Genomic DNA, 43,995 nt, shown 5'->3' with positions numbered 1-43,995 from the left:
TAGCCTTGCCGTACTATCTGTATTGTCTGCGGCTTCGTCGCCTTGTCCTGATTTAAAGTTAATCCACTATAAATTCCTAACAAATATTGATTGGGAATTTTTCATTAAAAATACCTTTTACTACTCAATCGGAGCTTGGCATGAACATCCAAAAAAACTTTGCCGTTGTATGCGCTGCCTTGGCAGCATCATCTTTCGCATTTGCAGAAACCGCCGACGCTGAGCGCGATGCCGCCGCGTTGGCGACGACAAGTGATTACGTCAATTCAGGCAGCGTCATCCGCAAAGACGAAGACAAAATCAGTATTTTCAACGATTTGCTGACTGTAAACGGCTCATTCCGCGTCCGTGCCGACACTAAAGACATCAATGCCAACAACAGCAGCACCAATCCCACACCCGAAGCCTCCAACACCAATTTCAACGCCGAATTCTGGTTGCGCGCCAAGCTTTACAAAGACTGGAAACTGGTTACCCAAATCGAACCCAACATCGACTTGAAAACCGGTAAATTCAACGGCGACCACGATGTTCCGGTAAACAAACTCTACGTCGAAGGTACGATTACCGAAGGCATCAAAGCCCGTGCAGGTAAATTCGGCGCATTCTCCTCCTACGGCCGCGTTTGGGATACCGCAGTAACCGGCGGCGAAATCTTCTTTGACAACAAAACCCTGCCCACCAAAATCTACTCAGGCCGCTTTACCGGCAACCTCAACGACAACGCATGGGGCATAGGCGGCCGCCGCAAACATTTTGCCGCCATTCAAAGCAGCCTGCCGGTTAACGAAAACATCAACGTCGGTGCAACCGTCAGCTACATGAAAGACATAGACGTACGCGGCACGAAGAAAAATGCCGTCTTCGGCGAAATCGGCACGGATGTTAAATTCAACGACGATTGGCGTTGGATGGCGGCGGTCAGCAAGTCCAACATCAAAGCTTATAACGACGCAGGACAAAAAATCAAAAACGACGGCGTGTTCACTGAAGTCCGCTACAAACTCGCCGACTGGAAAGTCCGCAATTCCTACGATGCCTTCCTGAACTACCGAAGAGTCGGCGCACTTTCGGGTGTATCTTCGGCCGAGGATTACAGCAAAAACGTACAAGGCGTACAAATCGGCGCAACTTATATTCCTTGGAAAAACTGGAAAGTATCAGGCTTCTACCTGGCGGGTAAACAAGTTACCCCGACTGCCGGTACCACTAAACAAGACGTAAACGTTTTACGCGGTCAGGTGGAATACAAATTCTAAGCCATTTGGACAAAGGTTTTGTAGAGACTGAAAAACAGGCAGGGAAAACCTGCCTGTTTTGGTTGGGATAAGATTTCAGACGACCTGTACCTATCTTTCCGATACAGGTCGTCTGAAAAGTGTGATTCCACCAAGACGAACTTCAAATCCTACCAGCTGTCGCGCTTCATGCGGTCGAGTTGGCGGCGGTCGCGTTTGGTCGGTCTGCCGTCGGGGTACGCCGCGCTGATGCGGCTTGCTTGGTCGAGCTGTTTCTGCGCTTCGCGTTCGGCGGCGGTTTTCATGTCTTCTTCGTAAAGCCGGCGCGCTTCGGGCGCGGGGCGGCGTTGGTGGTTGAGTGCCAATACTTTGATTTTGTAAGGCAGCGAATTGAGCGTCAGGTCGATGGTGTCGCCCGCGCTGATGTTTTTGCTGTTTTTGACTTTGGCGCCGTTGACCTGAACCCTGCCCAATTCGATATGTTTTTGAGCCAGCGCGCGGGTCTTGAAAAAGCGCGCAGCCCAGAGCCATTTGTCGAGCCGCATCGCCGTATTGTCGTGGTCGTTTTTCATAGACTGTTTGAAATGATTGAACTGAATGGAAGTTTATCATAAGATACGGCACTTCATTTGTTTAGTGCAGATATACTATATCGTTGTAAAAGGTCGTCTGAAAAGGCATCCGCCCAATTATCTGCCGTCTTGCGCGGCATATCCCCAATGAGAAATGCTGCCAAATATGCCTGATTGGCGTATGATAGCGGCAGCGTCCCTACCGAGAGCTTCACCCTATGAAACCAGTTTTTTTGGATTTTGAACAACCCATCGCCGAATTAACCAATAAAATCGAAGAGTTGCGCTTTGTGCAGGGCGAATCCGCCGTCGATATTTCCGATGAAATCGCCAGATTGCGAAAGAAAAGCAACGATTTGACCAAATCGATTTTCAACAAGCTGACGCCCGCTCAGATTTCGCAGGTTTCACGCCATCCCCAACGTCCTTACACCTTAGATTACATCCAAGCCATTTTCACCGATTTTGAAGAGTTGCACGGCGACCGCCATTATTCAGACGACTATGCCATCGTCGGCGGTCTGGCGCGCTTCAACGGACAAAGCGTGATGGTTATCGGTCATCAAAAAGGCCGCGACACCAAAGAAAAAATCCGCCGCAATTTCGGTATGCCGCGCCCTGAAGGCTACCGCAAAGCACTGCGTCTGATGCAGACTGCTGAGAAATTCAATATTCCCGTGATGACTTTTGTCGACACGCCGGGTGCGTATCCGGGCATCGGCGCGGAAGAGCGCGGTCAGTCCGAAGCCATCGGACGCAACCTGTACGAATTGACCCGCCTGCGTGTGCCGGTTTTATGTACCATCATCGGCGAAGGCGGTTCCGGCGGCGCGCTGGCGATTGCGGTCGGCGATTACGTCAATATGTTGCAATATTCGACTTACTCGGTTATTTCTCCGGAAGGCTGCGCGTCTATTCTGTGGAAAACCGCCGAAAAAGCGGCAGATGCCGCGCAAGCCTTGGGCATTACCGCCAAACGCCTGCAAGAATTGGATTTGATCGATAGCGTGATCAGCGAGCCTTTGGGCGGCGCACACCGCGACTTTGAAACGACCATGAAAAATGTCAAAACGGTGTTGGAAACCGAGTTGTACGAAGCGCAAAATATGCCGATGGCGGATTTGCTGTCGCGCCGTTTCGACCGGATTATGGCTTACGGTAAGTTTACGGATAAGTAAACAGTTAATGTGTAGAAAAGCAGGCAGAAGCCCCCCTGCCTGCTTTTTCATTTCTAAGAACTTGCCTTGCTGACAAAGCATACATTACGCCATATGAACCCGACGTCGTCTGAAAACCTTCCGCCTCAATGCCGCAGTTTGTTGGAAACCCTGCGTCTTTCGGCGCGTTTGCTTCCGGATGGTTGTATGGTAACGGTTGGACTAAGCGGCGGTTTGGATTCGGTGGTGTTGCTGCATATGCTCGCGTGTTTACGGGAAGAGCTTGGATTGGAAGTACACGCGTTGCATGTTCATCATGGATTGAGCTGCAATGCGAATGACTGGCTGTCGTTTTGCACACGTTTATGCCAAAAATGGAATGTGCCGTTCAGAAGCGTAAAAGTTGAAGTCAAAAAAGACGGATTGGGGATTGAAGCCGCCGCACGGAAAGCACGTTATCAGGCGTTTTCAGACGACCCCTCCGGTGTCATCGCGTTGGCGCACCATCAGGATGATCAAATTGAAACATTCATGCTCGCGGCGGTTCGCGGCGGCGGCATCAAAGCACTTGCCGCCATGCCGCAATGGCGCAAATTGAATGATGAAAAACAAATTTGGCGGCCGCTGCTGACGTTTTCCCGAGAAGAATTGGAAAGCTACGCCGCTGCCTGCAACCTGCCGAACATCGAAGACGAAAGTAATGCCGATACAGCCTTTTTAAGGAATTGGATGCGTTACGAAGCGTTGCCGGTTTGGCGGGAGCGCATTCCGAATTTCGACCGTCATGTTTGTGCCAACATTCGTTCTTTGCAAACCGATTTGGCGATTTTGGACGAAGTTGTCGATGCGGATTATCAGACGGTTTGTGAGAGCGGACGCTTCCAAGTCAGCCGTTGGCAGACATTCAGCGAAGCACGCCGCAGCCGGATTCTTTGGCGTTTTTTTAAGGAGAATGGGATCGCGGAAAGTTCTCCGAGAAAGCTGGCGGATTTTGCGCGGATACTGTTGGAAGCGGAAACTGCACAATGGCAGTTTGGTGAAACATCGGTATGTTTATACCGGGATTTTTTATTTATATTGAAACAAAGCCAGTTTGCAGACGCAGATTGGATAAAGGGAAAAGAAGTCAGAGGTCGTCTGAAAGATATTCTCCAAGAAAACGGTTTTTTTCTGGTGCCACACCGCAACGGATTGCCGGAATCGGTCTTGGAAGAAGAAGGAATCATTCGGACGGCGGGCAGTGATGATATGATGAATGTAGGGTTTTTGTATAAAAACGTTAAGAAAGTGTTGCAAGAAAACCATACTGTACCGTTCGTCAGAAAATGCTGGCCGATTATCATAAATACTGACGGAAACTGCATTGCTATTGTTAACCTTAAAGTAAGCCACGATTTTCAAGGGATTGACGGTTTTTTACCGGTTTACGGAAAATTTTTGAGATATAAATGGAACTAAATGCGGCGAAAGTTGTCTCTTACTGGCACAGCACGCTTTACTACTTTATAGCTTATAATGCAGTTATTATAAAAGGTAAGATATGAATGATCGCCAGATTGATCAGGCCTTGGTGGAGCGCGCGCAGAAAGGCGAACAAAAAGCATTCGAGATGCTGATGTCTAAATATCAGCGTCGGCTCATCCGCTTGATTTCCCGTTTTGTCAAAGACGAACACGAAGTCAACGATGTGGCGCAAGAGGCAATGATCAGGGCTTATCGGGCGTTGCCGAATTTTCGAGGACACAGCGCTTTTTATACTTGGTTGTATCGTATTGCGATCAATACTGCCAAGAACTTCTTAGTAACCTCAGGGAAATTACCCTTCGTCAGCGCAGAGGCCGCCAATGAAGACGGCGATATTCTGGATTTATCGGATCAGATTGCGGATTACCATACGCCGGAAGCTGAAATGATCAATCGGGAAATTTTGCACACAGTAGAGTTGACGATTTCACATTTGCCCGAAGACTTACGAAAAGCCATCACCCTTCGTGAAATGGAAGGTTTGTCTTATGAAGAAATAGCTAAGATTATGGATTGTCCGATAGGGACCGTTCGATCCCGCATTTTCAGGGCGCGGGAAGTCATAGCAAAAGATTTGAGGCCGTTGCTGGAAACCTCAGGAAATCAAAGATGGTAAAAAAACAGGTTTATAGATTAGGTGGGACAATGAAATGGTGACAACAATGAATACAACAAGAGAATATGTTTCCATGCTGATGGATAGCAATCAAGTAAATGATGAAATGCTTGACCGTCTTTTGTCAGAAGATGCTGCCGCAGAAGCGTGGTACGAATACCATCTGATTGGCGATTGCGTGCGTTACAAAGCAGGCACCGGACGTGATGCTGACTTTATGCAAAGCGCAGCATTTACCGCTACGCTTGCCGAAATCAGTGAAGAACATAAGCAACGTTATGAAGCCGAAGTTGCCGCTGCGTTGCCTGTTAAGGACGTTCAAGCTGCGAACAGTTCATTCTTCAATTATTTTGCCGTTGCCGCCAGCGTGGTTGCCGTTGCCGTTGCAGTATGGCAATTCGGTCCGCAAGTGAAGGGCGATTCGTCAGGCATGGTTGCGGAAAAAGCTGTTGATACCAAAAACCAGCAGAAACATATTGTGCCCGTAGCTGCTAATCCGATAGTAAAAAATGCTTCGGACGCTGTGGTACTCCCTGATTCTGTAAAGAATGAAAAGGGTGTGAGTCAGACTACGGTTCGAACTGAAGTGCAGATTCAACAGGACTCCTCCGCCGTTCATTAAATTGCATAGAGATACAGATTTCATCTAGCAGAGAAATCCCTTCCCGAGCTATTCGGGAAGGGATTTTGTTTTTGAACGGATGTATCTTGAGGTCGTCTGAAAAGCAGGTTGAAAGAAGAAGGGTGCTATTGTGCTGTACCCTTTTAATTCGAATCCGCTATATAATGCGGCACATGAAATTGATTACCTCCGCGCAAAACGAGCAGCTCAAGCATTTGTCCAAGCTGCTTTCACAATCTAAAGTACGCCGGGAATATGGGCAAACCGTGTTAGAAGGCGTGCATCTTTTGCAGGTCTATTTAGAGGCGGGGTACACGCCCAAACAAGTGTATTTGCCCGAAAGTAAAAACACGCATCCTGAAATCCTAAATTTAATCAGCAGCTTGGATGAAGATCGTATTACTTGGGTCGGAAACGAAGCCTTGTCTAAAATCACCAGTCTGAATGACGCCGATGATGTGATGACTTGGATAGAGATTCCGCCGCAAGATGATTTGCCTTTAAGCGGCGACTGCGTGGTGTTGGACAGGCTGCAAGACCCGGGCAATGTGGGTACGGTTTTACGCAGCGCGGCAGCTTCGGGCGTCAGGCAGATTGTGTTGGGTAATGACTGCGTCGATATTTGGTCGCCCAAAGTATTGCGCGCAGGTATGGGGGCGCATTTTCTGCTGGACATATACAGCCGCGTTTCCCTGCCGCATTGGCTGGATGCCTATCAGGACAAAATATGGGCGACCGCTTTGGACGGGCGCAATCCCTCCGACTTGTACAAACTGGATTTAAACGCTCCTTGCGCTTGGGTTTTCGGCAATGAGGGCAGCGGCGTGAGTCGGGAAATTTTGGAAAAAGTCGACGGCAGCGTCAGAATCCCGATGCTGGGACAGACCGAGTCGTTAAACGTTGCCATGGCGGCAACCGTATGCCTTTTCGAGCAAGTGCGCCAACGTCTCGCGTAAGCACACTTTCAGACGACCGGTCAGTTTAGGAGAAGCCCACTGAAGGTCGTCTGAAACCTTATCTTCTGCAAACTCAAAACACCAAACCGGCGGTTAATCTGTTTAACCGCCGGTTTGGTGTTTCAAAGCAATCAAAATTTGTCATCAGGCCAGCGCGTACTTTGCAGGATGCTGGCGTCAACGTCTTGAATATTGCGATGACCGGTGAACGCCATGGATATGTCCATTTCTTTATACAGGATTTCCAGCGCGCGGGTAACGCCTTCTTCGCCGTATGCGCCCAAGCCGTAGAGGAACGCACGGCCTATCATCGTGCCTTTTGCGCCCAAAGCCCATGCTTTGAGGACGTCCTGACCGCTGCGGATGCCGCTGTCCATCCAAACTTCGATGTCGCTGCCTACTGCGCTGACGATGTCGGGCAAGGCTTTGATGGAGGATACGGTATCATCAAGTTGGCGGCCGCCATGATTGGAAACGACCAATGCGTCCGCGCCGCTTTTCGCTGCTTTTTCAGCGTCTTCAGGTTCCATAATGCCTTTGATAATCAGCTTGCCGCCCCACAAATCCTTAATGCGTGCCACATCGTCCCAGCTCAGGCGCGGGTCGAATTGTTCGGAAGTCCACGAAGATAGCGAAGACAAATCACCGACGTTTTTGGCGTGTCCAACGATGTTGCGGAACGTTCGGCGTTCCGTGTTCAACATTTTCATACACCATTCGGGCTTGGTTGCCAGATTGATTAAATTGGCAATGGTCGGTTTCGGCGGCGCGGACAGACCATTTTTAATGTCTTTGTGGCGTTGCCCCAAAACCTGCAAGTCGGCGGTCAAAACCAACGCCGAACATTTGGCATCCTTCGCGCGCTTAATCAGGTTTTCCATAAACTCGCGGTCGCGCATCACATAAAGCTGAAACCAAAACGGCGCACTGGTGTTTTCGGCAACGTCTTCAATCGAGCAGATAGACATGGTGGACAAAGTAAACGGAATGCCGAACTTCTCCGCCGCCCGCGCCGCCAAGATTTCGCCGTCTGCGTGTGCCATGCCGGTAAAGCCAGTCGGCGCAATCGCCACCGGCATCTTCACATCCTGCCCGATCATTTTGGTCTCTAAACTACGACCTTCCATATTGACCAATACCTTTTGTCGGAAGCGGATGTCTTTGAAATCCGAAGTGTTTTCGCGGTAGGTAGTTTCCGTCCAGGAACCTGAATCGATGTAATCGTAAAACATGCGCGGCATTTTGCGCTTGGCGACAAGGCGCAGGTCTTCGATGCAGGTCATTTTGCTCAAATCGAGTTTCATTGTTGATTGCCTCTGTTAAGGGGTTGCTTATGTTATAGCGTGGGTCGTCTGAAACGGATTAGGGCGGTTTCAGATGACCTTTTGCAATACCATAATGATTTAGTACGAATTAAATAATCTATATCAATCGCAATTATAAAGCAAATGGTTTTAACCCTGCAAAGAGCGGGGCGATAGTACTTTTCAGATGACCTCGGATCCAAGTTTCGGATAAAAAAGAAAAATCTTGAGAGAAATAAAAATCAATGTGTACAGTCATTTAAACAAACAATCGGAAGTCTTGTGAATATACTTGACTGAATCACTCAGATATTAGACAATCGTACCACTATAAAAAAGCCGACACAGGCAACTACCATGAGACTGACCACAAAAGGGCGTTTTGCCGTTACCGCCATGATCGATTTGGCGATGAACGCGCAAACCGGCGCTGTCAAACTCAGCGCCATCAGCGAACGCCAAAGCATTTCGCTTTCCTATCTCGAGCAACTATTCAGCAAACTGCGGCGCGCCGGGCTGGTTGAAAGCCTGCGCGGCCCCGGCGGCGGCTACATCCTCGCCGCCCCTCCCGCACAAATCAATATCGCCCAAATCATTTCCGCCGCCGAAGACAAGCTGGACGCCACCCAATGCAGCAGTAAAGCCAACTGCCACCACGGCGCGCCCTGCCTGACGCACGACCTTTGGGAAAATCTGAACAAAACCATCAACGATTACCTCAGCAGCGTTACCCTGCAAAGCATCATCGAACAGAAAAACAGCGATGACGGCAGCCACGTCATCCAATTTACACATATCCATTAAGCAGCATTACAGAAAAAGAAAGAGCAAACCATGACCGTCAAAACCCCCGTTTATCTCGACTACGCCGCCACAACCCCCGTTGACAAACGCGTTGCCGAAAAAATGATTCCCTACTTGACCGAAACCTTCGGCAACCCCGCTTCCAACAGCCATCCATTCGGCTGGGAAGCAGAAGAGGCCGTCGAAAAAGCACGCGCCGACATCGCCGCCCTGATTAACGCCGATCCCAAAGAAATCGTCTTCACCAGCGGCGCAACCGAGTCCGACAACCTCGCCATCAAAGGCGCGGCAAATTTCTACAAAACCAAAGGCAAACACCTCATCACCGTCAAAACCGAACACAAAGCCGTGCTCGACACCATGCGCGAACTCGAACGCCAAGGTTTCGAAGTAACCTATCTCGGCGTACAAGAAAACGGTTTGATTGATTTGGAAGAACTCAAAGCCGCCATCCGCGACGACACCATCCTGATTTCCGTAATGTGGGTGAACAACGAAATCGGCGTGGTACAAGACATTCCCGCCATCGGCGAAATCTGCCGCGAACGCAAAATCATCTTCCACGTCGATGCCGCCCAAGCCTGCGGCAAAGTGCCTGTGGACGTGGAAGCTGCCAAAATCGACCTGCTGTCCATGTCCGGCCACAAAGTGTACGGCCCCAAAGGCATCGGCGCACTGTACGTCCGCCGCAAACCCCGCGTCCGCCTCGAAGCCCAAATGCACGGCGGCGGCCACGAACGCGGCTTCCGCAGCGGCACCCTGCCGACCCACCAAATCGTCGGCATGGGCGAAGCCTTCCGCATCGCCAAAGAAGAACTCGAGCAAGACATGGCGCACTACCGCAAACTGCGCGACATCTTCCTCAAAGGCATAGAAGGCATCGAAGAAGTCTATATCAACGGCGACCTCGAACACCGCGCCCCGAACAACCTGAACGTCAGCTTCAACTTCGTCGAAGGCGAAAGCCTGATTATGGCAGTCAAAGAACTCGCCGTATCCAGCGGCTCCGCCTGTACCTCCGCCTCGCTCGAACCCAGCTACGTCCTGCGCGCGCTCGGCCGTAATGACGAACTGGCACACTCATCCCTGCGCATCACCTTCGGCCGCATGACCACCGAAGAAGAAGTGCAATTTGCCGCAGAACTGATCAAATCCAAAATCGGCAAACTGCGCGAACTGTCGCCGCTGTGGGAAATGTTCAAAGACGGGATTGATTTGAACTCGATTGAATGGGCAGCGCATTAACAAAGAGAAAAGGTCGTCTGAAAATCCTAAAAGATCTTTTCAGACGACCTAAAAGCCACCACATTAAAATCAAGGATACAAAACCATGGACGAACAAGATTTAGATTTGGACAATCTCGACAACCTGCTTGAAGATTTTGACGGCGTTACCGTGGAAGGCGGCGTCGATTCGGAAAATGACGACGGCTGCGAAGGCGGTGCGTGCAAAATCTAAACTTCAGGTCGTCTGAAAACCGGCAAACAAACCACTTAAACCATCAAAAAACATTAAGGAAACCACATCATGGCATACAGCGATAAAGTAATCGACCACTATGAAAACCCCCGCAACGTCGGTACTTTCGATAAAAACGACGAGTCTGTCGGCACCGGCATGGTCGGCGCGCCTGCCTGCGGCGACGTGATGCGCCTGCAAATCAAAGTCAACGACGAAGGCATCATCGAAGACGCTAAATTCAAAACTTACGGCTGCGGCTCCGCCATCGCTTCGTCCAGCCTGATTACCGAGTGGGTAAAAGGTAAAAGCCTGGATGACGCGCTGGCAATCAAAAACAGCGAAATCGCCGAAGAATTGGAACTGCCGCCTGTGAAAATCCACTGCTCCATCTTGGCTGAAGATGCGGTAAAAGCGGCTGTTGCCGACTATCGCAAACGTCAGGAAAACAAATAACCCGATTCGGTTGGTGTTTTGTCGGCAGACGTTCATAGGATTTCTGAAAGTCTTAGGATTTTCGGGAAAAGCAAACCTGATGATTTGTTCTCTTCACCCTCGGAGGTCGGAAGTCAAGGGCACAGAAACTTAATCCTTTTGAAGTTGCCGCCAAATTTGGGACTGCCTGCCAATCTATTCCCTCTCCCAGCGGGAGAGGGTTAGGGAGAGGGCGATAAGCCGCAGGCTTATATTGAGTCGATACGCTTGAAAAATCAAAAGAGACGACATGCCTTCTTTCGTGAAGAAGAGGATAAGGGCACAATAACTTAATCGTTTGGAAGTGGTCGCCAAATTTGGGACTGCCTGCCAATCTATTCCCTCTCCCAGCGGGAGAGGGTTAGAGAGAGGGCGATAAGCCGTAGGCTTATATTTAGTCGATACGCCTGCAAAATAAAAGGAGACGAAATGCCTTTTACCGATGAAGAAGCCCAATCCTTGCTTGCCGTCAAAGGCATAGGCAAAACCGTATTGCAGCGTTTGCAGCAAATGGGTTTGGATGATGTTGCCACGCTGGCGGCTGCGGATTTGGAAGACATTTTGGAACAAGGCGCAAAACTGACCGGCTCGACTTGTTGGAAAAACAGTCCGCAGGCAAAAGCTGCCGTTTCCGCAGCGATAGAGTGGGCAAAACAGCGTTTTCAGACGACCTGAAAGATATGAGGTCGTCTGAAAATGAAAGTAGGCAAACAAAACAATGATTGCGAAATAAGGAAAAAAGCATGATTACCATCACAGAAAACGCAGCCAAACACATCAACAGCTACCTGACCAAGCGCGGCAAAGGCTTGGGCGTGCGCTTGGGTGTGAAAACCAGCGGCTGCTCGGGCATGGCGTACAACCTTGAATTTGTCGATGAAGTGAACGAAGACGACCTGATTTTTGAAGAACACGGCGCGCGCGTTTATATCGACCCGAAAAGCTTGGTTTATCTGGACGGCACGCAAGTCGATTACACCAAAGAAGGTTTGCAGGAGGGTTTCAAATTTGAAAACCCGAATGTCAAAGACTCTTGCGGTTGCGGCGAGAGCTTCCACGTTTAAGACAAAAAAGTGGCGGGACAGTATCAAAACCGTCCCGCCATTTTTTCGCTTCTTGTCTGTTGTAGCTGCCTTTGCCTTTTCTTTTCCGTTCGACCTTGTGTCGGAACAAATCGGATTTCACTAAGGCTTTTAAAGCATTGTCGCGTATTTTGCCTTTATTGTGCTGCACTTTACTGCTCATATTTAGTCCTTTTGGTTAAGAATCAGCGGATTATAAGGCAAAATCAGGTTTCTGCCGAAAATTTCACATTAATTATCCCGCCATGTCTCAATATTTCACACTCTTCCAGCTTGAACCCGCTTTCGATATCGACGCCGAAAGCTTGGAGCAAACCTACCGCGCCTTGGCGGCACGTTTCCATCCCGACAAATTCGCTTCAGCCTCCGCCTTCGAACAAAAGCAGGCAGTGATGATGTCTTCCACCATCAACGATGCCTACCGTACCTTGAAAAATCCCATCGACCGCGCCGCGTATCTGTTGAAAATGTTGGGTATAGATGCCGACGCGCCGGAGCATACCTCTTTCGCTCCCGAATTTCTCATGCAGCAAATGGAATGGCGCGAAACGCTGATGGATGCGCAAATGGAGCAAAACAACGAAGCCCTGCGCGCGTTGGACCAAGAAATCAGCCGCGAACAAGACAAGCTGTATCAAGATTTGCGGACGGCCTTTGCAGGGAATGACCATGAAGCCGCCGCCCAATGGGTACGCCACGGCAGGTTTTTAAACAAGCTGCGCAACGAAATCGCCGCCGCATTGCAAGATTGAAGACAAAGCTTTTGAGCGAATCTAAAAGGTCGTCTGAAACCGGAGTAAGGTTTCAGACGACCTTTATTGCTTATTTCATCATGTTGTATGCCATTATATTTTCAAAATTTAACACAAGTCCGAATTTGCCTTATTTCATAAGCGCATAACCGTATGAGGGTTTTGATGCCGAAAAACACGTCTTCGCGGTAAGGCTTGAATCATAGGGAAAGAGGTCGTCTGAAAGAAAATTGGGAAAAGCACGATTTCAAAACAGCAGTCTTGTCAAGACTAGATAAGCAACGAAAAATACACTATATTGTGCCACTCGATATTAATACCTACTGTATCTTGTGTTTCAGGATGGAGAAAGCTCACGATGAATGCACCGACTGATTTGAAAGTAACCAAGCGCGACGGACGTTTGGAAAATCTAGACTTAGACAAAATCCACCGCGTCGTTACTTGGGCGGCGGAAGGCTTGAAAAACGTTTCCGTATCGCAAGTCGAGCTCAAATCGCACATCCAGTTTTACAACGGCATCCGCACCGACGACATCCACGAAACCATCATCAAGGCGGCTGCCGATCTGATTTCGCAGGATACGCCCGACTATCAATATCTCGCCGCGCGTCTGGCGATTTTCCACCTGCGTAAAATCGCTTACGGCGAGTTCGAACCGCCGCATCTCTTCGACCACGTTAAAAAACTTACCGATGCGGGCAAATACGACCGCCACATCATCGAAGATTACAGCCAAGAAGAATTTGACGAGCTGAACGCCTATATCGACCACAGCCGCGACATGACCTTCTCGTATGCCGCTGTGAAGCAGCTCGAAGGCAAATATCTGGTGCAGAACCGAGTTACCCGCCAGATTTATGAAACGCCGCAGTTCTTATACATTTTGGTGGCGATGTGTCTCTTCAGCAAATATCCGAAAGAGACGCGCTTGGATTACGTCAAACGTTTTTACGATGCCGTTTCTACGTTTAAAGTATCGTTGCCGACTCCGATTATGAGCGGCGTGCGTACGCCTACGCGCCAATTCTCAAGCTGTGTATTGATTGAATGCGACGACAGTCTGGATTCCATCAACGCCACCACCAGTGCGATTGTGAAATACGTTTCCCAACGTGCGGGCATCGGCATCAACGCCGGACGTATCCGCGGTTTGGGCAGCGAAATCCGTGGCGGCGAAGCGCAACACACCGGCTGCATTCCGTTTTTCAAAATGTTCCAAGCGGCAGTTAAATCCTGCTCGCAGGGCGGCGTACGCGGCGGCGCGGCAACTTTGTTCTACCCCTTGTGGCACATCGAAGCCGAAAGCCTGTTGGTGTTGAAAAACAACCGCGGCGTCGAAGACAACCGCATCCGTCAGCTTGATTACGGCGTGCAAATCAACCGCCTGCTGTATACCCGCCTGATTAAAGGCGGCAACATCACGTTGTTCTCGCCCAACGAAGTCCCCGGTCTGTACGACGCATTCTTTGCCGACCAGGATGAATTCGAGCGTCTCTACACGAAATACGGGCAAGACCCGAACATCCGCAAACGCACCTTGTCGGCTACCGATTTGTTCTCCACACTGATGCAGGAACGTGCCGGAACGGGACGCATCTACATCCAAAACGTTGATCATTGCAACACGCACAGTCCGTTTGATCCGCGCGTCGCGCCTGTACACCAGTCCAATCTGTGCATGGAAATTGCCTTGCCAACCAAACCGCTGGACAACATCAACGACCCGAACGGCGAAATCGCCTTGTGTACCTTGTCCGCCTTCAACTTGGGCGCATTAAACAGCTTGGACGAACTGGAAGAACTTGCCGATTTGACCGTGCGCGCACTCGATGCCTTGCTGGATTATCAAGACTATCCGGTCGAAGCCGCCCGCACCGCGACCATGAACCGCCGCACGCTCGGCATCGGCGTCATCAACTACGCCTACTATCTGGCGAAAAACGGCGTCCGTTACAGCGACGATTCCGCGCTCGGCCTGACCCACCGAACCTTTGAAGCCATGCAGTATTACCTGCTCAAAGCATCGGTGAACCTTGCCAAAGAATACAGCGCATGCCCGCTGTTCAGCCAAACCGTTTATTCGCAAGGCAAACTGCCCATCGACACCTACAAAAAAGACTTGGATGCCGTATGCAGCGAACCGCTGTTGTGCGACTGGGAAAGCCTGCGCGCCGACATCGTCAAATACGGTCTGCGCAACTCCACCCTGACCGCACTCATGCCGTCTGAAACCAGTTCGCAAATCGCCAACGCCACCAACGGCATTGAGCCGCCGCGCGGATTGGTAACGGTCAAAGCATCGAAAGACGGCATCCTGAAACAAGTCGTGCCTGAATTTGAAACCCTGAAAGACGCCTACGAAACCCTATGGCAGCTTCCGGGCAACGAAGGCTACCTGAAACTTGTCGGCGTGATGCAAAAATTCGTCGATCAGGCGATTTCCGCCAACACCGCTTATGATCCGGGCAAATTCGAAGGCAACAAAGTTTCTATGAAACAAATGCTCAAAGACCTGCTGACTGCCTACAAATACGGCGTCAAAACTCTGTACTATCACAACACCCGCGACGGCGCGGACGATACGCAGACCGATATTCAGGATGACGGCTGCGCTGGTGGGGCTTGTAAGATTTGACTTTGCAATTTACCTATTTGAAAGTGAAACAGGCTATGCAAAGCAAACAGATAAAAGAACCCAAGCTTTGGAAATCTTACGATGAACAGTTGGAAATTCTGAAAAGTAGAGGACTACAGATCGATGACGAAAAAAATGCATTAGGATATTTACGCAGTATTGGTTATTACCGACTAAGTGGCTATTTTTACTCTTTCCGCCAATTTGATCCCCAAAATCCTAATAGCAGGTTAGATAGGTTTATTACAGATACTCGTTTTGAAGATGTCAAAAGCCTTTATATGTTCGATAAGAAATTGCGACAATTGGCATTAGATGCACTGGAAAGAATTGAAGTAGCTCTTCGGGTAAATATCGCCCATACATTGGGGCAGTATGATCCCTTGTCTTACAAGGATAACAAATATTTTATCCCTGGCTTTAATCATGCCGAATGGCTGAATAGGCATGATAATTTAGTCGAACGTGAAAAGAAAACCAGTTTTATTAGACATCATCTGGAACATTATACCGATTTACCTATTTGGGTAGCCTGTGAAGTATGGGATTTTGGCACGATGTCTATGCTGTATAAAGGGATGTTAAATAAAGATAAAGACCGTATTGCTAAATTGTATCGTTTGAAAGATGGCAAACATCTACAAACGCATCTACACGCATTTAACTTTATCCGCAACGTTTCGGCACATCATAGCCGATTGTGGAATAGAGACATTACGTTTAAAGCTAGCTTGAAAGGTTTGTCTGATGCAGAATGGAAATCACTGTCTATCAATAAACCGTTTGTGTATTTTTGCCTGATGAAACGGATGTTAGATGTTATTTGTCCGCGAACCGAATGGGGAGGCCGTCTCCTTGCTTTACTGGATGAGTTTTCTGATGTCGTGAATAAAGCTGTAAGTTTGCGCGATATGGGTTTGGAAAATGATCCGCGAAACTGGAGATTGTGGCAAAGATAAAAGAAAGCCCCCAACCTTGTGGCTCCAACCGCGTAGGTTGGCAAAGTTGGGGGAGTTGTTAGGGAGAATTATAACTAACAGCTATATTTAAGGCAAGAATTTAATGTACAGATACATTCAGATGACCTTACTTAAAACATATTAGGTCGTCTGAAATCCAAATTGCTAAATTGAAATAATCTGAGAAAAAACCATGTCCTGCGAACACCTAGTCATGTCATACAGCACCTTTTCCAAAACCAAAAACGACGCGCTTAAAGAGCCGATGTTTTTTGGTCAGCCGGTAAATGTTGCCCGTTATGACCAGCAGAAATACGAAGTATTTGAAAAACTGATTGAAAAACAATTGTCTTTCTTTTGGCGTCCGGAAGAAATCGACGTGTCGCGCGACCGTATCGACTACGCGAACCTGCCCGAACATGAGAAACACATTTTCATCAGTAACTTAAAATACCAAACCTTGCTCGACTCCATCCAAGGCCGCAGTCCGAACGTTGCCTTACTACCTTTGGTGTCGATTCCCGAACTGGAAACTTGGATTGAAACGTGGAGCTTCAGCGAAACCATCCACTCGCGCAGTTACACCCATATTATCCGCAATATCGTCAATGATCCGTCGGTCGTGTTCGACGACATCGTGCAGAACGAATACATCATCGCCCGCGCCGAAGACATCGCCTGCTATTACGATGATTTAATCGAATACACCCAGTATTACAACTTGTTAGGCGAAGGGACGCACAATGTCGGCGGCAAGCTCGTTACCGTGTCTTTGCGCGAGTTGAAGAAAAAACTCTATCTCTGCCTGATGTGCGTCAATGTGTTGGAAGCCATCCGTTTCTACGTTTCATTTGCCTGTTCGTTCGCCTTTGCCGAGCGCGAGTTGATGGAAGGCAACGCCAAAATCATCAAACTGATTGCCCGCGACGAAGCCCTGCACCTGACCAGCACCCAGCATATGCTCAACCTGATGCGCGCCGGTTCAGACGACCCAGAAATGGCGGAAATCGCCGTCGAATTACAGGACGAATGTTTCAAACTCTTCAAAAAAGCGGCGGAGCAGGAAAAAGAATGGGCTGCCTATCTGTTTAAAGACGGTTCGATGATTGGTCTGAACAAGGAAATTTTGGCGCAATACGTCGAATACATCACCAACCTGCGTATGCAGGCGGTCGGTCTGCCCGCCGGATTCGAAGGCGCTACCCAAAACCCGATTCCGTGGATTAACGCGTGGCTGTCGTCTGACAACGTACAGGTTGCGCCGCAGGAAGTGGAAATTTCTTCTTACTTAATCGGTCAGATCGATTCGGAAGTCAGCGCGGACGATTTGGGCGATTTCGAACTGTAATCAAACTCGGCGGTTTTTCAGCATTTCCATCATCAGAGGTCGTCTGAACAGGTGTAGAAACGAAATGAAAGATTTCGGTTACACCGTGCAGACGACCTTTCCCGCTTAAACAGATAACAATGGCACTCATCAGTACACACGACAAAACCTTCGAGCTTCAAGAGGGCGAAACCTTATTGGAGGGCTTGGAGCGCACCGGCCACGAGGTCGAATACCAGTGCCGCAGCGGCTATTGCGGTTCTTGCCGCGTCAAAATATTGGACGGCAGGGTGTCTTACGACGATTTCCCGCTGGCGTTTGTCGCGCCCGGCGATATTCTGCCGTGTTGCTGTAGGGTAAATGAGGACATTAAGGTCGATTGCCGCGTTCGGATGAGCGAACCGGATTTGTTCGATGTCGGCTTGTTTGATGAGCAGGAATAACTTTAATTGATTAGATTGGTAGTGGATTTGAATAGGGATATGGGTGTTTTTATTTGAATCTATCAACTGACTGATTTTTATATTTTAAATACACATTACTGGAAAAATAAAATGATCAAAAACAATACATCCCAATTTTTCTTATTATCCCTCGCTGTCTTATTGGCGGCTTGCTCTCCTGACAAGCAGGATAAGGTAAAAGAATCTGCCGCTTCTGCGCCTTTATCTTCTGTTTTCGAGAAATCCAATACAAATGATAAGACCGTAGAAACGGACATAAACAAAGTAGAAAGCGCACCTTCTTCAAATTGCACCAACCTGCATCAGATTGATGGCATTGATGATTTTGTCCGTCAGGTTGCCGAGAATATTGATTCCAGTTGTTTGTTTGAACGCAACACTAAAGAACTGGCGGCGATTTGGGGTATTCCCGGCGGAGATGATCCTTTGGCTCAGGCAATGTTTCCTGATATTGATGCGGATGACCCTGAAAATGTTAATAAAGTGATAGAAGCTATTGATCAGATGACAAAAGGGGAGCGAAACTATGATGAGCAGGTGATAGAACCGTTAGTTCAAGAGATGAAGGCACTCAGGCAGCAGAATACTTTGGTTTTATCAATAGGCAGTTATACGAGCCAAGGCTCGGATCAGCCGCTGAGAATAACGCGGAATTTCGGTATAGAAGCAACGCCGGAATATCTCAAGAAACACGGCGGCGGGTTTGGCGGCAGTTTTCAAAACATCAGCCAGTTGCCCGAATATTTGAAAGCGCGCGGGAAGATTTTTGAGGCGCAACGGGCATTCCGCCTGTTCAACCGCGACCGCAGCCCTGATAAACCTTATCTGGAAATTGTGTTTGACGAAAGCGGGAAAATCGTTTTGATTACCGTCTATGAAAATGTTTCCAATCCGGCAAGCGGGATTCATTTGATGTGATGGGTTTGGGACGCAAATGGAGAGGGTGGGAATCTGGATTTATTGAGTGTTCGTTGTGAGTTTGATGCGATAGCAGTTCGATTGAAAGCCTTCTATTCCATATCGAAAAGGTCGTCTGAAACCTGAATCGGGTTTCAGACGACCTTTTGTTTGTATGTTTGAGCTTAACCAAATGCTTAACGGCTGTCTTTCCATTGGTAATATTTCGAGCCGAGGAAGGAGCCGAGTTTGCGCAGGAGAGGCTGGGTGATGATGCTGGGGTGTTTGAGTTTTTCAAACGGTTTCAGACGACCATCGTCGCCCATGATGGCTTCGGCGATGGCAAGACCTGCTATGCCGGTAATTGCCATGCCGTGTCCGGAATAGCCTTGGGCATAGTAGATATTGGGGGCGAGTCTGCCGAAGTGGGGCGCGAGGTTGGCGGTAATGTCGCATTCGCCGCCCCATGAGTGTTCGATTTTGACATCGGCAAGCTGCGGGAAGACTTTGAGCATGTCTTGGCGGACAAGCTCAGTCATGCGTTCAGGGTCGTCGATGAACTCGTTGTCTTTACCGCCGAAGAGCAGGCGGCCGTCCGCGCTGAGGCGGTAGTAGTCGAGGACGTGGCGGTTGTCGCAGACGGCCATATTGTTGCGGATGAGGTCTCTGGCGCGTTCGCCCAGCGGCTCGGTGGCGATGATAAAGGTGCTGATGGCGATGGCTTTTTTTTCTAGTGTTTTGAATTTGTTATGCAAACCGGCGTAGGTGTTGACGGCATACACGAGATTTTGGCATTCGATGCTGCCGCCTGGGGTATGGACGAGCCAGCCGCCTTGATAGGGCTCGATACGGGTCATCGGGGACTGTTCGAAAATCTGCGCTCCGGCTTCGACGGCGGCGCGGGCGATGCCCAGGGTGTAGTTGAGCGGATGGAGGTGACCGGAATTAGGGTCGAATTGCGCGCCTAAGTACATATCGCTGTTCAGTTGTTGTTTGAGCGTGTCTTTATCCCAAAGTTCGTAATGGGTGGCGTTGTAATGTTTTTGGGCGTGTTCGTGCCATTGTCGCAATTCTTTCCAGTGCTGTTTGCGGACGGCGACGGTGGCGTAGCCGCGCTGCCAATCGCAGTCGATATGGTGTTTTCTGACGCGTTCGTCAACGAGTTCGACGGCTTGCAGGGATTGTTGCCAAAACCAGCGGGCTTGTTCCAAACCGACTTGTTTTTCGATTTCTTCCATGCCGCAAGCGTAATCGCTGATGACTTGCCCGCCGCTGCGTCCAGATGCGCCGAAGCCGACGCGGGCGGCTTCGAGTACGATCACTTCGTGTCCGTTTTCGGCAAGGGGGAGGGCGGTGCAAAGACCTGTCAATCCTCCGCCGATGACGCAGGTTTCGGTTTTCAGACGACCTTCAAGCTTGGGATAAGCGGCGTGGGGATTGATGGTACTGAAATAATAGGAGGGAAGGTATTCTTTCAAATTGGGATGAATCATGGGGTAATGCTTTGTGTGGTTTCAGACGACCTTTGGAGGGTAGTTAAGGGTCGTCTGAAAAGTTGTCAAACGGGTTGTGTGAAGAAAACAGGCTGACCTTGCATTGATGCGGTCAGCCTGTCTGATTGGGTCAATTCGCTTTTTCGGCGGCGAGCTTTTCCTGACGGTAGGCTTCGGCGGCTTCTCGATCACGTTTGGTTGCTTGGCGCATCATCCAGTAATTGATGACGATAACCAGCGTACCGATGATGCCGATAAGGATGGTTGCCAACACGTTCATCTGCGGGTCGAGACCCAGCTTGATTTTGGAGAAAATCACCTGCGGCAATGTGGAAGAACCGGGGCCGGACAGGAATGAGGTAATCACCAAATCATCCAGCGACAGGGTAATGCCGAGCAGGAAGCCTGAAGCGATGGCAGGGGCAATCAAGGGCAGAGTGATGACGAAAAAGATTTTCAGCGGACGTGCACCCAAGTCCATTGCGGCTTCTTCGAGCGATTGGTCAAGCTCCACCAGACGCGAACGGATGACGACGGTAATGTATGCCATACAAAGCGTCGTATGTCCGAGGAAAATGGTGAAGAAACCGCGGTCGAAGTACAGGTTTTGCAGCAATTCGCTGCCTTGCAGGAACATCTGCACCTGAATAATCAGGAGCAGCATGGAAAGACCGGTAATCACGTCAGGCATAACCATAGGCGCGGAAATCATACCGGCGAACAAGGTGCTGCCGCGGAAGCGTTTGATACGCGCCATCGCGTAGCCTGCCAGCGTACCCAAAACGACAGCTGCAAGCGAAGAAACAGCGGCAATGCGCAGCGACAGCCACGCAGCTTCCAAGATGGTGTCGTTTTCCAGCAATGCGCCGTACCACTTGGTCGAAAAGCCACCCCAAACGGTAACCAGTTTGGATTCGTTGAACGAATAGATGACCAAAACGACCAGCGGAATGTACAGAAACGCCAGCGACAGCATCAGCATCAGTTTCAGAAACCAAGATAATCGGGATTTTTGCATTATTTGGCTCCTTCTTCCAATTCGCGGTTTTCATAATGCTGGAACAGTGCAATCGGCACGACCAGCAGTGCGACCATGACGACGGCGACGGCGGAAGCCAGCGGCCAGTTGTTTTGGTCGAAGAACGCCTGCCACAAGACTTTACCGATCATCAGGTTTTCCGAACCGCCGACCAGCTCGGGAATCACAAATTCACCGACCGCGGGAACGAAAACCAGCATAGAGCCTGCGATGATGCCTGTTTTGGACAGGGGCAGGGTAATGGTGAAGAACGATTTGACCGGTCCTGCACCCAAATCAGAAGCAGCTTCGAGCAGACGGTTGTCGAGTTTCACCAGTTGCGTGTAAAGCGGCAGAATCATAAACGGCAGATAGGCATAAACCATAACCAAGTTCAGCGAGAACGCGTTGTAGAACAGGTCTAAAGGTTCTTCGATAATCTGCATTTTGAGCAGGAAATTGTTGATGATGCCGTTGTGTCCCAGCAGACCCATCCATGCATAGACGCGCAGCAGGAAGGAAGTCCAGAAGGGCAGCATGATCGCAAGCAGCAGACCGTTGCGCATGGCGGGATTGGCGCGCGAAATCGCATAGGCGGTCGGATAGCCGATCAGCAGACAAATGATGGTCGTTGTCAGCGCAGTCTTAATCGAAGACCAGTAGGTCATCAGATAGATATTGCTGTTTTCGCTGTCGCCGAACGGATTCAGGGTGTTCCAAAAATTCTGGAAAATATCGGCATAGTTTTGATAACTGATGGCGATGTTCAGACGACCTAAATCTTCATCGATGCTGGTCAGCGGCGTAAACGGCGGAATGGCGATTTCTTGTTCGGCAAAGCTGATTTTCAGCACGATGGCGAACGGAATCAGAAACAGCACCAAAAGCCAGATATACGGCACGGCGATGACCGCGCGCTGACCCGGGCGGCGGAGCAGTTTGTTTTTCAGTTTTTTAAGGTTCATCTCATTCCCCTTAAATTAACGGAACAACGGAGTCGGTTGGTTTTCCGGCCAGCTGATATAGACGGTTTCGTCCCAAGTCGGCGGCGTGATGTTGCGCACATACCAGTAAGGTGCGGGAACTTGGCTTTTGACGACGCGGCCGTTGGCGAGTTTGATGTGGTAGATCGCGAAGCTGCCCAAATAGGCGATTTCTTCAACCGTACCTTTTGCCCAGTTGAAGCTGCCCAAGTGGTCAGGTTTTTCTTTATACAAATCAATGTCTTCGGGGCGGATGCTGACCCAAATGTCTTGTTCGCTCGGGCCGCCCAAACCGTGGTCGATGCGGACGTGGTTTTCCAAGCCTTCGCATTCGATGACGGCATAATCGGCATGGTCTTCAATTACAACGCCGCTGAAAATATTGGTTTCGCCGATAAATTCGGCAGTAAAGCGGCTGTTGGGATAGTCGTACACATCGCTAGGCGTACCGACTTGTTGCAACTGACCGTCGGACATAATGGCGATGCGGGTCGCCATCGTCATCGCTTCTTCTTGGTCGTGCGTGACCATGATGCAGGTTACGCCGACTTGTTCCAGCGTGTTGACCAATTCGAGCTGGGTTTGTTGGCGCAATTTTTTGTCCAACGCGCCCAAAGGCTCGTCGAGCAGCAGGATTTTCGGACGTTTTGCCAAACTGCGTGCCAAAGCGATACGTTGTTGCTGACCGCCGGACAATTGATGCGGTTTGCGCTTGGCGTATTTGGTCATCTGTACCAGACGCAGCATTTCTTCCACGCGCGCGGCGATTTCATCTTTGGGCATTTTGTCTTGTTTCAGACCGAAGGCAATGTTCTGTTCCACAGTCATGTGCGGGAACAGGGCATAGCTTTGAAACATCATATTGATGGGGCGCTCGTAGGGGGCAAGTTTGGTAATGTCCTGACCGTCCAGAATGATTTTGCCCTGATTAGGGCTTTCCATGCCCGCCAGCATACGCAGCAGCGTAGATTTACCGCTGCCGGAGCTGCCCAAAAGGGCAAAGATTTCATGTTGATAAATATCCAAGTCGATGTTATCGACAGCGTAATTGTCACCAAACTTTTTCACCAAGCCTTGGATTTTGAGATAAGGTTTGGCTGAAGACGCAGTGGTTGCGGTCATAATGGCAATACTCCAATAAAAATGACGAGTACCGGCAAAACGGATTTTCGAAAGGGTGATAAAAAGCTGTTTGATTGCTGGCGGGAGTCGCAACGTCGAAACGTCGTCTGAAACTCTTGTGAAGCGCACGGGCAGCATGGATGGGAAACGGGTGGAAATACAAGGATAAACCGCCTCCGCAGAACTCGCTATTATATTAGCCTATGGCACGCAGGGGCAATACGAAATTGCCCGAAGGGGCTTATTTCTCGCGGATTCGATTTAAACAGTGCGGCTTGTTATCGGTCGGATTGAATCTACTATCAAACCCATACGGGCAAATAGGGAAGAACGATTGTCTCCATATGGGAAATTTAAGCGCGTTGTTTTTATGCAATTAATTTATATGGATATTATGCGTATATCTTAAATATTTATTTAAAATATAATAAAATACGAAATATTAACAATAAAAGTAGTTGCTTGGCAGGTATTTTGTTTTGCCAAACGCAATGAAAAGTAGATTTTCAAATAGATTTTTTCCGTGAATTTTCACGCAAGGGGTAAAACATGAGTATCAAACAGTGGCCTGAAGGTGAGCGTCCGCGTGAAAAATTATTGGCACGCGGCGCGGGTGCATTGAGCGATGCGGAGTTGCTGGCGATTTTGCTGCGGGTCGGTACGCGCGGGATGAGTGCGGTGGATTTGGCACGTTATCTGCTGAACGAGTTTGGCAGCTTGGGCAAACTGATGAGCGCCGACGCTAAAACACTTTCCGCATATAAGGGCATGGGTTTGGCGAGTTTTACCCAATTTGCCGTTGTCAAAGAAATTGGCAGGCGGATTTTGGGCGAGGATTTACAGGAAAACATCACGCTTTCCAGTCCGAAAGCCGTTGCCGACTATCTGCGCCTGCATTTGGGGCACGAAAAGATAGAAGTCAGCACCGCGCTTTTGCTCAACCGCCAAAACAGGCTGATTGCCATGCGCGAACTTTCGCGCGGAACGGTGGCGGAAAATACCGTCTATATCAGGGAAATCGTCAAGCTCGCATTGGACGAATACGCCGACAGCCTGATTATCGCGCACAATCATCCCGGCGGTTCGGCAACGCCTTCGCAATCGGACATCGCGTTTACAGGTCGTCTGAAACAGGCTTTGGCATTGGTTGATGTCTCGCTTTTAGACCATTTTATTGTTACGGCGACAGAAGTCTGCTCGATGCGGGAACAGGGGTATATGGAAGGGTAAAGTGATATTGCTGGGCGGGGCAAAGGTTGGGTTAAGGTCGTCTGAAAACAGGTTTCAGACGACCTTTGTACTGATGTCAGTGTATTCAATATATACGGTTAATACTCTGAATATGGATAATATTTTATAACTAAACGGGCATGTAGGGTCGTCTGAAAATTCTTTTCTATAAACTGGAAACTAGGTGAAACTAGATGAACTCAAGCCCTTTCGCTGATGATGCCGGACACGCCGACTTCGTGCGGATTGATGCGGGCGGTTTCTTCCAGCCCCAGTCCGACCAGTTTGCGCAGCCGAGTCATATAGGCGTTGACATCCAAGCCGCGTCCGTAGCGTTGCGCTTCCCATATGGTTTCTGCCAGCGCATCCATCATATCGTGTTCGGCGCGTATCCAATCGCCGCCGTAGCGTGCGCAGAGTTGTCCGTGTATGGCGCGGATGCCGGGCGGTTGGTCGATGGCTGCTTGTTCTTGCAGGGAGAGGTGCAGCGACATATGCAGGAAGGGATTGGTTTCTCCTTCTTCGGGCGTCCAGGTTTTGTCCAGATAGTCTTCGATATTTTCGAGATAGCGGGCGTATTCGGGGTGGGCTTCGATAATCCGCAGGGCTTTTTGTTGCAAGCCGTCCAGTTGCAGGGAGGTGAGGCGTTGTCGCCAGACATGGGCGAAAAAACGGCGGACATCGTGTGTGTTGACATCGTACATAGCGGGAATTTCAGAAATTCGGATAGGGTGATTATATAGTTATCTTTCCTGCTTTTACATTTGATTAACGGTTTATGCCTCAGGGCGTTTTAAAATGCAGCTTTGCTTCTTATCTAATGGAATAACGATGAATCCTTATTTGTCCGCTTTTGTATTATCTGTCCCGATGGTGGTTGCCGCGCCTTATGTGGCGGCTGAAACACACCCTGCACAGGCTCAGATGCAGCAGAATATGGATGCAGTTTTGAAAATTGCGCGCAACGGCTCTTTGAGCGAGGCGCAAAAGGTCAAGCAGATCGAGCAGTATGCAGACCGTTATCTGGATTACGAACGTATTTCCGCTTTGGCGGTCGGCGCGCCTTGGCGTGAATTCTCCGCCACTCAGAAAACGGAATTTATCCGCGCTTTTAAAGAGATGATTATAGCCATGTATTCGCATTCGGCCTTAATCGGCGCGGCGGATGCGCAGGTAAGGCTGTTGCCGAAAATGACGGCCAACGGCAATAAGTTCGACGTATTTTCTGAGCTGCACACCAAAAAAGGGACGAAATACGAAGTAGCCTACCAGCTTTATAAGGTCGGCCCTGTCTATAAAATCTACAACATCCGCGTGGACGGAACGAGCCTGGTAACGGTTTACCGCAACCAGTTCGGCGAACTTATCAAGCAAAAAGGCATAGACGGCACTATTGCAACTGTCAAAGCCAAAGGGCTGAAAAAGCAATAAATCAAATGACAAAAGGTCGTCTGAAAGTTTCAGACGACCTTTTGTCATTTGTTCAAATTTTTATTTCAACATCAAAATCGCAGCCACCGCTGCGGCTGCCACAGCCAATGCGGCAATCAGTTTGGCAGCGGAAGCAAATTTCAAGGCAACGGTTTGCCCTTCGATGTGCTTGTAGCCGCTGATCATCGGGTGGATCAAATCTTTTTTCTTTAAAAACTTATACGCCAAAACCGTAACGATGTGTAATCCTGCCAACGCCGCCAGCAGGTTGAAGAAGTTGACGTGGATTTTACGCATCAGGCTGCCCGTGTCCGAGCTGACCAGATGGTTGAGATAGCCGCTGTCGGTAAACGTGTTTTCATCGGCGGCGAACAAGCCCGTCGTGACTTGCAGCAAGACCGCCGCAATCAGCGCGATGACCATCAACGCGCCCAAAGGGTTGTGTCCGGGCTGTTCGTTTTCCGTCAGGCTGCCTTGCAGGTAGCGGCGGATGGACGACGGGCCGCGCACGAATTGCGAAAAGCGAGCCGTATCGCTGCCCCACAAGCCCCAACACAGGCGGAAGATAATCAGTCCGACGATCAGCAGCCCGCAGCGCAAGTGCCAAACCAGCATCCCGCCGCCCGCCTGCGCGCTGTACCACATAAATCCGACCGATAAGACCAAGAGCCAGTGAAACAGGCGCGTCGGCAAATCCCAGACTTTGACTTTTTGTTTCATTTAATATTCCTTGTTGTGCGGTTGTAGTGTTCCTATACGGGGCGGTAGAATCGTGAAAACAACAGTCGATAAAAGAGGGCATTTCGTCCTCTTTTCGCCACGCAACCGCCATTTTACCAAACTCAGGCAGATTGATGATGAACCCGTCCTATACGCTCCCCGATACGCACGATTTTTTTCAGACGACCTCGCAATTTTCCGACGTATTCACCCCGCGTCAGGCGGAATCGCACAAAGGGACATATGGCACGCTCGCCGTCGTCGGAGGCGCATCGGGCATGAGCGGAGCGGTTGTTCTCGCTTCCACCGCCGCAATTTATCAAGGCAGCGGCAAAGTGTGGGCGGGCTTCAATCAAACCGCCTTGCCCTTCGCCGTCATTCCCGAACGCCCCGAAATCATGCTGGCAACCGCTGAAGACTTGCTGAAACGGTTAGACATCAGCGCATGGGCGGTCGGTTGCGGTATGGGTTTGGACGAAACCGCCAACCAAATCTTAAATACCGTGTTGACGCAAAATCAGGATGCACCGCTGTTGCTTGATGCCGACGCACTGACCCTGCTGGCAAGGTCGCAGCCCGAAACCCGCGAAGCCGCACAAAAACGCTGCAATCTGGTTCTGACCCCCGCACCCCGCCGAAGCCGCCCGCCTGCTCGGCACGTCAACCCAAGCCGTCCAGCAAGACAGAATATCCGCCGTCCAAACCATCAGCGCAACGTTCCAAGCCGTAACTGTCCTAAAAGGACACCGCACGCTGGTCGCCGCGCCCGACGGCACGGTCTATACCAACCAAAGCGGCAACGCCGGACTTGCGACCGCAGGCAGCGGCGACGTTTTAAGCGGCATCATCGGCAGCCTGCTCGCGCAAGGCCTTCCGCCGTTCCAAGCCGCCTGCGCCGGCGTATGGCTGCACGGCGCAGCGGCGGATGTCATCAAACACTCGATAGGCGTGGAAGCCGGTATGCTGGCAGGCGAAATCGCACCTGCCGCCAGATGGTTGAGGAATCGGCTGATGATGGATAAAACAAAAGTTTAAAGAAAGAGGTCGTCTGAAAACGGGGTTGGCAGACCTGCCGAAACCGGTTTTCAGACGACCTGTGTATTGTTTTAGATAAAAAAGGGAAAAATGAAACCAAATATTTTTGATATTGCCACTAAAGAGCTGAGTCAGGATGCTTTTATTACTTGGCTATTGATGTTTGCCGACGAGGAATGCAAAGGGGAAGATAAAGCTTTGAACGAATGTGCAAGGGAATTTCTTACAGAATTAATCAAATCACACAATCCGAATTTTGATGAAAAAATTACTTCTGTGAAAGCAAGGAGACAAAGGGAAAATATTGATATATGGGCTGAGGTTAATGATAAATATTTTATTGTAATTGAGGACAAAACCAATACTAAGGAGCATTCCAATCAGCTAAACCGGTATAGGGAGGCTGCGGAGAGAATGGCGGAAGGCAAAAGCATCGTATGCATTTATATAAAAACCGGTAATGAAAACAAAGCAAGTCTGACAAGGGTGGAAAATAAAGGATTCAAGGTTTTTGATAGGAAAAAACTCATCGCTATCCTCGAAAAATACACAGATATAAAGAATAATATTTTTATCGATTTTCTCGAGCGGATTAAAAGGCTTGAGGACAAGAATAACCGATTTGCTGATATAGCCATTACAGAATGGCAGGGTAGTGATTGGCAGGGATTTTTTCAATTTCTAGAAAATGAATTACCAGTGACAGATATGTGGTGGGATTATGCAAATAATCCCAGTGGCGGTTTTTGGTGGTATGCCTTTTCTAAATTGCCGCTGACAGACAAAAATTTTATTTATATGCAGTTGGAACAAACTAAGGCAAGGCTTTGCTTTAAAGTCAGTATATCTGACGAGAGTGTTGAAAACGATAGAAAACAAATACGAAATAAACTTTTTGATTTGTTTATATCCGAAGCTCGCAAAGAAGGTTTCTTCGAGATTAAAAAACCGCAAAAGTTTGGGAAGGGGAAAACCATGACGTTTGCCGTGGTTGAACAAGAGGGTTGGTTTGGTAACAATAAATTGGATAGGGAGGGTGTTATTAAAAATATTTTGAAATATCAGGAATTTTTTATAGCGTTTCAGAAAAAATTCAAAGCTGATACTCAGTCTCCAGAGCAGGCATAAATACCCAGTTTACGTTTTAAAAAATAATACAGAAAGGATTTCAGACGACCTCCCCATCCGTTTGAAATCCTCCCCCGTACCGATTAAACTGCCGACTTGCTTTTTTTCCATCATCCTTATTTTGTCCATTACACACCATGTCCAAACCGTTCATCATCCGCTGGCTTGCCGTTTGCCTGATACCTTTGGCAACGCTTGCCATTTTCGCCGTCAATCCGTCTGAAGACGCGGCGCAACACTTAATCAACGGCATCATCCTTGCCTGTGAAGCGACGTTTCTGTTCAAATTCGTCCTTTTCGACACCATCAAGCATCTTAGTTTTGAAAAGGTCGTCTGAAAGCAGCTTGGCAGGTTTGCTGAAACCGTTTTCAAACGACCTACTCCTATATTTTTTAATTTTCATACAGCATCAAACTATGTCTTCCATCCGCTCTTTCAGTTCCACTTTACTGCTCGCGCTACTGCCTTTGGGCTTCCTTATCGTGATGGTCGTCGCGCCTTTGGTTGCGCTGGCTTTTTATGACGGGAGTGCATGGGGCGGGGTGTTGCGCGATGACTATATGCAGCACCTTATCTTATGGACCGCATTTCAGGCTTTGGCAACCTGCGTGCTGGCGGGGATTTTGGGCGTGCCTGCGGCGTGGGTGTTGGCGCGTTTGGATTTCCGGGGACGCGCTTTGGTGTTGAGGCTGTTGATGCTGCCTTTCGTAATGCCGACTTTGGTAGCGGGTATGGGCGTGTTGGCTTTGTTCGGCACAAACGGTGCCGTTTGGGCGGGCTGGCAGGATACGCCGTATCTGTTGATTTACGGCAATGTGTTTTTCAACCTGCCGGTTTTGGTACGCGCGGCGTATCAGGGATTTTTGCAGGTTCCCGAGGCGCGCCTGCAAACGGCGCAGGCTTTGGGAGCGGGGGCTTGGCAGCGGTTTTTAAGGGTGGAATGGCCGGTATTGCGCCCGTGGTTGGCGGGCGGTTTGTGTTTGGTTTTCCTGTATTGTTTTTCGGGATTCGGACTGGCTTTGCTGTTGGGCGGCGACCGCTATGCGACGGTGGAAGTGGAGATTTACCGACTGATTGCGTATGAATTGGATATGGCGCAGGCTTCCGTCTTGGTATGGCTGGTGTTGGGGATTACCGCGGCGGCGGGATTGCTGTATGCGCGGTTGAGCCGTCGGACGGATGCGGACAAGGCACACGCCGCACCGCGTCCGCGCAAGCCCGAAACAGCGGCGGAACGGCTGATGGTCGCGGCGGTATTGTCGGTGTTGTGTGTGTGCTGCCTGATGCCCCTGCTTGCGGTTGTCCGGCAGGCCGCCCTTGCCGGAGGGTCTTGGCGGGTATTGCTCGAGGGCGAAACGCTGGCGGCGCTTTGGAACACCGTTCGTTTTTCGGCGGCGGCGGTTGCTGCCGCTGCGGTATTGGGCGTGTCGTATGCCAGCTTGGCAAGACGCGCGGCGTGGGTGAGGGGGGCGGTATTTTTGCCGTTTATGGTGTCGCCGGTCTGTGTGGCGTTCGGTGTGCTGCTGCTGTATCCGCAATGGACGGCATCGCTGCCGCTTTTGATTGCCGCTTATGCGCTGTTGGCTTATCCGTTTGTCGCCAAAGATGTTTTGGCGGCATGGGATGCGTTGCCGCAAGGTTATGGCGAGGCGGCGAGGACTATGGGGGCAAACCGTTTTCAGACGACCTTTTACATCACCGCCCCATTGCTGAAACCTGCTTTCAGGCGTGGGCTGACTTTGGCGGCGGCAACCTGCGTCGGCGAGTTTGCGGCAACGCTGTTTTTGGCGCGTCCCGAATGGCAGACGCTGACCACCCTGATTTACGCCTATCTGGGCAGGGCGGGGGCGGACAATTATTCGAGGGCGATGGTGTTGACGGCGGTATTGATGCTGTTTGCGACGATGGTGTTTTTGCTGCTGGACGGAAAGGACGAGGACTGAATCATATTGAAGGTCGTCTGAAAAGGCGGTTTCATCTTGGTGAAACCGGTTTTCAGACGACCTTTTCGGTGTGGTTGCCTGTTTTGACCGTATATTCCAACGCTTTGTAAGGTTTCAGTGTGGATGAAATATAACCGTTTTCAGGATGGCGGACGTAATCGAGATAATCCTGCATGGCAGGTGAGAAGCCTTCCACATCGTCCACGGTGATGACCGCGCGGTCGGCAAGATTGGGCTCCAGCAGCTTGAATACGGGGAATACCAAATCCGGCCAGCCGTCGAGCAAGATGAAATCAGGGCGGATGGCTAAGTCTTTTAAGGTTTCCAGCGCATCGCCTTCGCGAAGCTCGATATAGTCTGCCAAACCGGCTTCTTGGAAATGTCTTCTCGCCGCTGCGGCTTTGTGCGGCAGATATTCGCAAGTGATGACGCGCCCTCCGTTGACTCTGGCGGCTGCGGCAAGATACAGCGTCGAAATGCCGTAGGAAGTCCCGAATTCGACGATGTTTTTTGCACCCGATGCCAAAGCCTGCATATACAAAAACTTGCCTTGTTGCGGTGCGATGGGAATGTATTTGTCTTCGTAAAAACTTTCGTTTTCCCCCGACCAATCCAACCCTTTGCCCAATAGCTTGAAAATCTTGGGCAGAAAGTGGAAAAACATCTGCCTGTTTTGCTTTAAGGCTTGGGCGTAGAGCCGCAGCAATACGGTTTCCGTTTGAGGCGCTTGCAGAAAAGCGAACATTTGGGGTGTCAGCTTGGGCATGTAGATTCTCCTTTACAGCTCAAATCCTTTATATTTTACATCTTGCCACAGCTTCGCTTTTCAGACGACCCCTGCATCCAAACTCCGCTATAATGGCGGCTTTCCCATTATTTCATTCAAAAGACGGTCTTATCATGAAACACATCCACATTATCGGTATCGGCGGCACGTTTATGGGCGGGGTGGCCGCCATTGCCAAAGAAGCGGGGTTTAAAGTCAGCGGTTGCGATGCGAAGATGTATCCGCCGATGAGCACCCAGCTCGAAGCCTTGGGCATAGACGTACACGAAGGCTTCGATGCCGCGCAGTTGGACGAATTTAAAGCCGACGTTTACGTGATCGGTAATGTCGCCAAGCGCGGGATGGATGTGGTTGAAGCGATTTTGAACCGCGGCCTGCCTTATATTTCCGGCCCGCAATGGCTGTCGGAAAACGTGCTGCACCATCATTGGGTACTCGGTGTGGCGGGGACGCACGGCAAAACGACCACCGCGTCCATGCTCGCATGGGTCTTGGAATATGCCGGACTCGCGCCGGGCTTCCTCATCGGCGGCGTACCGGAAAACTTCAGTGTCTCCGCCCGCCTGCCGCAAACGCCGCGTCAAGACCCGAACAGCAAATCGCCGTTTTTTGTTATCGAAGCCGACGAATACGACACCGCCTTTTTCGACAAACGCTCCAAATTTGTGCATTACCGCCCGCGTACCGCTGTGTTGAACAATCTGGAATTCGACCACGCCGACATCTTCGCCGACTTGGGCGCGATACAGACCCAGTTCCACCACCTCGTGCGCACCGTGCCGTCCGAAGGCCTAATCGTCTGCAACGGACAGCAGCAAAGCCTGCAAGATACTTTGGACAAAGGCTGCTGGACGCCGGTAGAAAAATTCGGCACCGAACACGGCTGGCAGGTCGGCGAAGTCAATGCCGACGGTTCGTTCGACGTGTTGCTTGACGGCAAAAAAGCCGGACACGTCGCATGGGATTTGATGGGCGGACACAACCGCATGAACGCGCTCGCCGTCATCGCCGCCGCGCGTCATGCCGGAGTCGATATTCAGACCGCCTGCGAGGCCTTGAGCGCGTTTAAAAACGTCAAACGCCGCATGGAAATTAAAGGTACGGTAAACGGCATCACCGTTTACGACGACTTCGCCCACCATCCGACCGCCATCGAAACCACCATCGAAGGTCTGCGCCAGCGCGTCGGAAACGCCCGAATCCTCGCCGTCCTCGAGCCGCGTTCCAACACCATGAAACTCGGCACCATGAAAGCCGCCCTGCCCGAAAGCCTCAAAGGTGCCGACCAAGTGTTCTGCTATGCCGGCGGCGTGGACTGGAACGTTGCCGAAGCCCTTGAGCCTTTGGCTAACAAGCTGCACGTCGGACAAGACTTTGATGCCTTCGTTGCCGAAATCGTGAAACATGCCGAAGCAGGCGATCATATTTTGGTGATGAGCAACGGCGGTTTCGGCGGAATACACGGGAAGCTGCTGGAAGCCTTGAAATAAGGTCGGTTGAAAGTTTGGAATGATTGAGGTCGTCTGAAAACCGGAGTTTGGTTTTCAGACGACCTTTTTGTTGTGAAGGAATGGTATGGGATGGGGCAGACCCGATATAGTGGATTAACAAAAATCAGGACAAGGCGACGAAGCCGCAGACAGTACAAATAGTACGGAACCGATTCACTTGGTGCTCCAGCACCTTAGAGAATCGTTCTCTTTGAGCTAAGGCGAGGCAACGCCGTACTGGTTTAAATTTAATCCACTATATTTCCGGCGGGGCGGGTTTGGCTGTAAACCAAGCGGGGTTTGCCGTTTGCCTTTATTTGGTTTTTTTGGTCGGCTTGGTGTTTTCGCTTTCTATTGCTTTTCGGTACAGGTCAAACAGGAAGGCGACACGTTCTGCCTCGTCGTCGGTGTTTTTACCTTTTTTGTAGCCGTAGGCTTTATCGACGGCTTTGTCGAGGGCGGCGTGGGCTTTGACGAGGTCGGGATAGCCTGCGTCGGGCGAATAGAGTTCGGCAAGCGTAGGTGGAGGAAGATTGTCAGCAAGCGCATCGGCGCGGTATTTCTCGCGAATGTCGAGGATGGCTTGGGCGGCAGATTCGATGGCGGCGCGTAGGGGGCTGTTTTCAGACGACCTCGGCTTTTTGCCTTTTTTGCCCGTGGTTTCCTGACAGGCGGTTTCGCCATCGTCTGGTTTACGACAGTTTTCTGGGAAGGGAAAGTTGTTGTACACGACGGTATTGGAATAGCGATAATCGCTTTTCAGACGGCCTGCAACGGTACGCATAAAGGCATTGTGCATGGTGGAGCTGAGGATGCCGAAGTGGTAGAGGGTGGCGTTTGGAAGGATAAATGCCAGATTGCTGACAACTGTTTCATATGACAGATAACCGATGGGGATGAAACGGCGGCTTTCAGAAGACACACTTGGAATAATCAGAAAATTGCCGTCTGAAGGCTGACGGATTTTTTGAAAAAGCCACGGGGTTGCTGCATCTTTTTGAGTTTGGTTGTCGCTGCTGTCTTCGCGCATGGTTTTGACTGCCTGAATACGGGCTTGAACTTTGGGCATCTGTTTCAGGGCATGGTTGCGTTTGACATCGGATATGCCTTGAAACCACAGGCACCAACGGGTTTTGCCGTTGAGGAACTCATCCGCACCGATAAAGGGGCGGATGTATTGTTTTGCCAAGGGTTCGGCAGCAATCAGGGCTTCTTTTTCGGCGGTTGAAAGGATAAGGTTACCGCCTTCGGTCGGTTTGCTTCCGTTGACCATGTCAGGTTCGCAATGTATGGGACGGCTGCGCTTGGCAATAATCAGATCGGGCGAATCGATCAGATAAGGATTAATGTTGGCTGCGGCGTTTTTTACGGGTTCGCCTTTGATGTCGGGATAGTCGTAGAGATATTTGGGCAGGGCGGAATTTTCCGAAGCGTTTGCGCCGCCGTTTTCAGACGACGTCTGCGGTTTGCGGCTGAAGCCGACGATGATGCAATGGACGGCGGCTTTGCCTGCGGCTTGGCTCGTCCATTGGAAGGTACGGTGGGCAAAGTTGATTTCGATGCCTTGGTTCAAAAGGCTGCCCCAAAGGATTTCGACCTGCTGGCCTTGGCAGATGGAATTGGTGGAGACGAATGCCGTACGGACGCGGGGATTCTGCGCCATGATGCCGGCGGCTTTGACATACCAGTTGCAGACGTAATCCAACAGGCCGTAGCCTTTGATATTGCCGCAGATGCTTTCGAGGTCGTTTTTCTGCTCTTTGGTTTGATAGGTCGAGCCGATAAAGGGCGGATTGCCGAAGATGTAGTCCGCCGCCTGCCAAGGTGTGCGGAGACTGTTGGCGTGGATGATTTCGGCGGCATCTTCGAGCGGCAGCGTATGGCAGGCGACTTCGCCGTCGAAGCGGATTTGCGTGCGGATGTTGCATTGGTGGTTTTTGAGCCACATGGCGGTACGGGCGATAAGGACGGCGAATTCGTCAATTTCGATGCCGTGAAACTGTTTCAGACGACATTGGACGGACGGGCTGTCGAATAAGCCGCCTGCTTTGTCTTTGAGCGCTTCGGCGATGATGTCGTCTTCAAGGGCGCGGATGCGGTCGTAGGCAACGATCAGGAAGTTGCCGCAGCCGCAGGCCGGGTCGAGGAATTGCAGGTTTTGGATTTTTTGGTAGAAGGCGGCGAGTTTTTTGGCTTTGTCGCGTTTGAGGGCTTTGACGGCTTCAAATTCGGCGCGCAGGTTTTCTAAGAAGAGGCCGTTGATGACTTTGTCGATATTGGCGGCTTCGGTGTAGTGTGCGCCCGCTTCGCGCCGCTCTTGCGCGTCCATGACGGATTGGAAGAGCGTGCCGAAGATTTCGGGACTGATGTTGCGCCAGTCGAAATTGCCGCAGTCGATTAAGGCGCGGTGCTGCTTGGCGGTGAAGTCGAAAGTGCGCAGGCGTTCTTTGAAAAGGCCGCCGTTGACGTATTCGAAACTTTTAAATTTTTCGCTTTGGGTTTTGCTGCGCTTTTGGTCGGGTGTGTTGAGGAATTCAAAGAGTTGGTTGAGCTTGTCGCCGAGCGTGTCGGCTTCTTTGCAGCCTTCTAAAAAGTCTTGGAAAAGGTAGTTGCGCTGGAAAACGGCGCTGTCGTCGGCAAAAAAGAGGAAAAGCAGGCGCGTGATGAAGAGCCTGAGTTCGTGTTCTTCGTAAATGCCTTCTTCCTGCAAAGCATCGTGTAGCCTGCCGATGGCCGCCGCCGCTTGAATGTTGGCTTCTTCTTGAATTTGGCGGACTTTGGCTTCGATGCCGAACATGAAGTCGAAAACGCCGCGCGTGATGTATTCGGGCAATGCTTCCAGCGGGAATTGCCATTGGTTTTCTGCGCCTTCTTCAGGCTCGCGACGATAAAGGTGAAAATGGGCAAAATCGCTGACGGCGTAATATTCAGGTAAGGCAGACGGCTTGGTGCGCTCGATTTCCTGCAAATAACGCTCCGCCTGTTCTTTGGCTTTTGCCAGGTTTTTGTTGGCGGATTTGTGTTCTGCCAGGAAGATGCCTTCCCAAAAGACATCGACAAATTGGGTGTTGTTGCTCGGGTCTTTAACGGCATATTCGAAGTGGGCGACGTTTTTGCGGTCTATGCCGAAAATTGCAAAAAATTCATTCCAAAAGGTGTCTTTTTCACGGCGTTCGTCGGTTTGGTTTTTGTAGTGGTCGGCGAAATTTTGTGCGGCGGTTTGGAGTTGGAGCAAGGTTTTCATGACTTTATGCAATGAATGTATTGTGGAAACGGATGGGGCGTCATTATAACGGTTTGCGTTAAAAAGGTCGTCTGAAACCATTTCAGACGACCTTTTTTCTTCCTAGCTGTCCATTTTTAACCGCAACCGCCGCATTTGCCGCAGCCGCTGCTGCAATCGCGTTTTTTCGGTTTGAATACGAATTTTCGCAAGAGGAAGAATACGCAGGCGAGCATAATCAAGCCGACGATAATATATTGAGTCATCACATTATCCTTGAAGTAATTTGGTAAACCACAAATGCGGCGAAGTAAGCCATCAGGAACAAATAGCCGGTAATCATCACCATATTTTTTGTGGATTTGGTTTCGCGTTTAATCACAGCCAATGTCGCGGCACACATGGGGGCGTACACATACCAAGCCAGGAAGGCGAAGGCGGTTGGCAAACCCCAGTTGTTGTGCACAATCGGAATCAGCGCGTTTTGTACGGCGTCTTCAGACGACGCGCTGACGGCATAGACCGTACCCAGTGCGGCAACGACGACTTCACGCGCGGCAATGCCCGGAATCATGGCGATACACATTTCCCAAGTGAAGCCCAGCGGGGCGAACAATGGTTGGATAGCGTGGCCGAGCATACCCGCCAAGCTGTAGTCGATTGCCGCGCCTGTTGCACCTGCGGGCGGTTGCGGCCAGCTTACCAAGCCCCACAAAACTACGGCAAGGGCGAAGATAATCGTACCGGCGCGTTTGAGGAAGGCTTTTACCCTGTCCCACAGGCTGGTCATGATGTGTTTGAAGTTGGGCGTGCGGAAAGTCGGCAGCTCCATCAAGAGCGGGAATTGCTGCACGTTGCCTTTCATACGCGCCAAGCGTTTCATGATATACGCTGCCAAGGCGGCAGACAGGATGCCTACGAGATAGAGGATGAACAGCGTCAGTCCTTGCAGGTTGAAAATCCCGCCTACGGTGCGATTAGGAATGACGGCGGCGATAATCAGCGCGTAAACGGGCAGCCGCGCGGAGCAGGTCAGCAGCGGGGCGACGGCGATGGTAACGAGGCGTTCGCGCGGGTCATTAATCGTACGCGCCGACATAACGGCGGGAACGGCACAGGCGAAACTCGACAGGAGCGGGATGAATGAGCGTCCGGACAGGCCGCTTTTCGCCATCACGTTATCCAGCAGGAACGCCGCACGCGGCAGGTAGCCTGAGTCTTCCAAAAGCAGGATGAAGGCGAACAAAATCGTAATCTGCGGCACGAACACCAACACGCTGCCCAAACCGGCAATGACGCCGTTGACGAGCAAGTCGCTGAGGATGCCCGGCTCCATGTTGGTGCCTATCCATTCGCCCAGCGCGGCAAAGCCGCCTTCGATGGCTTCCATAATCGGTGCCGCCCAAGTGTAAACCGCTTGGAACACCATAAACAGGATAAACAGCAGCATAATTATGCCCCAGACGGGGTGCAGCACGATGTCGTCGAGTTTTTTGTGCCATGCGGGCAGCGTCATTTCCGTGCGCACCACCTGTGCCAAAATCGATTCGACTTCTTGATAAAGTTTGTCGCTCTCCAGCGCCTCGAGCGTGCGTTCGGCAGAAGCGGGGTTGGCGGGGAAAGAGCGTTTGCGCGGCAGCTTCGCCACGGCTTCGCGCACGGCCTGTACGCCCGACGCGCTCACGGCAACTGTTTCCAAAACAGGTGCATCCAACAACTCGCTCAGTTTGGCCGCATCAATATTCAAGCCCCTTCTGCGGGCAACGTCGCTCATGTTCAGCGACACCACCATAGGCAGTCCCAGCGTTTTCAGTTCCAAAATCATGCGCAGGGTCATACGCAGGTTGGTCGCGTCGGCAACGGCAATGATGGCGTCGGGCGGAATGCCCAGCTTGCCTACGGCGACATCTTTCGCCACCGCTTCGTCGGGGCTGGTCGTGCGCAGGCTGTATGTGCCCGGCAGGTCGATAATGCGAACGGCCTTGTCGTCAAGTAAGGCGCCCTCGCGCTTATCGACCGTTACGCCCGGATAATTGGCAACCTTGGCATGTGCGCCGGTCAAACCGTTGAACAAAACGGTTTTGCCGCAGTTTGGCGCGCCAATCAAGGCAAAATAGCTTAGTTCCATTTATTTATTCTCCTTGTTTGATTGTGTGATGAGTTTGGCGTTGGATTGGGGAAAAGGCTTTGAAACGGCGCTTTCAGACGACCTAGGTCGTCTGAAAAGGATAGGGCGGTCAGATTCAATCCGCCTTTGCCGCATTTTCAGAACATGAAGCCTGCTTGTGGGTACGGTGTAAGTCAGCCGTTAATCACATGGCACATAATTTTTCCCGCCTCTTCCTGCCGTAACGAGAATTGCGACTGGTTGCCCAAACGTACGGCAAACGGGCCGCGTCCGAATCCGCCGACGGCAATCACCTGCAACGGCATTCCGCTTGAAAAGCCCAAGTCAGCAAGGCGGCGTGTAACCAGCGGGTCGAGTTCGCCGAAAGTCGAATTGGGGACGATGGAGTCGATGTGCGCGACTGCGCCTTTACTGAGTTTTGACAAAGGTATGGCAGACATAGTGTGTTTTACTTTCGTTGTCGATTGAAAAAAGAGACGGCAAGTAAAGACGAATTTGACACAGGGTAGGCCGAGGCATGTTCCAACGCCCGTCCCCGCAAAAGAAGTAGTTTTGATTGTTTATCACTTTGTTTTATTTTGATAATAAATCTTGTTAACATAAAAATCAAATCCAAAGCCACCAAATTCCTGATTTTCAGACGACATATTGCGACAAATCAAAGAAAGCGAATGATTCGTTGTGAAAGTCAGGAAGGGCTATTGATAAGGTTTTCGTTTGGATGTCTTATAGAAAAGTGAAGACCGAAGGAGTGAATAATGAAAATCTACACCGCTGCAGAAATGCGTGAACACGAACAAATGGCAGTCGATAAAGGCACGACTTTCGAGCAACTGATGGAAAACGCGGGACAAGCCGCCGCGGCTGATTTGCTGCGCCGTTTTCCCAAAGCGGGATGTGCGTTAATCGTTTGCGGCAAGGGCAACAACGGCGGCGACGGTTTGGTCATCGCGCGCGTGTTGTCGGGGCATGATTGGCAGGTAGATGTCGTTTTTGTCTTGGGAGACAAACTGTCGCCGCTGGCGCAGTTGAACCGCGAGCGTTTGAATCATTCGGACGGCGTCAGCTTTATCCGATCCGACGAACTGGAAGGTCGTCTGAAAACAGGTTACGGTCTCGTTATCGAAGGCATTTTCGGAACAGGCTTCAGTGGCGCATTGCCCGAAACGGCCGCCGCCGTCTGCCGCCTGCTGAATCAAGCCGACGGTTTTAAAATCGCGCTGGACATCCCGACCGGGCTGAACTGCGACACAGGCGAAGCAGACAAAGATACCTTCCGCGCGGACCTGACCTACACCTTCGCCGCCTACAAACCCGCGCATATGATCGACGCAGGCAAAGCATATTGCGGAGAGACCGTGTGTTTGGATATTGGGATAGAGTAGCCCTCTTTTGGGTGGTTTAGATAAAAACGTCGTCTGAAAATACGGCTTTAGCAAAATCTGCCATGCCTGTTTTCAGACGACGTTGTTTTTGAGATTGGGCAAGGCGGGTACGGCCGCATCTTTCTTTGCGCCCATGCCGGCCGGAAATCCTGTTTTGACTGGAAACCTGTCTGAAAAGAAAGCAGGCTTTCAGACAGGTATTTCGTCAAGCGTTGAGAAATTCGAGCAGATGTTGTCCGCCGACTTTCAGTGCTTCCAAAAATACGTTGACTTTCTGTTGTTGGTTTTTGGTGTGGCTTACCGTATAGAGCCAGCCTTCGGGCGTAATGGTGTAGTTGATGCCCAAGCCGCCAACCGAGGTGGGGGCAAAGGCGAAGTTTACTACCGCGCTGTTGTCGCCTACGGTTGATGTGGAGAGGAAGTCGGTAGTAAAGGTCTCGTAGCCTTCATCTTTGAAAAATACGGGGTGGCTGTTGGTTTTGGCTGCCATCAGTTTCAAACCGAGCAGGTGGCGGTTGGCGCCTTGACCGAGTTTGCTGGCTTTGATGCGGGCTTTGTGTTCGGCAAGCGCGGCTTCCAGTGCTTCGCGGGACGGTTTTTCCTGCAATAAGGTGCTGACGAAAACCAGAGATTCGTTGGAAACGGGGCGCACGCATTCGGTGCGGCCGTTTTTGAAGTGGCTCACGTCAACGGCTTCGTATGTGTTGCGGACGGTGCCGTAGGTGGTGAGTTGGGCGTATTGCAGGAGGAACTGCATCAACGCATCCTGGCTTATGCCTTGGGGAATGGTTAAGCCGTTGAACGGTATGGTAACGCTGGTTACGTGCATCTGGTCAGCCTGTTTGGCATAGTTTTGCTGCCATTGTGCCCAGTTTTTCAGCAAGTCGGCATCCAGCTGCCATTCGAAGCGGTGGACGGCAGGGCGGGTTTTCTTGCCGCCGCGTGCAGCCAGTTTGGCTGCGGCAAGGGTAACGATGCCTTTGAGCGCACCGCCGTCTGCCCAAGTGTGTTCGCAATGCAGATACAGGCGCTTGGTGTTGGTGTTGTAGCAATAGGTGGTGGGTTTGTAGCACCAAACGTTTTGCTTGGGTTGGAACGTGGTTTTCGCCAAATCGCTGTCGGCATCGAGGTCTTCGCTGCTGATGCTGATGTGGAACAGGTCTTGTTCGATGTGTTCCAGCAGGCGGGTGTTGTCGTCATGCTGTTGCAGGGCTTGGTATACGCGGGCGGTTTCGTTGCCGCCCAAGTAGCAGGGGACGGCTACCGGATATTTGTTTTGATGGGTATCGGAAAGGATTTCTTCAAATGCCTGTCTGAACGCATCGGGATGGTAGGCTTCAAATTGTTCGTCGAGCGCGGCAATGCGGTAGTAGAAACCGTTGTGCAACACGCCGATGTGGCGGCTGCCGTTGGGTGAGAAGCGGAAGCCGTCGACTTCTTTTTGCGGCACGCGCGCGGCACCTTGCAAAATTTTCCATTGCTCCATGCATACGGGCGTACCTTGCGGGGTTTGCGGCACGGGAATGCGCTGATGGTGATAATCAGCGCATACCGCAGCCAATGCTGATGCCCACTCCGCCAAATCCTTACCTTGAGTTTGGATATTGAAACCTACGTTGCTGGCCAGAGGCAGCGGAGTGCGTACGCGCAAATAGCTGTCGAGCCAGGCGTCGATCAACCAGCTGGTTTCGACTTCTGCTGCAAATTGCTGCAACGCAGCTTGCAATTCTTTGCCTTTGCGCGATTCGAAATTGCGGGTAGTCGCTGCGGTTTTTTCAAAAGCTTCATTACTCAACAGCGGACGCACTATTTTCAAATAGCGTTCGCAGGTTTCGGTCAAATCAGGTACAGGGAGGCGGGGTGTTTGGGACATCGTGTTCTCCTATTTATTAGGGGCAGGCGGCAATGCCTGCCTGTAAGTGTTTAATCGTCTTTTTCAATGAAGGCCAGTTTGATGACATAGCCTAAAAAGGCGAGAACCAAAACCATCAATACAGTTTCGATAATGTTGTCTTGAACGCTTTGATTCAAATACATAATTTGTTTTTCCACGGTTTACTCCTTGTTTTTTACTGGTTCTTGGACGACAGGCGATACGCGGGGTACGTCGCGTTTGAGCTGGCGCCAAAGTGCGGCAAACCATAAGTACATAATGAATACAAACGGGAAGCCGGAGAATGAGCCGACTGCTTTAATACCTTCCATCTTGCCGGTAACAATCACGGCGTAGCCGATAAGCGACATCAAAATAGCCCAGACAACTGCGCGGGTTTTGTTTTCACGGCGTCCGTCGTTGCTGGTCATAATACCCAGAGAAATGGCGGAACTGGTTACAGTAGTTACCACGAAGCCGAGGAACAGAACCACAGTCAGCGGTTTGGTTGCGAAAGACAGAGGCAGCATATTGAGCAGGTAATAGAATGTGCCTTCGTAGTCGCCTTTATTGGCAATTTCCGCCAAGCGTCCGCTACCTTCTACGGTATCGAGCAGGCTGAAACCCGAGAATACGGAGAACCAGATTACCAAGAAGCCGACCGGTACCATAATCGAAGCCAGCACGAATTCGCGCAAAGTGCGGCCTTTGGAAATTTTGGCGAGGAACACGCCCACAAACGGTGTCCAAGTAATCCACCATACCCAGTAAGCCATCGGATACCATACCAGCCAATCGCGGTTATGGAACAAATAAAGCTCGAAAGAGTGGTGAACGGTTTGAGTGAGGATATTGCCGATAGACACAACAAAATTACTGAGAAAGTAGTGGGTCGGGCCGACCAAGAAGACAAAGACCAGCATGAGCAAAGACAAAACCACGGTCAAATCGCCCAGCCATTTCATCCCTTTTTCAATCGGCAACACAGCGCCCAAAGTATAAAGGGAAGCGATAATGATCAGAACGACGGTTTGCCAGCCTATCGTGCTGAAGTTTATTCCGGTGATGATTTTCAGACCGGAAGAAATTTGGGTAGAAGCCATGGCAATGGAAGATGAAACCGACATGGCAATCGAAATAATCGCTATGCCTGTAATCGCAATGCCCAATGGTTTCGCCCATTTTTTATGTTTGAACGCATATTCCAGCGGAGCAGAGGGTGTACATTCCGTTTTATGTTGATACATAAAGTACGCCAACACCAGACCGCCGACGGTATAAAGCGACCATGCCGGAATGCCCCATACATGCAGCGCAAGGCTCATCGCATTTTCCACTTTTTGGTATTCAGGCAAATTCGCAGCCTGCACACCGATGGGCGAATGATAATAGTGCCACAGCGCCTCAATCGGGCCAAAGAACACGATACCCACGCCGATACCAGCGGTAAACAGCATGTTCATCCACGAGAAAAACGAATATTCGGATTTGGCATCTTTTCCGCCCAACCTGATATTGCCGAAGCGGGGGGACAAAGCAACGACCATACACACGGTAAATGCCAATAGAGGCAGCCACATAATCAGCCAGTCAAACTTCATATAGAAGAATTTACTGACATCGGTAATCGTGTTGGTAAATAAGGTAGGTTTGACAACGGCTATGGTAGCTAAGGCGCCTACTATTGGAGCAGTCCATAAAAAGTATTTAGGACGCTTGGGTTGAATTTCTTCTTTCGCGGACATACGCAAGCCTTTTTAGTTGGTTAACATTTTTTAAATCTAAAAAAGCGAGTAGAGTGTGTAATGCAAGATTAAGTAATTTTTTTTGGGGGGATTCTATAATGGAAACCTAGAAAAACAAAGGTTTCCGGCAGGGATTAATCATTATTATTTAGTATGTTTGACTTGTATTAATGTTCGGTGAGTTTGCGCAATTACTCTGCTATAAGGTAATTAATGCCTATGGTCTGTCTAATAAATTTGCAATGCTGACGAATAAAGTTCAGTAGTATGGAAGAGTTCGATGCGCCCGGAAAGTTCATTGTTCGGTAAAACCTGCGTATGCTTTAAGTCCTTATGCAGGTGAAATCAACAGGCATTGACCGAATTTTGGTACTTATAGTGGATTAACTTTAAACCAGTACGGCGTTGCCTTGCC

42 protein-coding genes and 2 pseudogenes are annotated in these 43,995 nt (G+C 50.4%); 27 read left to right on the top strand and 17 right to left on the bottom strand.

The window, feature by feature from the left end:
- Window positions 1-140 precede the first annotated feature (140 nt).
- Window positions 141-1,259, top strand: coding sequence for a hypothetical protein (locus NSCA4_RS0107505; RefSeq protein WP_016687554.1), 1,119 nt, complete (start codon window positions 141-143; stop codon window positions 1,257-1,259).
- Window positions 1,260-1,408: 149 nt separating this feature from the next.
- Here NSCA4_RS0107505 and NSCA4_RS0107500 read toward each other — a convergent pair whose 3' ends face one another.
- Window positions 1,409-1,810, bottom strand: a complete 402-nt coding sequence (locus NSCA4_RS0107500) for an RNA-binding S4 domain-containing protein (protein WP_016687553.1) — start codon at window positions 1,808-1,810, stop codon at window positions 1,409-1,411.
- A 218-nt stretch (window positions 1,811-2,028) separates the two neighbouring features.
- On the opposite strand from NSCA4_RS0107500, the gene NSCA4_RS0107495 reads away from it, so the two are divergent.
- The 5 genes from NSCA4_RS0107495 to NSCA4_RS0107475 all read left to right on the top strand — a co-directional run bounded on the left by NSCA4_RS0107495 (window position 2,029) and on the right by NSCA4_RS0107475 (window position 6,685).
- Window positions 2,029-2,988: an acetyl-CoA carboxylase carboxyltransferase subunit alpha gene (locus NSCA4_RS0107495; RefSeq protein ID WP_016687552.1), complete on the top strand. Its 960-nt coding sequence runs from the start codon at window positions 2,029-2,031 to the stop codon at window positions 2,986-2,988.
- A gap of 93 nt (window positions 2,989-3,081) precedes the next feature.
- Window positions 3,082-4,425, top strand: coding sequence for a tRNA lysidine(34) synthetase TilS (tilS, locus tag NSCA4_RS0107490; protein ID WP_016687551.1), 1,344 nt, complete (start codon window positions 3,082-3,084; stop codon window positions 4,423-4,425).
- A gap of 82 nt (window positions 4,426-4,507) precedes the next feature.
- A complete protein-coding gene (gene rpoE, locus NSCA4_RS0107485; protein ID WP_016687550.1) occupies window positions 4,508-5,107 on the top strand; it encodes an RNA polymerase sigma factor RpoE in 600 nt (199 codons plus the stop codon).
- Between the two features lie 46 nt (window positions 5,108-5,153).
- Window positions 5,154-5,729, top strand: a complete 576-nt coding sequence (locus NSCA4_RS0107480; protein ID WP_255265289.1) for a sigma-E factor negative regulatory protein — start codon at window positions 5,154-5,156, stop codon at window positions 5,727-5,729.
- Window positions 5,730-5,902: 173 nt separating this feature from the next.
- Window positions 5,903-6,685, top strand: coding sequence for a TrmH family RNA methyltransferase (locus NSCA4_RS0107475; RefSeq protein WP_036538257.1), 783 nt, complete (start codon window positions 5,903-5,905; stop codon window positions 6,683-6,685).
- A 131-nt stretch (window positions 6,686-6,816) separates the two neighbouring features.
- On the opposite strand, the gene NSCA4_RS0107470 is transcribed toward NSCA4_RS0107475, so the two are convergent.
- Window positions 6,817-7,989 (bottom strand): alpha-hydroxy acid oxidase, encoded by a 1,173-nt coding sequence (locus NSCA4_RS0107470; protein WP_016687547.1) that lies wholly within the window; start codon window positions 7,987-7,989, stop codon window positions 6,817-6,819.
- A 357-nt stretch (window positions 7,990-8,346) separates the two neighbouring features.
- Here NSCA4_RS0107470 and iscR point away from each other — a divergent pair, with 357 nt between their 5' ends.
- From iscR to iscA, 6 genes are all read left to right on the top strand, one after another.
- Complete coding sequence (gene iscR, locus NSCA4_RS0107465; protein WP_003764827.1) at window positions 8,347-8,793, top strand: Fe-S cluster assembly transcriptional regulator IscR; 447 nt, start codon at window positions 8,347-8,349, stop codon at window positions 8,791-8,793.
- 30 nt (window positions 8,794-8,823) lie between these two features.
- Complete coding sequence (locus tag NSCA4_RS0107460) at window positions 8,824-10,038, top strand: IscS subfamily cysteine desulfurase (RefSeq protein WP_016687546.1); 1,215 nt, start codon at window positions 8,824-8,826, stop codon at window positions 10,036-10,038.
- Window positions 10,039-10,123: 85 nt separating this feature from the next.
- On the top strand, window positions 10,124-10,252 hold the full coding sequence (locus tag NSCA4_RS16040) for a hypothetical protein (protein WP_016687545.1): 129 nt from the start codon (window positions 10,124-10,126) through the stop codon (window positions 10,250-10,252).
- Window positions 10,253-10,321: 69 nt separating this feature from the next.
- A complete protein-coding gene (iscU, locus tag NSCA4_RS0107450; protein ID WP_003674559.1) occupies window positions 10,322-10,708 on the top strand; it encodes a Fe-S cluster assembly scaffold IscU in 387 nt (128 codons plus the stop codon).
- Between the two features lie 447 nt (window positions 10,709-11,155).
- Window positions 11,156-11,401: a recombinase RecA gene (locus NSCA4_RS0107445; protein WP_003742348.1), complete on the top strand. Its 246-nt coding sequence runs from the start codon at window positions 11,156-11,158 to the stop codon at window positions 11,399-11,401.
- Between the two features lie 68 nt (window positions 11,402-11,469).
- Window positions 11,470-11,790 carry an iron-sulfur cluster assembly protein IscA gene (gene iscA / locus NSCA4_RS0107440; RefSeq protein WP_003685774.1) on the top strand — a complete coding sequence of 107 codons (321 nt, stop codon included), beginning with the start codon at window positions 11,470-11,472 and terminating at the stop codon, window positions 11,788-11,790.
- Here the strand turns inward: iscA and NSCA4_RS13960 are convergent.
- Window positions 11,750-11,971 carry an alternative ribosome-rescue factor A gene (locus NSCA4_RS13960; RefSeq protein WP_081476563.1) on the bottom strand — a complete coding sequence of 74 codons (222 nt, stop codon included), beginning with the start codon at window positions 11,969-11,971 and terminating at the stop codon, window positions 11,750-11,752. The genes iscA and NSCA4_RS13960 overlap by 41 nt on opposite strands.
- A gap of 82 nt (window positions 11,972-12,053) precedes the next feature.
- Here NSCA4_RS13960 and hscB point away from each other — a divergent pair, with 82 nt between their 5' ends.
- The 6 genes from hscB to NSCA4_RS0107410 all read left to right on the top strand — a co-directional run bounded on the left by hscB (window position 12,054) and on the right by NSCA4_RS0107410 (window position 18,866).
- The gene (gene hscB, locus NSCA4_RS0107435; RefSeq protein WP_016687544.1) at window positions 12,054-12,560 is read left to right on the top strand and encodes a Fe-S protein assembly co-chaperone HscB; all 507 of its coding nucleotides are present in this window, start codon (window positions 12,054-12,056) and stop codon (window positions 12,558-12,560) included.
- Between the two features lie 358 nt (window positions 12,561-12,918).
- A complete protein-coding gene (gene nrdA, locus NSCA4_RS0107430) occupies window positions 12,919-15,198 on the top strand; it encodes a class 1a ribonucleoside-diphosphate reductase subunit alpha (RefSeq protein WP_016687543.1) in 2,280 nt (759 codons plus the stop codon).
- Between the two features lie 35 nt (window positions 15,199-15,233).
- Window positions 15,234-16,157, top strand: coding sequence for an Abi family protein (locus NSCA4_RS0107425; protein ID WP_029609634.1), 924 nt, complete (start codon window positions 15,234-15,236; stop codon window positions 16,155-16,157).
- 214 nt (window positions 16,158-16,371) lie between these two features.
- A complete protein-coding gene (nrdB, locus tag NSCA4_RS0107420) occupies window positions 16,372-17,505 on the top strand; it encodes a class Ia ribonucleoside-diphosphate reductase subunit beta (RefSeq protein ID WP_003756859.1) in 1,134 nt (377 codons plus the stop codon).
- A 119-nt stretch (window positions 17,506-17,624) separates the two neighbouring features.
- Complete coding sequence (gene yfaE, locus NSCA4_RS0107415; RefSeq protein ID WP_016687541.1) at window positions 17,625-17,927, top strand: class I ribonucleotide reductase maintenance protein YfaE; 303 nt, start codon at window positions 17,625-17,627, stop codon at window positions 17,925-17,927.
- A gap of 111 nt (window positions 17,928-18,038) precedes the next feature.
- Entirely contained in the window at window positions 18,039-18,866 is an 828-nt protein-coding gene (locus NSCA4_RS0107410) for an NMB0938 family lipoprotein (RefSeq protein WP_016687540.1), read from the top strand.
- Window positions 18,867-19,042: 176 nt separating this feature from the next.
- Here NSCA4_RS0107410 and NSCA4_RS0107405 read toward each other — a convergent pair whose 3' ends face one another.
- The 4 genes from NSCA4_RS0107405 to NSCA4_RS0107390 form a co-directional block, all read right to left on the bottom strand.
- A complete protein-coding gene (locus NSCA4_RS0107405) occupies window positions 19,043-20,338 on the bottom strand; it encodes an NAD(P)/FAD-dependent oxidoreductase (RefSeq protein ID WP_016687539.1) in 1,296 nt (431 codons plus the stop codon).
- A gap of 130 nt (window positions 20,339-20,468) precedes the next feature.
- Window positions 20,469-21,356: an ABC transporter permease subunit gene (locus NSCA4_RS0107400; RefSeq protein ID WP_016687538.1), complete on the bottom strand. Its 888-nt coding sequence runs from the start codon at window positions 21,354-21,356 to the stop codon at window positions 20,469-20,471.
- The gene (locus NSCA4_RS0107395; protein WP_016687537.1) at window positions 21,356-22,321 is read right to left on the bottom strand and encodes an ABC transporter permease subunit; all 966 of its coding nucleotides are present in this window, start codon (window positions 22,319-22,321) and stop codon (window positions 21,356-21,358) included. Before NSCA4_RS0107395 ends, NSCA4_RS0107400 begins: the two co-directional genes overlap by 1 nt.
- A 15-nt stretch (window positions 22,322-22,336) precedes the next feature.
- Entirely contained in the window at window positions 22,337-23,461 is a 1,125-nt protein-coding gene (locus tag NSCA4_RS0107390) for an ABC transporter ATP-binding protein (protein WP_029609631.1), read from the bottom strand.
- 549 nt (window positions 23,462-24,010) lie between these two features.
- Here NSCA4_RS0107390 and radC point away from each other — a divergent pair.
- Window positions 24,011-24,691: a RadC family protein gene (radC, locus tag NSCA4_RS0107385; RefSeq protein WP_016687535.1), complete on the top strand. Its 681-nt coding sequence runs from the start codon at window positions 24,011-24,013 to the stop codon at window positions 24,689-24,691.
- 200 nt (window positions 24,692-24,891) lie between these two features.
- Here the strand turns inward: radC and NSCA4_RS0107380 are convergent, their stop codons facing one another.
- Complete coding sequence (locus NSCA4_RS0107380; RefSeq protein ID WP_016687534.1) at window positions 24,892-25,395, bottom strand: DUF1841 family protein; 504 nt, start codon at window positions 25,393-25,395, stop codon at window positions 24,892-24,894.
- A 127-nt stretch (window positions 25,396-25,522) separates the two neighbouring features.
- On the opposite strand from NSCA4_RS0107380, the gene NSCA4_RS0107375 reads away from it, so the two are divergent.
- Window positions 25,523-26,122 carry an MlaC/ttg2D family ABC transporter substrate-binding protein gene (locus tag NSCA4_RS0107375; protein ID WP_016687533.1) on the top strand — a complete coding sequence of 200 codons (600 nt, stop codon included), beginning with the start codon at window positions 25,523-25,525 and terminating at the stop codon, window positions 26,120-26,122.
- Between the two features lie 60 nt (window positions 26,123-26,182).
- Here the strand turns inward: NSCA4_RS0107375 and NSCA4_RS0107370 are convergent, their stop codons facing one another.
- Window positions 26,183-26,842, bottom strand: a complete 660-nt coding sequence (locus tag NSCA4_RS0107370) for a cytochrome b/b6 domain-containing protein (RefSeq protein WP_016687532.1) — start codon at window positions 26,840-26,842, stop codon at window positions 26,183-26,185.
- A gap of 134 nt (window positions 26,843-26,976) precedes the next feature.
- On the opposite strand from NSCA4_RS0107370, the pseudogene NSCA4_RS12980 reads away from it, so the two are divergent.
- From NSCA4_RS12980 to NSCA4_RS0107345, 4 genes and pseudogenes are all read left to right on the top strand, one after another.
- A pseudogene (locus NSCA4_RS12980) lies at window positions 26,977-27,877 on the top strand (NAD(P)H-hydrate dehydratase).
- Window positions 27,878-27,967: 90 nt separating this feature from the next.
- Window positions 27,968-29,005, top strand: a complete 1,038-nt coding sequence (locus NSCA4_RS0107360; RefSeq protein ID WP_016687531.1) for a PD-(D/E)XK nuclease family protein — start codon at window positions 27,968-27,970, stop codon at window positions 29,003-29,005.
- 137 nt (window positions 29,006-29,142) lie between these two features.
- Window positions 29,143-29,343: a hypothetical protein gene (locus NSCA4_RS12975; protein WP_016687529.1), complete on the top strand. Its 201-nt coding sequence runs from the start codon at window positions 29,143-29,145 to the stop codon at window positions 29,341-29,343.
- A 79-nt stretch (window positions 29,344-29,422) separates the two neighbouring features.
- Complete coding sequence (locus NSCA4_RS0107345) at window positions 29,423-30,949, top strand: ABC transporter permease (protein ID WP_016687528.1); 1,527 nt, start codon at window positions 29,423-29,425, stop codon at window positions 30,947-30,949.
- A gap of 52 nt (window positions 30,950-31,001) precedes the next feature.
- On the opposite strand, the gene NSCA4_RS0107340 is transcribed toward NSCA4_RS0107345, so the two are convergent.
- Complete coding sequence (locus NSCA4_RS0107340; RefSeq protein WP_016687527.1) at window positions 31,002-31,715, bottom strand: O-methyltransferase; 714 nt, start codon at window positions 31,713-31,715, stop codon at window positions 31,002-31,004.
- 134 nt (window positions 31,716-31,849) lie between these two features.
- On the opposite strand from NSCA4_RS0107340, the gene mpl reads away from it, so the two are divergent.
- On the top strand, window positions 31,850-33,226 hold the full coding sequence (gene mpl, locus NSCA4_RS0107335; RefSeq protein ID WP_016687526.1) for a UDP-N-acetylmuramate:L-alanyl-gamma-D-glutamyl-meso-diaminopimelate ligase: 1,377 nt from the start codon (window positions 31,850-31,852) through the stop codon (window positions 33,224-33,226).
- 90 nt (window positions 33,227-33,316) lie between these two features.
- A pseudogene (locus NSCA4_RS16350) lies at window positions 33,317-33,509 on the top strand (hypothetical protein); the annotation flags it as partial.
- A gap of 30 nt (window positions 33,510-33,539) precedes the next feature.
- On the opposite strand, the gene NSCA4_RS12970 reads toward NSCA4_RS16350, so the two are convergent.
- From NSCA4_RS12970 to NSCA4_RS0107315, 4 genes are all read right to left on the bottom strand, one after another.
- On the bottom strand, window positions 33,540-36,470 hold the full coding sequence (locus NSCA4_RS12970; protein WP_050901025.1) for a class I SAM-dependent DNA methyltransferase: 2,931 nt from the start codon (window positions 36,468-36,470) through the stop codon (window positions 33,540-33,542).
- Window positions 36,471-36,586: 116 nt separating this feature from the next.
- The gene (locus NSCA4_RS13950) at window positions 36,587-36,715 is read right to left on the bottom strand and encodes a FeoB-associated Cys-rich membrane protein (RefSeq protein WP_003683546.1); all 129 of its coding nucleotides are present in this window, start codon (window positions 36,713-36,715) and stop codon (window positions 36,587-36,589) included.
- Entirely contained in the window at window positions 36,715-38,577 is a 1,863-nt protein-coding gene (gene feoB, locus NSCA4_RS0107320; RefSeq protein ID WP_003742385.1) for a ferrous iron transporter B, read from the bottom strand. The genes NSCA4_RS13950 and feoB overlap by 1 nt, the downstream gene beginning before the upstream one ends.
- A gap of 173 nt (window positions 38,578-38,750) precedes the next feature.
- Complete coding sequence (locus NSCA4_RS0107315; RefSeq protein ID WP_016687524.1) at window positions 38,751-39,017, bottom strand: FeoA family protein; 267 nt, start codon at window positions 39,015-39,017, stop codon at window positions 38,751-38,753.
- Window positions 39,018-39,335: 318 nt separating this feature from the next.
- Between NSCA4_RS0107315 and NSCA4_RS0107310 the strand changes: the two genes are divergently transcribed.
- Window positions 39,336-39,962, top strand: coding sequence for an NAD(P)H-hydrate epimerase (locus NSCA4_RS0107310; RefSeq protein ID WP_016687523.1), 627 nt, complete (start codon window positions 39,336-39,338; stop codon window positions 39,960-39,962).
- Between the two features lie 205 nt (window positions 39,963-40,167).
- Here the strand turns inward: NSCA4_RS0107310 and NSCA4_RS0107305 are convergent, their stop codons facing one another.
- From NSCA4_RS0107305 to NSCA4_RS0107295, 3 genes are read right to left on the bottom strand one after another with little or no spacing between them, the layout of a single operon-like run.
- Window positions 40,168-41,835, bottom strand: a complete 1,668-nt coding sequence (locus tag NSCA4_RS0107305; RefSeq protein WP_016687522.1) for a choline/carnitine O-acyltransferase — start codon at window positions 41,833-41,835, stop codon at window positions 40,168-40,170.
- 50 nt (window positions 41,836-41,885) lie between these two features.
- The gene (locus NSCA4_RS16035; RefSeq protein ID WP_016687521.1) at window positions 41,886-42,014 is read right to left on the bottom strand and encodes a hypothetical protein; all 129 of its coding nucleotides are present in this window, start codon (window positions 42,012-42,014) and stop codon (window positions 41,886-41,888) included.
- Window positions 42,015-42,017: 3 nt separating this feature from the next.
- Entirely contained in the window at window positions 42,018-43,580 is a 1,563-nt protein-coding gene (locus NSCA4_RS0107295; protein ID WP_016687520.1) for a BCCT family transporter, read from the bottom strand.
- Window positions 43,581-43,995: the final 415 nt, after the last annotated feature.

It is taken from the genome of Neisseria sicca 4320 (assembly GCF_000193735.1).
In the GTDB taxonomy this organism is placed as follows: domain Bacteria; phylum Pseudomonadota; class Gammaproteobacteria; order Burkholderiales; family Neisseriaceae; genus Neisseria; species Neisseria sicca_E.
This window is presented reverse-complemented; position numbering and strand designations above follow the sequence as displayed.

Coding starts and splice junctions, on each gene's coding strand:
- feoB (WP_003742385.1), bottom strand. CDS start 38,577: ATGGAACTAAGCTATTTTGCCTTGATTGGCGCGCCAAACTGCGGCAAA.
- NSCA4_RS0107500 (WP_016687553.1), bottom strand. CDS start 1,810: ATGAAAAACGACCACGACAATACGGCGATGCGGCTCGACAAATGGCTC.
- hscB (WP_016687544.1), top strand. CDS start 12,054: ATGTCTCAATATTTCACACTCTTCCAGCTTGAACCCGCTTTCGATATC.
- NSCA4_RS0107470 (WP_016687547.1), bottom strand. CDS start 7,989: ATGAAACTCGATTTGAGCAAAATGACCTGCATCGAAGACCTGCGCCTT.
- NSCA4_RS0107380 (WP_016687534.1), bottom strand. CDS start 25,395: ATGTACGATGTCAACACACACGATGTCCGCCGTTTTTTCGCCCATGTC.
- mpl (WP_016687526.1), top strand. CDS start 31,850: ATGAAACACATCCACATTATCGGTATCGGCGGCACGTTTATGGGCGGG.
- NSCA4_RS0107360 (WP_016687531.1), top strand. CDS start 27,968: ATGAAACCAAATATTTTTGATATTGCCACTAAAGAGCTGAGTCAGGAT.
- iscU (WP_003674559.1), top strand. CDS start 10,322: ATGGCATACAGCGATAAAGTAATCGACCACTATGAAAACCCCCGCAAC.
- tilS (WP_016687551.1), top strand. CDS start 3,082: ATGAACCCGACGTCGTCTGAAAACCTTCCGCCTCAATGCCGCAGTTTG.
- radC (WP_016687535.1), top strand. CDS start 24,011: ATGAGTATCAAACAGTGGCCTGAAGGTGAGCGTCCGCGTGAAAAATTA.
- NSCA4_RS13960 (WP_081476563.1), bottom strand. CDS start 11,971: ATGAGCAGTAAAGTGCAGCACAATAAAGGCAAAATACGCGACAATGCT.
- iscR (WP_003764827.1), top strand. CDS start 8,347: ATGAGACTGACCACAAAAGGGCGTTTTGCCGTTACCGCCATGATCGAT.
- NSCA4_RS0107445 (WP_003742348.1), top strand. CDS start 11,156: ATGCCTTTTACCGATGAAGAAGCCCAATCCTTGCTTGCCGTCAAAGGC.
- NSCA4_RS0107340 (WP_016687527.1), bottom strand. CDS start 31,715: ATGCCCAAGCTGACACCCCAAATGTTCGCTTTTCTGCAAGCGCCTCAA.
- nrdB (WP_003756859.1), top strand. CDS start 16,372: ATGTCATACAGCACCTTTTCCAAAACCAAAAACGACGCGCTTAAAGAG.
- NSCA4_RS0107475 (WP_036538257.1), top strand. CDS start 5,903: ATGAAATTGATTACCTCCGCGCAAAACGAGCAGCTCAAGCATTTGTCC.
- NSCA4_RS16040 (WP_016687545.1), top strand. CDS start 10,124: ATGGACGAACAAGATTTAGATTTGGACAATCTCGACAACCTGCTTGAA.
- iscA (WP_003685774.1), top strand. CDS start 11,470: ATGATTACCATCACAGAAAACGCAGCCAAACACATCAACAGCTACCTG.
- NSCA4_RS0107400 (WP_016687538.1), bottom strand. CDS start 21,356: ATGCAAAAATCCCGATTATCTTGGTTTCTGAAACTGATGCTGATGCTG.
- NSCA4_RS0107390 (WP_029609631.1), bottom strand. CDS start 23,461: ATGACCGCAACCACTGCGTCTTCAGCCAAACCTTATCTCAAAATCCAA.
- NSCA4_RS0107315 (WP_016687524.1), bottom strand. CDS start 39,017: ATGTCTGCCATACCTTTGTCAAAACTCAGTAAAGGCGCAGTCGCGCAC.
- NSCA4_RS0107410 (WP_016687540.1), top strand. CDS start 18,039: ATGATCAAAAACAATACATCCCAATTTTTCTTATTATCCCTCGCTGTC.
- NSCA4_RS0107460 (WP_016687546.1), top strand. CDS start 8,824: ATGACCGTCAAAACCCCCGTTTATCTCGACTACGCCGCCACAACCCCC.
- NSCA4_RS12975 (WP_016687529.1), top strand. CDS start 29,143: ATGTCCAAACCGTTCATCATCCGCTGGCTTGCCGTTTGCCTGATACCT.
- nrdA (WP_016687543.1), top strand. CDS start 12,919: ATGAATGCACCGACTGATTTGAAAGTAACCAAGCGCGACGGACGTTTG.
- NSCA4_RS0107305 (WP_016687522.1), bottom strand. CDS start 41,835: ATGTCCCAAACACCCCGCCTCCCTGTACCTGATTTGACCGAAACCTGC.
- NSCA4_RS0107405 (WP_016687539.1), bottom strand. CDS start 20,338: ATGATTCATCCCAATTTGAAAGAATACCTTCCCTCCTATTATTTCAGT.
- NSCA4_RS12970 (WP_050901025.1), bottom strand. CDS start 36,470: ATGAAAACCTTGCTCCAACTCCAAACCGCCGCACAAAATTTCGCCGAC.
- NSCA4_RS0107375 (WP_016687533.1), top strand. CDS start 25,523: ATGAATCCTTATTTGTCCGCTTTTGTATTATCTGTCCCGATGGTGGTT.
- yfaE (WP_016687541.1), top strand. CDS start 17,625: ATGGCACTCATCAGTACACACGACAAAACCTTCGAGCTTCAAGAGGGC.
- NSCA4_RS0107505 (WP_016687554.1), top strand. CDS start 141: ATGAACATCCAAAAAAACTTTGCCGTTGTATGCGCTGCCTTGGCAGCA.
- NSCA4_RS0107395 (WP_016687537.1), bottom strand. CDS start 22,321: ATGAACCTTAAAAAACTGAAAAACAAACTGCTCCGCCGCCCGGGTCAG.
- NSCA4_RS0107370 (WP_016687532.1), bottom strand. CDS start 26,842: ATGAAACAAAAAGTCAAAGTCTGGGATTTGCCGACGCGCCTGTTTCAC.
- NSCA4_RS0107425 (WP_029609634.1), top strand. CDS start 15,234: ATGCAAAGCAAACAGATAAAAGAACCCAAGCTTTGGAAATCTTACGAT.
- NSCA4_RS0107480 (WP_255265289.1), top strand. CDS start 5,154: ATGAATACAACAAGAGAATATGTTTCCATGCTGATGGATAGCAATCAA.
- NSCA4_RS0107345 (WP_016687528.1), top strand. CDS start 29,423: ATGTCTTCCATCCGCTCTTTCAGTTCCACTTTACTGCTCGCGCTACTG.
- NSCA4_RS13950 (WP_003683546.1), bottom strand. CDS start 36,715: ATGACTCAATATATTATCGTCGGCTTGATTATGCTCGCCTGCGTATTC.
- rpoE (WP_016687550.1), top strand. CDS start 4,508: ATGAATGATCGCCAGATTGATCAGGCCTTGGTGGAGCGCGCGCAGAAA.
- NSCA4_RS0107295 (WP_016687520.1), bottom strand. CDS start 43,580: ATGTCCGCGAAAGAAGAAATTCAACCCAAGCGTCCTAAATACTTTTTA.
- NSCA4_RS0107310 (WP_016687523.1), top strand. CDS start 39,336: ATGAAAATCTACACCGCTGCAGAAATGCGTGAACACGAACAAATGGCA.
- NSCA4_RS0107495 (WP_016687552.1), top strand. CDS start 2,029: ATGAAACCAGTTTTTTTGGATTTTGAACAACCCATCGCCGAATTAACC.